The 56160-nt window shown below is 61.0% G+C and carries 64 protein-coding genes and 1 pseudogene (1 of these 65 only partly in view); 62 read left to right on the forward strand and 3 right to left on the reverse strand.

From position 1 onward, the window contains the following. From GO606_RS02390 to vapC, 60 genes and pseudogenes are all read left to right on the forward strand, one after another. Positions 1-827: MraY family glycosyltransferase (locus tag GO606_RS02390; protein ID WP_246979297.1), on the forward strand; the 827-nt coding region annotated here is incomplete at its 5' end. A gap of 340 nt (positions 828-1167) precedes the next feature. Continuing rightward, entirely contained in the window at positions 1168-1425 is a 258-nt protein-coding gene (locus GO606_RS02395; protein ID WP_169120893.1) for a DUF4160 domain-containing protein, read from the forward strand. Between the two features lie 4 nt (positions 1426-1429). Beyond that, positions 1430-1687 (forward strand): DUF2442 domain-containing protein, encoded by a 258-nt coding sequence (locus tag GO606_RS02400; protein WP_169120891.1) that lies wholly within the window; start codon positions 1430-1432, stop codon positions 1685-1687. A gap of 65 nt (positions 1688-1752) precedes the next feature. Next, positions 1753-2538, forward strand: a complete 786-nt coding sequence (locus tag GO606_RS02405; RefSeq protein ID WP_246979298.1) for an MBL fold metallo-hydrolase RNA specificity domain-containing protein — start codon at positions 1753-1755, stop codon at positions 2536-2538. A 28-nt stretch (positions 2539-2566) separates the two neighbouring features. After that, positions 2567-3730: an AAA family ATPase gene (locus GO606_RS02410; protein WP_169118899.1), complete on the forward strand. Its 1164-nt coding sequence runs from the start codon at positions 2567-2569 to the stop codon at positions 3728-3730. Continuing rightward, positions 3721-4032: a hypothetical protein gene (locus GO606_RS02415; protein ID WP_169118900.1), complete on the forward strand. Its 312-nt coding sequence runs from the start codon at positions 3721-3723 to the stop codon at positions 4030-4032. Before GO606_RS02410 ends, GO606_RS02415 begins: the two co-directional genes overlap by 10 nt. Positions 4033-4058: 26 nt before the next feature. Continuing rightward, a complete protein-coding gene (locus GO606_RS02420) occupies positions 4059-4307 on the forward strand; it encodes an MBL fold metallo-hydrolase RNA specificity domain-containing protein (RefSeq protein ID WP_246979299.1) in 249 nt (82 codons plus the stop codon). A gap of 50 nt (positions 4308-4357) precedes the next feature. Then, positions 4358-5914, forward strand: coding sequence for a Fic family protein (locus GO606_RS02425; protein ID WP_169118901.1), 1557 nt, complete (start codon positions 4358-4360; stop codon positions 5912-5914). A gap of 282 nt (positions 5915-6196) precedes the next feature. Continuing rightward, a complete protein-coding gene (locus GO606_RS02430) occupies positions 6197-6688 on the forward strand; it encodes a nucleotidyltransferase domain-containing protein (protein WP_246979300.1) in 492 nt (163 codons plus the stop codon). Then, positions 6678-7109, forward strand: coding sequence for a hypothetical protein (locus GO606_RS02435; protein WP_169118903.1), 432 nt, complete (start codon positions 6678-6680; stop codon positions 7107-7109). Before GO606_RS02430 ends, GO606_RS02435 begins: the two co-directional genes overlap by 11 nt. Positions 7110-7313: 204 nt before the next feature. Next, entirely contained in the window at positions 7314-7580 is a 267-nt protein-coding gene (locus GO606_RS02440; protein ID WP_169118904.1) for a hypothetical protein, read from the forward strand. Positions 7581-7632: 52 nt separating this feature from the next. Then, a complete protein-coding gene (locus tag GO606_RS02445; RefSeq protein WP_169118905.1) occupies positions 7633-7878 on the forward strand; it encodes a DUF6364 family protein in 246 nt (81 codons plus the stop codon). Beyond that, positions 7878-8306 carry a TA system VapC family ribonuclease toxin gene (locus GO606_RS02450; RefSeq protein ID WP_169118906.1) on the forward strand — a complete coding sequence of 143 codons (429 nt, stop codon included), beginning with the start codon at positions 7878-7880 and terminating at the stop codon, positions 8304-8306. Before GO606_RS02445 ends, GO606_RS02450 begins: the two co-directional genes overlap by 1 nt. A 305-nt stretch (positions 8307-8611) precedes the next feature. Then, the gene (gene tviB / locus GO606_RS02455) at positions 8612-9889 is read left to right on the forward strand and encodes a Vi polysaccharide biosynthesis UDP-N-acetylglucosamine C-6 dehydrogenase TviB (RefSeq protein WP_169118907.1); all 1278 of its coding nucleotides are present in this window, start codon (positions 8612-8614) and stop codon (positions 9887-9889) included. An 81-nt stretch (positions 9890-9970) separates the two neighbouring features. Beyond that, positions 9971-10123 (forward strand): annotated as a pseudogene (locus GO606_RS02460) (type II toxin-antitoxin system RelE/ParE family toxin); the annotation flags it as partial. Between the two features lie 76 nt (positions 10124-10199). Next, on the forward strand, positions 10200-10604 hold the full coding sequence (locus GO606_RS02465; RefSeq protein ID WP_246979303.1) for an addiction module antidote protein: 405 nt from the start codon (positions 10200-10202) through the stop codon (positions 10602-10604). 111 nt (positions 10605-10715) lie between these two features. Then, positions 10716-11882: a nucleotide sugar dehydrogenase gene (locus GO606_RS02470; protein ID WP_169118908.1), complete on the forward strand. Its 1167-nt coding sequence runs from the start codon at positions 10716-10718 to the stop codon at positions 11880-11882. A gap of 2 nt (positions 11883-11884) precedes the next feature. After that, a complete protein-coding gene (locus GO606_RS02475; protein WP_169118909.1) occupies positions 11885-13264 on the forward strand; it encodes a flippase in 1380 nt (459 codons plus the stop codon). A gap of 194 nt (positions 13265-13458) precedes the next feature. Beyond that, the gene (locus tag GO606_RS02480) at positions 13459-15216 is read left to right on the forward strand and encodes an asparagine synthetase B family protein (RefSeq protein ID WP_169118910.1); all 1758 of its coding nucleotides are present in this window, start codon (positions 13459-13461) and stop codon (positions 15214-15216) included. After that, positions 15209-16138, forward strand: a complete 930-nt coding sequence (locus GO606_RS02485; RefSeq protein WP_169118911.1) for a glycosyltransferase family protein — start codon at positions 15209-15211, stop codon at positions 16136-16138. The genes GO606_RS02480 and GO606_RS02485 overlap by 8 nt, the downstream gene beginning before the upstream one ends. Further along, on the forward strand, positions 16138-17391 hold the full coding sequence (locus tag GO606_RS02490) for a glycosyltransferase family 4 protein (protein ID WP_169118912.1): 1254 nt from the start codon (positions 16138-16140) through the stop codon (positions 17389-17391). Before GO606_RS02485 ends, GO606_RS02490 begins: the two co-directional genes overlap by 1 nt. A 72-nt stretch (positions 17392-17463) precedes the next feature. Next, the gene (locus GO606_RS02495) at positions 17464-18681 is read left to right on the forward strand and encodes an O-antigen ligase family protein (protein ID WP_169118913.1); all 1218 of its coding nucleotides are present in this window, start codon (positions 17464-17466) and stop codon (positions 18679-18681) included. Between the two features lie 61 nt (positions 18682-18742). After that, a complete protein-coding gene (locus GO606_RS02500) occupies positions 18743-20008 on the forward strand; it encodes a glycosyltransferase family 4 protein (RefSeq protein WP_169118914.1) in 1266 nt (421 codons plus the stop codon). 5 nt (positions 20009-20013) lie between these two features. Beyond that, positions 20014-21150: a glycosyltransferase gene (locus GO606_RS02505; protein WP_169118915.1), complete on the forward strand. Its 1137-nt coding sequence runs from the start codon at positions 20014-20016 to the stop codon at positions 21148-21150. A 25-nt stretch (positions 21151-21175) separates the two neighbouring features. Next, the gene (locus GO606_RS02510; RefSeq protein WP_169118916.1) at positions 21176-22219 is read left to right on the forward strand and encodes a polysaccharide biosynthesis protein; all 1044 of its coding nucleotides are present in this window, start codon (positions 21176-21178) and stop codon (positions 22217-22219) included. A gap of 4 nt (positions 22220-22223) precedes the next feature. Beyond that, complete coding sequence (wbjC, locus tag GO606_RS02515) at positions 22224-23351, forward strand: UDP-2-acetamido-2,6-beta-L-arabino-hexul-4-ose reductase (RefSeq protein ID WP_169118917.1); 1128 nt, start codon at positions 22224-22226, stop codon at positions 23349-23351. 24 nt (positions 23352-23375) lie between these two features. Beyond that, positions 23376-24665 (forward strand): AAA family ATPase, encoded by a 1290-nt coding sequence (locus tag GO606_RS02520; protein WP_169118918.1) that lies wholly within the window; start codon positions 23376-23378, stop codon positions 24663-24665. After that, positions 24662-25243 (forward strand): hypothetical protein, encoded by a 582-nt coding sequence (locus GO606_RS02525; protein ID WP_169118919.1) that lies wholly within the window; start codon positions 24662-24664, stop codon positions 25241-25243. The genes GO606_RS02520 and GO606_RS02525 overlap by 4 nt, the downstream gene beginning before the upstream one ends. A gap of 42 nt (positions 25244-25285) precedes the next feature. Further along, the gene (gene wecB / locus GO606_RS02530) at positions 25286-26404 is read left to right on the forward strand and encodes a non-hydrolyzing UDP-N-acetylglucosamine 2-epimerase (protein WP_246979305.1); all 1119 of its coding nucleotides are present in this window, start codon (positions 25286-25288) and stop codon (positions 26402-26404) included. A gap of 4 nt (positions 26405-26408) precedes the next feature. Then, on the forward strand, positions 26409-27638 hold the full coding sequence (locus tag GO606_RS02535) for a glycosyltransferase family 4 protein (protein WP_011239141.1): 1230 nt from the start codon (positions 26409-26411) through the stop codon (positions 27636-27638). Between the two features lie 118 nt (positions 27639-27756). Next, complete coding sequence (locus GO606_RS02540; protein ID WP_011239142.1) at positions 27757-29055, forward strand: AAA family ATPase; 1299 nt, start codon at positions 27757-27759, stop codon at positions 29053-29055. An 8-nt stretch (positions 29056-29063) separates the two neighbouring features. Further along, positions 29064-29738, forward strand: a complete 675-nt coding sequence (locus GO606_RS02545) for a retron system putative HNH endonuclease (protein ID WP_211166665.1) — start codon at positions 29064-29066, stop codon at positions 29736-29738. A gap of 48 nt (positions 29739-29786) precedes the next feature. After that, positions 29787-30965, forward strand: a complete 1179-nt coding sequence (locus GO606_RS02550; RefSeq protein ID WP_169118921.1) for a LegC family aminotransferase — start codon at positions 29787-29789, stop codon at positions 30963-30965. Continuing rightward, the gene (locus GO606_RS02555) at positions 30962-32149 is read left to right on the forward strand and encodes a UDP-N-acetylglucosamine 4,6-dehydratase (RefSeq protein ID WP_169118922.1); all 1188 of its coding nucleotides are present in this window, start codon (positions 30962-30964) and stop codon (positions 32147-32149) included. Before GO606_RS02550 ends, GO606_RS02555 begins: the two co-directional genes overlap by 4 nt. Position 32150: 1 nt before the next feature. Then, positions 32151-32828 carry a sugar transferase gene (locus GO606_RS02560; RefSeq protein ID WP_011239146.1) on the forward strand — a complete coding sequence of 226 codons (678 nt, stop codon included), beginning with the start codon at positions 32151-32153 and terminating at the stop codon, positions 32826-32828. 9 nt (positions 32829-32837) lie between these two features. Then, positions 32838-33614 carry an acyltransferase gene (locus tag GO606_RS02565; protein ID WP_169118923.1) on the forward strand — a complete coding sequence of 259 codons (777 nt, stop codon included), beginning with the start codon at positions 32838-32840 and terminating at the stop codon, positions 33612-33614. Between the two features lie 255 nt (positions 33615-33869). Continuing rightward, positions 33870-35774 (forward strand): nucleoside-diphosphate sugar epimerase/dehydratase, encoded by a 1905-nt coding sequence (locus GO606_RS02570; protein WP_169118924.1) that lies wholly within the window; start codon positions 33870-33872, stop codon positions 35772-35774. Positions 35775-36029: 255 nt separating this feature from the next. Beyond that, positions 36030-36365, forward strand: coding sequence for an H-NS histone family protein (locus GO606_RS02575; protein ID WP_169118925.1), 336 nt, complete (start codon positions 36030-36032; stop codon positions 36363-36365). Between the two features lie 80 nt (positions 36366-36445). After that, on the forward strand, positions 36446-36676 hold the full coding sequence (locus GO606_RS02580; RefSeq protein ID WP_211166666.1) for a DUF2281 domain-containing protein: 231 nt from the start codon (positions 36446-36448) through the stop codon (positions 36674-36676). Continuing rightward, the gene (locus GO606_RS02585) at positions 36663-37004 is read left to right on the forward strand and encodes a ribbon-helix-helix protein, CopG family (RefSeq protein WP_211166667.1); all 342 of its coding nucleotides are present in this window, start codon (positions 36663-36665) and stop codon (positions 37002-37004) included. Before GO606_RS02580 ends, GO606_RS02585 begins: the two co-directional genes overlap by 14 nt. Beyond that, positions 36979-37368 (forward strand): type II toxin-antitoxin system HicB family antitoxin, encoded by a 390-nt coding sequence (locus tag GO606_RS02590; protein ID WP_169118926.1) that lies wholly within the window; start codon positions 36979-36981, stop codon positions 37366-37368. The genes GO606_RS02585 and GO606_RS02590 overlap by 26 nt, the downstream gene beginning before the upstream one ends. A 110-nt stretch (positions 37369-37478) precedes the next feature. Then, the gene (locus tag GO606_RS02595) at positions 37479-37775 is read left to right on the forward strand and encodes a hypothetical protein (RefSeq protein WP_211166668.1); all 297 of its coding nucleotides are present in this window, start codon (positions 37479-37481) and stop codon (positions 37773-37775) included. 70 nt (positions 37776-37845) lie between these two features. Then, positions 37846-38136, forward strand: coding sequence for a type II toxin-antitoxin system Phd/YefM family antitoxin (locus tag GO606_RS02600; protein WP_169118927.1), 291 nt, complete (start codon positions 37846-37848; stop codon positions 38134-38136). Next, complete coding sequence (locus GO606_RS02605) at positions 38136-38573, forward strand: putative toxin-antitoxin system toxin component, PIN family (protein WP_169118928.1); 438 nt, start codon at positions 38136-38138, stop codon at positions 38571-38573. Before GO606_RS02600 ends, GO606_RS02605 begins: the two co-directional genes overlap by 1 nt. A gap of 213 nt (positions 38574-38786) precedes the next feature. Further along, positions 38787-39281 carry a DUF2442 domain-containing protein gene (locus tag GO606_RS02610; protein ID WP_169118929.1) on the forward strand — a complete coding sequence of 165 codons (495 nt, stop codon included), beginning with the start codon at positions 38787-38789 and terminating at the stop codon, positions 39279-39281. Then, positions 39262-39522 carry a polysaccharide biosynthesis protein gene (locus tag GO606_RS21900; protein WP_169118930.1) on the forward strand — a complete coding sequence of 87 codons (261 nt, stop codon included), beginning with the start codon at positions 39262-39264 and terminating at the stop codon, positions 39520-39522. The genes GO606_RS02610 and GO606_RS21900 overlap by 20 nt, the downstream gene beginning before the upstream one ends. Positions 39523-39630: 108 nt before the next feature. After that, complete coding sequence (locus GO606_RS02620; RefSeq protein WP_169118931.1) at positions 39631-40302, forward strand: PD-(D/E)XK nuclease family transposase; 672 nt, start codon at positions 39631-39633, stop codon at positions 40300-40302. A 91-nt stretch (positions 40303-40393) separates the two neighbouring features. Beyond that, a complete protein-coding gene (locus tag GO606_RS02625) occupies positions 40394-40597 on the forward strand; it encodes a hypothetical protein (protein ID WP_169118932.1) in 204 nt (67 codons plus the stop codon). A gap of 70 nt (positions 40598-40667) precedes the next feature. Next, a complete protein-coding gene (locus GO606_RS02630; RefSeq protein ID WP_169118933.1) occupies positions 40668-40949 on the forward strand; it encodes a nucleotidyltransferase family protein in 282 nt (93 codons plus the stop codon). After that, positions 40946-41419, forward strand: a complete 474-nt coding sequence (locus GO606_RS02635; RefSeq protein WP_169118934.1) for a ribonuclease HepT family protein — start codon at positions 40946-40948, stop codon at positions 41417-41419. Before GO606_RS02630 ends, GO606_RS02635 begins: the two co-directional genes overlap by 4 nt. Before the next feature lie 72 nt (positions 41420-41491). Beyond that, entirely contained in the window at positions 41492-41710 is a 219-nt protein-coding gene (locus tag GO606_RS02640; RefSeq protein ID WP_211166670.1) for a hypothetical protein, read from the forward strand. Between the two features lie 43 nt (positions 41711-41753). Beyond that, positions 41754-42005 (forward strand): type II toxin-antitoxin system Phd/YefM family antitoxin, encoded by a 252-nt coding sequence (locus tag GO606_RS02645; RefSeq protein ID WP_011239190.1) that lies wholly within the window; start codon positions 41754-41756, stop codon positions 42003-42005. After that, entirely contained in the window at positions 41992-42321 is a 330-nt protein-coding gene (locus tag GO606_RS02650; protein ID WP_169118935.1) for a type II toxin-antitoxin system RelE family toxin, read from the forward strand. Before GO606_RS02645 ends, GO606_RS02650 begins: the two co-directional genes overlap by 14 nt. Positions 42322-42765: 444 nt before the next feature. Continuing rightward, the gene (locus GO606_RS02655) at positions 42766-43260 is read left to right on the forward strand and encodes a DUF2442 domain-containing protein (protein ID WP_169118929.1); all 495 of its coding nucleotides are present in this window, start codon (positions 42766-42768) and stop codon (positions 43258-43260) included. Between the two features lie 78 nt (positions 43261-43338). After that, positions 43339-43683, forward strand: a complete 345-nt coding sequence (locus GO606_RS02660; RefSeq protein ID WP_169118736.1) for a VanZ family protein — start codon at positions 43339-43341, stop codon at positions 43681-43683. 40 nt (positions 43684-43723) lie between these two features. Continuing rightward, complete coding sequence (locus GO606_RS02665) at positions 43724-45301, forward strand: ATP-binding protein (RefSeq protein ID WP_169118735.1); 1578 nt, start codon at positions 43724-43726, stop codon at positions 45299-45301. A 98-nt stretch (positions 45302-45399) separates the two neighbouring features. Beyond that, complete coding sequence (locus GO606_RS02670) at positions 45400-46578, forward strand: ATP-binding protein (protein WP_169118734.1); 1179 nt, start codon at positions 45400-45402, stop codon at positions 46576-46578. A gap of 21 nt (positions 46579-46599) precedes the next feature. Then, on the forward strand, positions 46600-48147 hold the full coding sequence (locus tag GO606_RS02675) for an O-antigen ligase family protein (protein WP_169118733.1): 1548 nt from the start codon (positions 46600-46602) through the stop codon (positions 48145-48147). A gap of 73 nt (positions 48148-48220) precedes the next feature. After that, on the forward strand, positions 48221-48454 hold the full coding sequence (gene vapB / locus GO606_RS02680) for a type II toxin-antitoxin system VapB family antitoxin (protein WP_169118732.1): 234 nt from the start codon (positions 48221-48223) through the stop codon (positions 48452-48454). Then, complete coding sequence (gene vapC / locus GO606_RS02685) at positions 48454-48855, forward strand: type II toxin-antitoxin system tRNA(fMet)-specific endonuclease VapC (RefSeq protein ID WP_169118731.1); 402 nt, start codon at positions 48454-48456, stop codon at positions 48853-48855. Before vapB ends, vapC begins: the two co-directional genes overlap by 1 nt. Positions 48856-48939: 84 nt before the next feature. Here vapC and GO606_RS02690 read toward each other — a convergent pair whose 3' ends face one another. Next, positions 48940-49830, reverse strand: coding sequence for a LysR substrate-binding domain-containing protein (locus GO606_RS02690; protein WP_169118730.1), 891 nt, complete (start codon positions 49828-49830; stop codon positions 48940-48942). A 120-nt stretch (positions 49831-49950) separates the two neighbouring features. Between GO606_RS02690 and GO606_RS02695 the strand changes: the two genes are divergently transcribed. Beyond that, positions 49951-51120, forward strand: coding sequence for a M20 aminoacylase family protein (locus GO606_RS02695; protein WP_211166641.1), 1170 nt, complete (start codon positions 49951-49953; stop codon positions 51118-51120). 74 nt (positions 51121-51194) lie between these two features. Then, entirely contained in the window at positions 51195-52565 is a 1371-nt protein-coding gene (locus GO606_RS02700) for a citrate-proton symporter (protein WP_246979307.1), read from the forward strand. Between the two features lie 112 nt (positions 52566-52677). On the opposite strand, the gene GO606_RS02705 is transcribed toward GO606_RS02700, so the two are convergent. Both GO606_RS02705 and GO606_RS02710 read right to left on the reverse strand, forming a co-directional pair. Next, complete coding sequence (locus GO606_RS02705) at positions 52678-53886, reverse strand: TIGR02679 family protein (protein WP_169118728.1); 1209 nt, start codon at positions 53884-53886, stop codon at positions 52678-52680. Continuing rightward, positions 53883-56160, reverse strand: partial view of a TIGR02680 family protein gene (locus GO606_RS02710; RefSeq protein WP_246979309.1) — the 3' portion only. The gene runs 1883 nt beyond the window's last position; the window shows 2278 of its 4161 coding nt (coding positions 1884-4161); its start codon lies beyond the right edge, outside the window; its stop codon occupies positions 53883-53885. Before GO606_RS02710 ends, GO606_RS02705 begins: the two co-directional genes overlap by 4 nt.

Raw genomic sequence — 56160 nt, forward strand, 5'->3', positions numbered from 1 at the left:
CCAAAAAGGTCAGCGTCACCCGGCGACTCGTGGCCACGCTGTGCAGCGGCGTGCTGGCGTGGCAGCTCACCGGCATCGCGTTGCATCACCTCGACCTCGCGCCGGCCGATTTCATCCTGCAGTGGCTGCCCGCGGCGGTGATCCTCACCGCGTTCGCGGCGGGCGGAATCGCCAACGCGGTCAACATGATCGACGGCTTCAACGGTCTTGCCGGCGGCGCGCTGGTCATCATGTTCGGTGCGCTCGGCCTCGTGGCCTTCCAGGTGGACGACGTCGTCCTCGCGTCGGTGTGCTGGACTTTCGCCGCCGCGTTCGCCGGCTTCCTCGCGATCAACTTTCCCGCCGGCAAGATCTTCCTCGGCGACGGCGGCGCCTATCTCGGGGGCTTCGCGCTCGCCTGGCTCGCCATCCTGCTGCCCGAACGCAACACCGAAGTCTCGCCGTGGGTCAGCCTGCTGATCTGCGCCTACCCGGTGATGGAGCTGATCTTCAGCATCGCCCGCCGGCGCCACCGCGAGCACCACCCCGGCGCGGCCGACCGCCTGCATCTGCACAGCCTCGTGCATGCGCGCGTCGTGCGCCATTTTGTCCACGCCGACCACCCGACCTTGCGCAACGCAGCCGTCTCGCCGCTGATGTGGCTGTTTGCGCTCGTCCCCGCCGGCTTCGCGCAGATCGGCTGGGACAGCCGCAGCCAGTGCCTGGCCGCGGTCCTCCTCACGTTCGCGGCCTACCTGCTGTGCTACCTGCGGCTGGTGCGTTTCCGCTGGCCGTGGTCTCCCGCCTCCGCGGCCCTGGACAACGCCGAAGCGCTCGACCGCATCTGAGCGTTTTCCCCCCTTCGCGGCGATAATCCCGCCCCGGCTTCCAGTCCCGCCAGCGACACAACCGCCGCGCCACCCAAAGACATGCACACAGTGACGATCTTGCGGGCCACCTGCTGTTTGCACTCAAGCACGAAACGCTCGACTTGCTCGTGCTCTCGCGCCTGTTCAGGCACCTCGGGCGCGACGTAGTCGCGGGCATCGTCGGTGGCAACCCGGCGCGGCAGTACGTGCGGCGCCTGTGGTACGCGCGCTCAACGTCGAACTACGTATCATCGTGGTCCTGGCATAAGTGGTCCGGATACCATGCCAAGCCATAACCAACAGCTTCAAGGTTCATCCAATGCCTGAGATCAGTCGCTTCCTGGGAATCGTGATCTACATGAACTGGGCCGATCATCCCTTGCCTCACTTTCATGCGCGGTACGGTGCCTACGAGATCATGGTGGAGATCGAAACCGGCGTCGTCCGGGGCGAGTTCCCCAAGCGCGCCCTTCGTGCAGTCCTTGACTGGCTGGACGAACATAAGGCCGAACTCGCAGAAGACTGGGAGCTTGCGCAGCTGCGTAAGCCGCTCAAACCGATTTCGCCTTTGGAGTAAGACCATGTTCCTGCATACCACACGCGTTGAAGTGCGCCCCGGCTATCGGCTCTACCTACAGTTCAACAACGGCGCCGCCGGGGAAGTCGCCCTGTTCGATGAACTTTGGGGGGAAATGTTCGAGCCGCTCAAGGACGAAACGCTCTTCAGGACCGCCCATCAGGATGAAACGCTCGGCACCGTGGTCTGGGCCAACGGCGCCGACTTCGCGCCCGAGTTTCTGCTCGCGCTGCTACAGGCTCAGACCAGCCAGGTGGCATGACTGCCTCCATCCCCGCTGATTAGGATCAGACCCCGGTATTGCTTGCCCTAACCACGCCCGCCCTCATGCTGTCCCGGCCCCTTCCCACCCTCACCTACGGCGACCGCGACCACGAAGACCGCACCACCCGCCGCCACCGCCTTCAGGCCGTGCTCGAACATGCGCTGGCCGACGGCGGCACCGTGCTGATCCCGGCTTTCGCCATCGGCCGCACGCAGGAACTGCTCTACGAAATCGAAGACATCATCTTCGAAGCCGGCGACGACCCACGCTGGAAACAGCTCGACATCGTCGTCGATTCGCTGCTCGCGGCCGAATTCACCCGCCTCTACCGCAAGCTCAAGCCGTACTGGGACGAAGAGGCCACTGCCCGCGTCCGCCAGGGCCGCCACCCGCTGTCGTTCGACCAGCTGCTCGTCCTCGACCGCCACGAAGACCACCTGAAGGCGGTCGATTACCTCACCCGCACCGGCCGCCCCGCGGTCGTCATCGCCGGCTCCGGGATGTGCGCCGGGGGCCGCGTCGTGAACTACCTCAAGGCGATGCTCGGCGACGCCCGCAACGACGTGCTCTTCGTCATGCGCTACCCGATCCGCGCGCAGATCCACCAGGTGGGCGGCTATTCCGCCCATGCGGGGCAGGCGGACCTGCTGCGGTTTGTGGCCGGCATCCCGGAGATGCCCGCGGAGATCCGCATCGTGCATGACGACGACGCCAAGGCGGCGTTGAAGTGCAGGGTGGAAGAGGCCGGCGCTGGCCGCGTGCTCGTGCCCGGGGCGGCTATCGATCCGCTCTTGGTTAATGACCTAAAATGCGCAATTCCGCGTAACGCAGCTGATCTGCGCCTGTAATCGCGGCACAAGATCCAGGAGGGTAACGATGCCAGAGCGGATGTTGCTTCAACGGCTTTACATACACAATTTTCGCTGTTTCGAGAATTTCGAATTCAAGCCGGGAGGCCAAACCGCATCCTTGCTGATTGGCAAGAACGGCAGCGGCAAATCGAGCCTCATGCACACCCTGGCGCTGCTCCAGGCGATCGGGCGCGGGCGCACGCGGCTGGGTGAGCTTGTCACCCCCGCAGATTTCACGCGGGGTCGCAGCGACATTCCCATGCGCTTCGAGCTCGAAGTGCTGCTTCACGGAAAGGCCTACGCCTACAGCCTCGTGCTGGAGCTACCAGAAAAGTTCCGTGAGCTTCGGGTTCTGCACGAACGCCTCACCGTAGACGGCGAACCGATCTTTACCCGCGAAAAAGCCGATATCACGATACCCCGCACAGCACAAAAGCGCGACGACACCGTCTTCTCCATGGACTGGCATCTCATTGCGCTCCCCGTCATCCAGGACGCCACCACCGCCGCGGCCCTGCAAAACCTTCGCGACTGGTTGGCGGCAATGGTGCTGTTGTCGCCCATACCGCAAACCATACGCAGCGAGGCGCTCGGCAGCGATACCGCCATCGAACACAGCGCCCGCAACCTGCCCGACTGGCTGGCCGGATTGCTTGAAAGATACCCCGCTGCCTACACCACGGTTGTCGACCATCTGAAACAGGTCATCCCGGACCTCACCGCCCTGCGCTTCGAGCGTCTCGGTCGGGATGCGCGTGCACTGATCATCCAGTTCGCCAGCGCCCCGGAAAGTATGGAACTCCCTATTTCCGCGCTCTCCGATGGTGAAAAGTGCTTCTTTATCGGCGCCATACTGCTTGCCGCCAATCAACAGGCCGGGCCGCTCCTCGCATTCTGGGACGAACCAGACAACAACATCGCGCCGCACGAAATCAACCAGCTGATTGTTGCCCTGAAACGCAACTTCTTTCAAAACAAGGGCCAGCTCATCGTCAGCTCGCACAACCCTCAGGCCATTCAGTGTTTCTCTGACGACAGCATCTGGGTCATGGGGCGGCGGACGCATCTCGAACCTACCCAGATCCGCTGCCTGGACGAACTCCACCCCAGCACTGAAGGCAAAACTCACGCAAGCCAACCGCAGCTCCTGCAACGCCTGCTCGATGGGGATATCGACCCATGGCTCTGAATCGGGAACGTCCACATCTGCTGGTCCTGCCCGAAGACGACGCAACGCGCTCGATTGCAAACGGCTTCATCGATGCAACCACCGGACAGATGCAGGTGCTCAACCCGGTGCGTGGCTGGCCAAATGTTCTCCACCAGTTCGAGGTCGACCATGTCATCCAACTCCGCAAGTACCGGCATCGACATCTGGTGCTGCTGATCGACTTCGATGACGAATATCCCAACAGGCTCACCTATTTCCAGAGCGCGATTCCGAAAGATGTTGAAGACCGTGTTTACGTACTGCGGCATCTTCCAGGGTGACGAAGCCGCCGGGCGCAGCGGGGCCGATGCGCGCGCAGATCCACCAGGTGGGCGGCTATTCTGCCCACGCCGGGCAGTCGGACCTGCTGCGCTTTGTTGCCGGCATCCCGCACATGCCCGCGGAGATCCGCATCGTGCATGGCGAGGACGAGGCCAAGGCAGCGTTGAAGGGCAGGCTGAAAGAAGCCGGGGCCGGCCGACTGCTCGTGCCCGGGAGGCAGGAAGGATCCTTTAGCAGCACGAATTTTTTCGACAACCAAGCTTCAAAACGTTAATTTTTCGACATCCACGCCACTTTTTCGACCGCCATCCCGCATTCCACCCAATGTCTGCCCACCTGCCTTTCTTCGACACACACGCACTCGCACTCGACGCCTCGCGGCGCTGGGTGGGGTACGCCGCCTTGTTGCGCGGGCTGGGGCTGGAAGCGCCACTGGGGCCCGCATGCGCGGTGGCGGACGGGCATGTCCGCGGCAGTGTGCGTGTCGAGGCCGGCGTACGGATCTTCGATCAGCGCTACCGGCCCAGTGACGATCTTGCGGGCCACCTGCTGTTTGCACTCAAGCACGAAACGCTCGACTTGCTCGTGCTCTCGCGCCTGTTCAGGCACCTCGGGCGCGACGTGGTCGCGGGCATCGTCGGTGCCAACCCGGCGCGGCAGTACGTGCGGCGCCTGTGGTTTCTGTACGAATGGCTTACCGGAGAAGAACTACCGCTGGCCGATCTGCCCAGCGGCGGGCGCTACGTCCCGCTGCTCGACGCCTCGCAATACTTCGTCGGCGAGCCGACGGGCTGGGTCCGCGTTGCCCGCCACAAGATCCTGAACAACCTGCCGGGCAGCGCTGCATTCTGCCCGCTCGTGCGCCGTACCCCTGCGCTCGACAGCTTCGTCGAACAGACGCTCGGCGCGCAGGTACAAGCCGTCATGGGGCGCACGGCCCCGGACGTCTGGCGGCGAGCCGCAAGTTTTCTGCTGCTGGCCGACAGCCGCGCCTCGTTCGCGATCGAAGGCGAGCGTCCGGCGCGCAACCGCCTCGAACGCTGGGCCCAGGTCATCCAGCAGGCCGGCCGGCAAGCGCTGTCGATGGACGAGATCCTGCGCATGCACGACGCGCTCATCCACGACGACCGCTTCGTGGCCAAGGGGCTGCGCACCCAGGGCGTCTTCCTCGGCGACCGTGACCGCCTTGGCGACCCCATCCCGGAATTCATCGGCGCTCGCGCGCAGGATCTGCCGGGGCTGCTCGCCGGCCTGCTCGACGCCCACCGCTTGCACGGTGCCTGCGGAATCGATCCGGTCGTCCACGCCGCCGTCGTCGCCTTCGGTTTCGTCTTCATCCACCCGTTCGAAGACGGCAACGGCAGGCTGCATCGTGCGCTCATCCACCACATCCTGGCCGAACGCGGCTTCGCGCCGGCCGGGCTCGTGTTCCCGGTGTCGGCGGTCATGCTCGATCGCATCCACGACTACCGCGACGCGTTGCGCGCCCACAGCGGCCGCCTCATGCCCTTTATCGACTGGGCACCCGACGCCCAGCGCAACGTGATCGTGCACAACGACACCGCCGAGCTCTATCGCTATGGCGACTACACCGAACTGGCGGAATTCCTCTACGGCTGCGTCGCACACACCGTCACCGACGTCCTGCCGCAAGAAGTGCGCTATCTGCAATGCCACGACGACGCACTCACCGCCATCGCTCAACACATCGACATGCCGCAAAGCCTCGCTCGCGACCTCATCATGTTCATCACGCAAAACGACATGAAACTGTCCGCCCGGCGACGGAAGAACGAATTCGCCGCACTCACCGACGACGAAGTCCGCACGCTGGAAACGGAAATCGCACGCGCCTTCGACCGCGAGCAGGCATCGAAATGATGCAGATGCATGACCGAATCCATCTCGGCACTTCGGGTAAGCCCCCATTCTTGGCCCTGACACCCCCCATGCTCACCCTCACTCACCACGGCGCCGTCGGACCTCCGGACCCGGACGTTTTCCGACACCCGCGCCGCTTTTTCCATCAAAATTGTTTTCCATTAAGCAACGTTTGTTTCTAAATTGAAAACACAACCCTCCGTTTCTGATCTGCTCTTTCCGAACCAGTATCGGCGCAAAGTGCTGGGCCTTCTGATCATGAGGCCGGACCAGCAGATTCACTTGCGCGAACTGGCCAGGCTGATTGGCGCCGCCCCGGGCACCCTCAAGAAGGAGCTCGACGCGCTGTGCCATGCTGGCTTGCTGCACAGCCAACGCATCGGCAATCAAATCCGATTCAGCGCGAATACAGATCATCCGGTGTTCGCCGAACTGCAGGCCCTGATCCGAAAAACCACCGGCATGGGCGACGCCCTGCAGCTCAGCCTGGTGCCACTGGCAGACAGGATCCATGCCGCCTTTGTGTTCGGCTCCATGGCCAGCGCCACAGAAAACGCCAACAGCGACATTGACTTGATGGTTATCGGAGATGTGACGTTCGCGGACATCATCAACGCCACCTACGAAACCCAAACCGCACTGGGCCGCGAGATCAACCCCAAAGTGATGAGTCCCGGCGAATGGCAGGACAAAAAGGCCGCCGGCAACGCCTTCCTGCAAGACGTGATGGCCAAGCCCAGGATCATGCTGATTGGAGACGCGCATGCCCTCTGACGCGCTCGACAATCTGGCCCGCATCGGCCAGCTGGACAAGGTGCCCTTTTCCCAGGCTTTGATGAACAAGATGCTGACCACCGCCCAAAGCCGGCTGACCGACGCCCGGCGCACCGAAAACAGTACCGAAACCCGGTTCGACTGCGCTTACACGGCCATCCGCGCCATCGCCGACGCCGCATTGCTCAAGCACGGCTACAGGACCTCCACCAGCAAGCCGGGGCACCACCAGATCACCATCCAGTGTCTGGTGCACACCTTGGGTGTGGACCTTGCAGTTGTACGTGTATTGGATGGCCTCAGAAAACAACGAAACCTGAGCGACTACGACGGCGAGCTGATCACCGGCCAGGCACTTGCCGAATGCATTGAGCAGGCCGTTCGCCTTCAACAATTAGCTGCAACCAGATTGGCACCCTGAAAGCCCCCATGCTCACCCTCACTCACCACGGCGCCATCACCGGCGTCACCGGCTCCTGCCACGAACTCACCCTGCACGGGCGGGGCACGGCGCCAACCAAAGCAAGCCACTGACTCACGATTGATAAAATAAACGACAAAAATTTAACTAACGAAACACCTTAATAAAGCCAGCTTAACTAAGGCCGCCGTCTGCCAGCCGTCAATGACCACCGAAACGCCTCCCAACGAGGACCGCCTCGGCCGCTACGTCACCACCGTCGCCTTCAACGAGACGGTGAGCGCCTACGTCCCGCTGCCGCTGCCGCTGCCGCCCTCGCCACCGCTGGTTTTCTCGAACCGGCTGCTGGGCATTCTGAGCCTGGCCGACCAGATGCGAGATCACCGGCAAGCAACGCGGCCGGGTCTTTGCCTACGACGCTTTCCTGCAAATCCTGGACGAGGGTACGTCATCGGCGGGCGAGCACGGTAATGCGTGATGCGCTAGCATCATGATGCTTAATCATCACGCTACGGAGATCAACATGCGCACTACGATCGACATCGAAAGCGACGTCCTTGCCGCCGCCAAGGAAATCGCACGTCAGCAACACACCAGTGTCGGCAAAGTCATCTCCCAACTCGTTCGCCGAACCCTGATCGGTGCCGCTGCACCGCAAACCGTTGCCCGCCAGACACCCGCAGTCCCCGGCTTCGAACCCTTTCCGGCACGTGACGTCATCGTGACCAACGAGCTCATCGACCGTCTGCGCGACGCCGAGGGAATCTGATGCGTGCGCTGCTGGACGTGAATGTCCTCATCGCGCTGCTCGACGGCAGCCACGTGCACCACGCACGCGCAAGCCGGTGGCTCGCACGTGAAATCGGGCATGGCTGGGCATCGTGTCCGCTGACCCAAAACGGTTGCCTGCGCATCATGGCTCAACCTGCCTACCCGCAGGCTTTGCCACTGGGCGCCGTTGCAAGCCGTCTGGCCCAGGCCACCGCACACCCGGCGCACCAGTTCATCGCCGACGACTACAGTCTGCTCGATGGCGCACAGATCACCTGGCAAAACCTGCTCGGTCACCGGCAGATCACCGACACCTACCTGCTCGGCCTCGCGGTGCGGCACAACTGCCGCTTCGTCAGCTTCGATGCACGGATCAACCCCGCCACCGTGACCGGCGCCCAACCCAAACACTGGCGCACGCTTTGACGCAGCCCGCCCTCAGTACAAGCAGTACGGTACATAACCCTGCTCATGACACTACCTTAGATGCCTTACCGATAAGTACCCGCACTCTGCCGTGAAATATTTGCTTGCAAGGCATGTTTATGTTGATAACATCGCGCCCCATGCTTCGAAGAAGCCGCAGGGCCGCGCCCTCCGGGGACATCTCCGCCGATCCGAAACTTGTCGGCGCGGTGAGGGAGGGGAGCAGACCGCAAGCAAACAAGCCAAAAACGAGAAACGTCTGATTCCAGTCGCGTCCGCGACACAACACCCGCCCATCCAGAAACATGCACACCCTTTCTGACATCAACCTCGCCATCATCGGCCTCGGCTACGTCGGCCTGCCGCTCGCCGTCGAATTCGGCCGCAAGCAGCACGTCACCGGTTTCGACATCCACGCCGAGCGCATCATTGAGCTGCAGGCCGGCCGCGACCGCACGCTCGAAGTCGACGCCCGCGAACTCGCCGCCGCCGAATACCTGCGGTTCACGGCCGACCCGGGCGACCTGGCCGAGTGCAATGTCTTCATCGTCACCGTGCCGACGCCGATCGACGAACACAAGCGGCCGGACCTCACGCCGCTGATCCGCGCCAGCGAGACCATCGGCAAGGTGCTCAAGCGCGGCGACATCGTCATTTACGAGTCCACCGTCTATCCCGGCGCCACCGAGGAAGAGTGCGTGCCGGTGCTGGAAAAGTTCTCCGGCCTGCGCTTCAACCACGACTTCTACGCCGGCTATTCGCCCGAGCGCATCAACCCCGGCGACAAGGCGCACCGCGTCAGCACGATCAAGAAAGTCACTTCCGGCTCGACGCCGCAAGTGGCCGACCTCGTCGATGCGCTCTACGCCCGCATCATCACCGCCGGCACCCACAAGGCTCCCTGCATCAAGGTCGCCGAAGCCGCGAAGGTCATCGAGAACACCCAGCGCGACCTCAACATCGCGCTCATCAACGAACTGGCGATCATTTTCAACAAGCTCGGCATCGACACCGAAGCCGTGCTCGAAGCCGCCGGCACCAAGTGGAACTTCCTGCCGTTCCGCCCCGGCCTGGTCGGCGGCCACTGCATCGGTGTCGACCCGTACTACCTCACGCACAAGGCGCAGGCGATCGGCTACCACCCGGAGATCATCCTCGCCGGGCGACGGCTCAACGACGGCATGGGCGCCTACGTCGTGTCGCAGCTGGTGAAAGCCATGCTCAAGCGCCGCATCCAGGTCGAAGGCGCGCGCGTGCTGGTGATGGGCCTCGCCTTCAAGGAAAACTGCCCCGACCTGCGCAACACCCGCGTCGTCGACATCGTCCGGGAGCTCGCCGACTACAACGTCCGGGTGGATGTATTCGACCCGTGGGTGGATGCCGATGAAGCGCGGCACGAATACGACATCACGCCGATCGAGCTGCCCACCCCCGGCCAGTACGACGCGGTGCTGGTGGCCGTGGCCCACGACCAGTTCAAGGCGATGAGCGCGCAGGGCATCCGCGCCCTCGGCAAGCCCGAACACGTGCTGTATGACCTCAAGTACGTGCTGCCGCGCCAGGCGGCCGACCTGCGCCTGTAATGCCCGGACCGCCTGGGAAACCTGCAATCCACTGAACTACGCCTCCCGGCTTGATTGTCCTCGAACGATTACACAAGTAAAATGCCCAGCGTAAAACACACGCCTGAATTCGACGGCTGGCTCAACAGCTTACGGGACCGCCCCACGCGCTTCCGGTTGCTGCGCCGGCTCGAAAAGGCGCAGCGCGGACTGTTGGGCGACGTTGCTCCAGTTGGCGAAGGTGTTTTCGAGATGCGCGAGTTTTTTGGCCCCGGCTGGCGCATGTATTACATCCAGCGCGGCGAAGTGCTGATCGATGGACGGATAAGCCATGAGCAAACCAGTGAAAATCAGCGACCTGCCCGAGTTCGACATGGCAGAGCACCTGAAGACCGATGCCGATGTTGCGGAATACCTGCGCCAGGTACTCGAAGACGGCGAGCCCGGCGAACTGGCCGCCGCGTTGGGGTATATCGCCAAAGCCCGCGGCATGAGCGAAATTGCCAAGGCCACCGGCATCAAACGCGAAGCCCTTTACAAAGCGCTGCGCCCGAATGCCCAGCCGCGCCTCGAAACCGTCCAGCGCGTATGCAAAGCCTTGGGCGTCAAACTGACCGTGACGGCAGCGGCTTCAACCGCATCCGCCAAGCGCTGCGTGACTACCCCGAAGTCCGCTTCAGCGTCGAAGAAAAATTCGGCGGCGTCATGGCCACGTTCGTGCGGCAGGGCGGAGTAAGTGGCGGCCTCCACGACCCCAATGACTTGCTTGTTCTCATCCAGTCGCGCCCTGGGTTGAAAATCAAAAGCGGGGACAGAACCCAATTACCCGCCTCACGCCTCACTCCATATGAAAATCGCCATCGCCGGTACCGGCTACGTCGGCCTGTCCAACGCCGTCCTCCTCGCCCAGCACAACGAAGTGGTGGCGCTCGACATTGTCCCGACCAAGGTCCAGATGCTCAACGACCGGTTGTCGCCCATTGAAGACGCCGAGATCGAGCAATACCTCAATGAGAAAAAACTCGACCTCAAGGCCACCCTCGACAAGCGGCAAGCCTACGCCGGCGCCGATTTCGTTGTCATCGCCACCCCCACCGACTACGATCCCGCCACCAACTACTTCAACACCCGCAGCGTCGAAGCGGTGATCGAGGACGTGCTCGTCATCAACCCGGATGCGGTGATGGTGATCAAATCCACCGTACCGGTCGGCTACACCCGCAGCGTGTGCGAGAAGTACAACACCCGGAACATCCTCTTCTCGCCGGAATTCCTGCGCGAAGGCAACGCGCTGTACGACAACCTGCACCCTTCGCGCATCGTCGTCGGCGAGCGCTCCGAGCGCGCCAAAGCGTTCGCCAACCTGCTGCAACAGGGTGCCATCAAGCGGGATATTCCCACACTGTTCACCGACAGTACCGAGGCTGAAGCGATCAAGTTGTTCGCCAACACCTACCTCGCCATGCGCGTGGCTTACTTCAACGAGCTGGACACCTATGCCGCCACCCACGGCCTCGACACCCGTCAGATCATCGATGGCGTGTGCCTGGACCCGCGCATCGGCAACCACTACAACAACCCCAGCTTTGGTTATGGTGGTTATTGCCTGCCCAAAGACACCAAACAGCTGCTGGCCAACTATCGGGATGTGCCGCAAAACCTCATCCATGCCATCGTCGAGGCCAACACCACGCGCAAGGACTTTATTGCCGACGAGCTTATCCGCCGCAAACCAAAGGTCGTCGGCATCTACCGCCTGATCATGAAAGTCGGCTCGGACAACTTCCGAGCCTCCAGCATCCAGGGGATCATGAAGCGGATCAAGGCCAAGGGCGTCGACGTCATCGTCTACGAGCCAGCGCTGAAGGAAGCTGAATTCTTCCGATCCCGTGTCGTGAACGATCTGGCCGCCTTCAAACAGCAAGCCGACGTGATCGTCGCTAACCGCATGGCCCCGGTCCTCTCCGATGTCGAAACCAAGGTATTCACCCGCGATTTGTTTGGGCAAGACTAGGAATGAGTAAGCCCCCCTTTTGGCTTCGATGCCTGCCTGCAGTCCTGCGCACCAAGATCGAACATCGCCCCAATCTGCTGAAAATCCTCGGCAATACCGGCTGGCTGTTTTTCGACAAGGTCCTGCGCATGGGCATGGGCCTGTTTGTGGGGGTGTGGGTCGCACGCTATCTCGGGCCGGAGCAGTTCGGCCTTTTCAACTACGCAACGGCCATTGTCGCGCTCTTCACCGCCGTGGCCACGCTGGGCCTCAACAATATCGTGGTGCGCGATCTGGTCAAAAATCCGGAAGACGCCAGCGCCACGCTAGGTACGGCTTTTCTGCTGCAACTGATCGGCGGCTGGCTCGCATTCATCTCGGCCGTCATCGCCGTTACCTTCATGCGCCCAGACGACACAACGGCAAGGGTCATCGTGGCGATATTCGGCTTCGCCATGGTGTTCAAGGCGACGGATGTGGTCAGGTACTGGTTCGAGTCGAAAGTACAGTCGAAATACATCGTCTGGGTAGAGAACGCCGCATTTCTGGTTTTTGCCGCCATCAAGGTGGCGCTCATTCTTGGTGCAGCGCCGCTGGTTGCCTTTGTGTGGATCGTGCTGGCAGAAGCGGCCCTGGTTGCGCTTTTACTTTTAGCCATATACGTGCATCTGGGCAACAAACTTGGCGCGTGGCGATACCAATATGCACGAGCTAAATCGCTTCTGCGCGACAGCTGGCCGCTGATTCTTTCCGGCCTTGCGGCAATGCTCTACATGCGCATCGACCAAGTCATGCTGGGGCAGATGTTAGGTAACCAAGCTGTTGGCGTCTACTCTGCTGCGGCCCGCATAAGCGAAATTTGGTACTTTGTCCCTGTCGCGATTGTGAGCTCTATATTTCCAGGGATCGTCAAATTGAAAGCGCAAAATAACGATTTATATCTCTCAAGACTACAAAAACTATATGACTCGCTGATTGCCATTTCAGTATTCGTTGCGCTTGCAACAACAGCCTCATCACATCTGATTGTAGGACTATTGTATGGGGCACATTATTCAGATGCCGCGACAATTCTATCTATTCAAATATGGGCTGGCATCTTTGTAACAATGGGCATCTCCAGAGGACCTTGGATAATAACAGAGGGACTACAAAAATATACCTATCGCTATATCGGTTTAGCCATGCTCGTAAACATTGTATGCAACTCGTTCCTGATACCTGCATTCGGTGCAGTTGGTGCAGCCGTTAGCTCGATTGCCGCTCAGGCAACAACCGCCCTGTTAGCTCCAGCTTTGTTTGCGCCAACAAGAGTGTCAGTAATAATGCTGCTGAGATCTGCAAATCCTATAAGATGGTTTGTTGTGCTGAGAGAGCTCCTATTAGCGCGGAGCTCAATTTAGTGAGAATAATATTTCCGCATGGGCAAACTCCTTGGGAAGCGGCGAACGCCCCGACGAAAGAAAGCGTCCGAGATTGTCGCAATTCCGGGTAGCACACGTACTGTTTCGCTCATGCCATCAAGTGAAGCTTTTAGCAAGCTAACCGATTACTGCGCCCGAGAGCGCAGGCTGACCGATATTCAGGAATACAGAAAATGATTCAGGCATTTCTCGCAGCTAAACACCTAGATCCGGCGCTCTTGAAAAAATCAGTGAATCATCTGTCCATTATTGCAAAGAGGTACGGAAAGCATTTATCAATAACGCGAGTAAATGAATTCGATCTTGCTCTCGTATCAGACGATCCAGAACCCAATTGCGACTTAACGTCTGATGGTCAACTTGAGTTTTTTCTCGGCAAATTGCATAACAATTCAGAAAAATGGGACAGATTTCTCCGTGCAAGAGTTTCACGTTCTGGCATAGAATTCGAAAATGATTATGCAGGATCCATACCTGTATTTTTTTCCACGCGAAACGGCTTTATTGCATCAAATATCGAACCGTGTACTTTTCTTGCTTCAGGCTCTTCGCTCGATGACTTGAGTCCGGAAAACATTTATGGGTTCATGCGATACTCTCATTTCATTTGGAATGAGACGGCGTGGAAACACATATTTCAACTACTCCCAGATTCTCGATATAAATTTTCCACTGGCGGCGAATTAACTTCAACTGAGAATCTTGAAAGCATAAGAACGTCAAGCGTAAGGGCATCGCATTCGGACAAGATGGTGGCGAACGAATTATTTGAGTTAAATCGCCATCTAGTTACCCGGTCACTAGCCCACGCGACGCAGATCGTGTTGCCATTAAGCAGTGGTTACGATTCGCGAATGATATTTGCCGTTCTTGCTTCGGACAAGGCCCTTGCCAGCAAAACACGCTGTTTCACTTATGGCTCCGCTGGTTCAATTGAGGTCGAATCTGCAAAGCGTTTAGCCAAGCAGGGCAATATTGAATGGCGCCACATTGACCTTCCGTGCAAATTTTTAACTAAAAATTATCTGAAAGATATATGTGATATATTTGGTTCGTCTGTCCACATGCACGGAATGTATCAAGTGGAGTTTGTGCATGAAATACAAAAAAAATTCGGCATAGCTGTTGACTCCCTATTTACATCGGGATTCATGACAGGGGTTCCGGCCGGGCAACATAGTGGTTTATTGAATATTGCAAATCCTGACGACGGCCTTTCAGAGGCAATGGGGAGGTTTAGTCAGAGCAAATTTTGGAACCGCGATGAGCTAAAAAAACTCCCGCTGTTCGGAGGTCGAGATTACGAAGACGAGGCGGAGAATAAATTCCGTTTAGCATTTGAACGGATGCCCGGCGATATTCATCATAAGGCAATAATTTTTGACGTTTGGACACGACAACGTAATTTTATTAGCTACTATCCACGAACAATTGAGTGGTTCTATCCCGTAGCCAGTCCGCACTTGTGTTCAGAATACGCAAATTTCTTTCTTTCGTTGAATGAAAAACATCTGCGTGACAGAAGAGCTGTGGAGCTGATGTTCAAACAACACTACCCAGGGTTCGGTAGTATTGCGTCAAACAGCAAAGGGATTTCTTCAATCGGAAGCCCGGTCGAAAGTTTTATGTTGCTTAGTGCACGGATACTCAATCGACTGGGTATGGGCTGCATTCTACCAAAGCAGTATCAACTCGCGCCGTTTGAGTTCAACCTTAGGGCGGTTTCTAATTGCGGAACAGACTCATTTTATCCCATGTGGAATAATAATGAGAGCGTAAGAGAATTTCTAGATCTCTTTGGCGGAACTGATTTCTTACGTGACCTGTACGAACGCACGACTGGTGGGAGTCTGCCAGCTTATGCGAAAACTTTAACCGTACAAGCAATTTCTAGCGATATAGAACGGCTGCGTAAAAATCCAGATGCCTAATAATCATTCTCTCGATTTAGCCCCTATCGTTCTCTTCGTTTTCGTTCGGGCGGATCATGCAAAAAAAACCCTCGAAGCACTTGCAGGAAATGATCTGGCTGCAGAAAGCGATCTGATTGTCTATTCGGATGGTGCCCGTAATGATAAGGAAGAAACCGCCGTCAATGAAGTGCGCGCGTTGGTCAAATCTGCAAGAGGCTTTCGCAGTGTCCTGATAGTTGAGCGCCAGACCAATTATGGGTTGGCGCGAAATATCATCGAAGGCGTCACCGATGTTTGTAACCGCTACGGCCGGGTGATTGTGCTTGAGGATGACCTTGTCACCAGTCCGACCTTTCTGTCCTTCATGAATGCCGCTCTGGACAGACATAAGGCAGACAAGCAGGTATGGCATATCAGCGGCTGGAATTACCCAGTTGATCCTGCAGGGCTCGGCGATGCGTTTTTCCTGCGCGTGATGAACTGCTGGGGTTGGGCGACATGGGGGGACCGTTGGAAACATTTCGAAAAAAATACTGACAAGTTGATCGCGGAGTTCGACCGGAAAATGATCCGAAAATTCGATCTTGAGGATTCAGGCGTTTTCTGGAGCCAGATCTTGCTGAATCAGCAGGGACGAATCAATACCTGGGCGATTTATTGGTATGCCACAATCTTCAAAAATGGCGGCCTTTGTCTCAATCCTGCAATCAGTTATGTCGACAACATTGGTCATGACGGTTCCGGCACGCACGGCAGCAAGGCAGCTCAAGTTTACTCCACGGGGTTAAATAAAAATTCTTACCCGCATTTCTCCGGGCACATTATTGAAAATTCGGTCGCAATTCAGCAAATCATACAGTTTTACGAAAATATTAAACCAACTCTGGCTCAACGGATTCGGTCAAAAATATTTTCGATACTACGGCGCATGGGGCTGTGATGAGAGTTCTCTGGGTCGTCAATACTATCTTCCCAGATGCGGCAATCCATCTGGGCATGGAACCACCTGTATATGGGGGCTGGATGTATGGACTGGCCTCCGATCTGGCAGCATCGGACGATGTCCAATTGTCTGTGGCCACGATCTATGCAGGCAAAGAACTACAGTCATTCTCATTGTATGGCATACACTATTGCCTCATTCCCAAAAAGCGCGGGTCCGGGAGGCTAAAGGATAGCTGGCGAGAAATCATCGCCCATTTTGCGCCCGATCTTGTCCATATCCACGGTACGGAATTTGGCCATGGCATGGCCCTAATGAATGCTTGCCCTGACCTAAAGTATGTGGTTTCGATACAAGGTTTGGTATCGGTTTATCACCGCTATTTCATGGCAGGAATGACCTCATGGGATGTGCTGCGCAATATCACGTTTCGTGACGTCGTCCGCCGGAGCACACTATTCCATGCCAGACACGATTTCTATAAACGCGGCCTAGTCGAGCAGGAATACATCCGGCGGGCAACAGCCGTAATAGGTCGTACCGATTGGGATCGCGCGCATACGCGTGCCATTAACCCAAAAGTCCGCTATCACTTTTGCAACGAATCACTACGTGACGAATTCTACACCGGTGAAAAATGGTCTTTGGATAATTGTCGCCGTCACTCGATTTTCCTGAGCCAAGCAGGCTATCCGATCAAAGGACTACACCAAGTACTCAAAGCGGTTGCGCTGCTGAAGGAGGACTATCCAGATATTTTGGTTGAGGTTGCAGGTCAAGACATCACCAAGGCCATGACGTTGATGGACCGTTTCAAGCGTACTGGATATGGTAGTTATATCAGTTCGGTGATCAAGCATTATGGGCTAACGAATCATGTGAAATTCCTTGGCCCCTTGCATTCAGAAGCCATCAAAGCGGCATACTTACGGGCGCATGTGTTTATTAGCCCATCAAGCATTGAAAATAGCTCGAATTCGATAGGTGAGGCTCAAATTTTAGGGACACCGGTAATTGCCTCGTACGTTGGCGGAGTGATGGCGATATTAAAAAATTATCATTTCGCCAAAACTTACGAGTTCCTTTCCTACGAAGTTCTCGCCTCTTATATCTCGAGCATATTTGAATCTACTGATTGCAGATTATTGGCTATGGATGCCCAAAATGCACAAGAAAGACACGATAGAAAAATTAACTGCACGCGCCAAATAGAAATTTATAGCAAAATTATAAAAGGCAAACTTAAGTAGTAAGGGTGTCCTCGTGCAGGCGGAGCAGGGCGATTCAAACCGTATGCTGCATCGGTCGAGAAGGAGTTGATATTGAAGCTTCATGCGGTGACAAACCATGGCATGTCCATCGGAAAATATAGTATTTCATTACTTCTATTTGCGGGATTGTTTTTTGGAAACGTGTTTACTGTCGCCAAAGCCATTCTGGCGCTTGTCGGAGCGGTGTCACTTAATGGCAGGCGGATTGGTAAACTGGTGGATCGGAATGCCGTTCTTTGGCTGCTTTTCATAGGGGCATACTCCATTAACAGTTATGTTACTGGTTTCGGCATCGAGTCAGTCAACCTGCAGTTCTTAGTGCTACCAGTAGCGGCTATTTTTGCCGGCAGAGCTGTCGGGCTTAGATGTAAGTCGGACAAACAGTACCTTTCGATTCTGTTCTTGGTCGCTGTTTCTCTTTCGTTTTTTACTCTCCTTTCAATTTTCTTGAGTATTTACGAACAAGGATTCGCGGGATTGAGCAGGAACATAAAGATTGTCGGGCTGGGTGATACAGAGGCAAGCGCAACGATTCTCGGCGGGTACCTCGTGATTTTGGTTTCCTTGGCCGGAGCGCTATTTTGTCCCAACGACGACGTGTCAGCGCTAAAACGCATTCTTTTGTTTTGCGCAGTAGGAATATCCGTAGTAGCCGCTCTTCGGCTCGGTTCCCGTACGCATCTTATTCTTCCTCTACTTTCGATGCTCATCGGTAGCACGTTGAATAGGGGGCGGGAAGGTCGTATGAGAAACGCTGTCTTCGTTGTGCTCTTAGCCATGCTACCGTTCGCAGTGAATGAAGTGGTTCAATCCGATAGCATGATTGCGAGCTACTTTATGGATAGGCTGAATGACGATACCTATTCCGCCGCGACAGCTGGAGGGCGAATTGAACGTTGGTCGAATGCAACCGTGCTGATGTTGCAAAACCCGCAAGGTTGGAGTCTAGCGTTGAACGGATATTCACATAATTTTTGGCTCGATGCAGCCCGCAGTGGTGGTTGGCTTGCTTTTGTGCTTCTTTGTCTACATACGCTGTCCGGCATACATACATGCAAGAAAGCAATTGAACGTAACTGTTCGTGCCCGGTGTTTGTCACTTCAACGGCTTGTGTCGTAACCGGTTTTCTTTTGCTTTTTGCTCTTGAGCCGATTCTTGACGGATTTACCTACATAATTTCCGCATATTGCGGATTCTTGAGTCTAGTGGCTTCAGCGACAGTCCGACGATCGTCAATCAAATTAGCCCATCGGGTGATGGCTAGGTAAGTATCGCGGATGCGCCAGGCCGTAGTTTGTTATGGTCGACCAGAATAAATAGGATGCAGAAATGAATGTTGGAATGACGCAGACGAAGTTGATCTTCGTTGGCGGGGTGACGCCTCGATCCCAGTTCCAGACAGCGATTTCCAAGTCAAAGGTGCCGCTACAGTTTGCTGCGGAGAACTTTCAGTGGAGTTTTATCTTCGGCATTGAGGCGAATGTCGGAGAGCCTATGTCTTTAATATCGGCCCCCTTCTATGGAAGTTATCCGAAGAGTCATCGTGACTGGTATGTCAGGGGCTACTCTTTTTCGCATGCAAAAGGAGCAAGCGACTATAGTGTCGGATACTTAAACCTTCCTGTTATCAAGAACATCTTCAAGTTTGTTCAGCTCACGCGGCAAATTATGAAGTCGATATCTGGTGATGGGCCAGGTAGTGTGGTGTTTGTCTACTCCGCTAACCTGCCATATGTTGCCGCCGCAGCTCTTGCAAAACGAAAACGCAGCGACGTTAAACTTTGCGTAATCGTTCCTGATCTGCCGGAGCACCCCGGCGACTGTAGTTGGCTGTATCGGGCGTACCTGAAGTGGGTCGAAGCCCCTATTTTCTACAGAATAGTACAGAGCGTCGACGCATTCGTAACGTTAACTGATTACATGTCCAATGCCCTCGGTGTTCCGCCCGAGAGGTGCGTGAGGGTCGAGGGAATGTTCGAATTCGCGAAGATAGTGCCAGGCTCGTGCTGCCAGCCGGGTGGAAATTCAGGAAAGGTTATACTATACACTGGCACTCTAGATAGACGGTACGGTGTGGTTGAGTTAATAGAAGCGTTTAAAAGTATTGAGGATCAAGATATTGAACTGTGGATTTGTGGCGGCGGGAGTGCTGTTAAGGACGTCTTAAGGGAAGCTAGGCTCGATCGAAGACTAAAGTATTTAGGCTTGCGTGACCGCAGCGAGGTTCTTGAGTTACAGCGAAAAGCGGACCTCCTGATCAATCCCAGAAATAATAAAGGCACGTACAATAAATTTTCTTTTCCGTCGAAACTTATTGAGTATATGGCGTCAGGAACTCCAGTTTTGGGATACCCACTAGATGGAGTTCCGCAAGAATACTATATGTACATTCATTCTGTTGAAGAGAATGAGTCGCTCACCGGGGCTATTCTTCGCGTTTTGTCCATTGACGAGGAGCAGCTAAGAACCCGGGCATCCGCAGCAAGGAAATTTGTGCTGGAAAACAAGGGAAATATCGTCCAGACGAGGCGAGTCTTAGAGTCCGTTTTAAGCAAGGGTGGGCAGGAGTGCTTAGTGCGTATCGAAGGGCGTTGAGGACAATGAAAAGAGTTCTGATTAATGCTTCAAATCTTCACGCGGGCGGCGGGGTGCAGGTTGCGGCATCTTTCATTCTCGAGCTATCCAAGATGCTTCGCCGATTCACCTCGTACAAAATTTATGTTTTTGCATCTTCAGCAGTGAATGATAACCTAATGTCATGTGGTTTTAATCGGACAGATATTGAGAGATACCAAGTATTGGATGTGCGTGGAATGCAGGCACTTAAAGGATATATTGCTGAGCAGTTTTACGGCTTTGATTTGGTGTTTACAATATTCGGACCGTTGTACCTTCCGAGGAAAGTGCCGAACCATGTTGTAGGGTTCGCGCAGTCTTGGATCATCTACCCGCGTAACGAGACTGTTGGAAAATTACCGCTGCGGTCTCGACTCACTATGCGCATTAAGTTTTTGTTGCAATGGTGGTTTTTTAAGATGTCAGCCCGCCTCGTTGTTGAACAGGAGCACGTGAAGAAGGGAATTGAAAATCTGAAGTCTTTCCCCTCGGATCAGATTGACGTTGTGAATAACTGTTTTTCTGAAATCTATTTGGATGAATCGCGTTGGCGTCCGCTAAGTACCCTCGAATGCTTGGACGATGAGGCTATTAAGCTTGGTTATTTAACGCGAGACTATCCGCACAAGAACATCGATTTTCTCGACGATGTGTCGCGCGAGCTACAAAGAATATCTACAAGGAAGTACCGCTTCGTTGTGACGTTGACCGAGACTGAGTGGCTGCGCCGCAGCCCCGAGTTTCGTTCGCATGTGTTCAATGTCGGTTCGATTAGCGTTGCTCAGTGTCCAACGTTTTATCGTGCGATGGATGCTGTGTTTTTTCCGAGCCTGCTTGAGAGTTTTTCGGCGACGCCGTTGGAGGCTATGGTGATGCGGCTTCCGCTCTTTGCGTCGAACAGGGGCTTTGTCAGGGATTGCTGTGGCGACCATGCCCTGTATTTTGACCCGATTGATGCAGAGCAAGCGGCAAGGCGGATCGAAGACTGGTTCTCACGAACGCTCCAGGAGGTTCGTATGGCTCATATCGAAGATGCCTATCGACACGTCAGATCGTTGCCTGGAAGCCGGGAGCGCGCGGCTGCGTATGTCAAAATTATTAATAAGCAACTTGCTATCTAGTTTGATTTTAATTTTGAGGTAAACAATGTTTGCTCAGGGTATTCTATTATTAACGGGTGGCACCGGATCGTTCGGCAATGCAGTGCTGAAGCGTTTTCTTTCGACCGATATCGGCGAAATCCGCATCTTCAGCCGCGACGAAAAGAAACAGGACGATATGCGCAAGCGTTACAACAACGCGAAGCTGAAGTTCTACATCGGCGACGTGCGCGACGAGCGCAGCGTCGCCGGCGCAATGCGCGGGGTGGACTATGTGTTCCACGCCGCAGCGCTGAAGCAGGTGCCGTCGTGCGAGTTCCACCCGATGCAGGCGGTGCGCACGAACGTGCTGGGCACCGAGAACGTCCTCGGCGCCGCAATCACGGCCGGGGTGAAGCGGGTGGTGGTGCTGAGCACCGACAAGGCGGTGTACCCGATCAACGCCATGGGCATCAGCAAGGCGATGATGGAAAAGGTGATGGTCGCCGCCAGCCGCAACCTCGAAGGCACGGGCACGGTGATCTGCGGCACGCGCTACGGCAACGTGATGGCGTCGCGCGGGTCGGTGATTCCGCTGTTCGTCCAGCAGGTGCTGGAAGGCAAGCAGATTACGGTGACCGATCCGTCGATGACCCGCTTCATGATGACGCTGGCCGATGCGGTGGACTTGGTGCTGTACGCCTTCGAGCATGGCAACAACGGCGACATCTTCGTGCAGAAGGCGCCGGCGGCGACGGTGGAGGTGCTGACGCGGGCGATCCTGGAGCTGATGGACAAGCTGAATCACCCGGTGGCGGTGATCGGCACGCGCCACGGCGAAAAGCTTTACGAATCGCTGCTGACACGGGAGGAGCGCGCCTGCGCCGAGGACCGGGGCGACTACTTCCGGGTGCCCCCCGACGGGCGCGACCTGAACTACGCGAAGTTCGTCGAGGAGGGCGAACAGCGCATCACCCAGGCGCTGCACGGCGAGGAGTACAACTCGCACAACACGACACGGCTGGACGTGGAAGGCATGAAGACGCTGCTGCTGAAGCTCGACTTCATGCAGCGCATCGCGCGCGGCGAACACGCCGACCCGCAGGACTGAGCCGATGAAGGTGCTGATCACCGGGGCGAACGGCTTCGTCGGCAGGAACCTGCAGCTGCACCTGGCCGAGCGCAGGGACGTGGAGGTGGTGTGCTTCACGCGCGGGCAGGACGTGTCGGCGCTGCCCGCGCTGCTGCAGGGGGTGGACTTCGTGTTCCACTTGGCCGGGATCAACCGGCCGCAGGACCCGCACGAGTTCGTCACCGGCAATGTGGACCTGACGCAGGCGCTGTGCGAGGCGGTGTGCGCGGCCGCTGATTCCGGCGGCAAGCGGGTGCCGATCGTCTATACGTCGTCGATCCAGGCCGCGCGCGACAATCCGTATGGCCAGAGCAAGCGCCGGGCGGAGGAAGCCTTGCTGGCTGCGGCGCGCAGCCACCGGCTGCCGGTGCATGTGTTCCGGCTGCCGAATGTGTTCGGCAAATGGTGCAGGCCGAATTACAACTCGGCGGTGGCGACGTTCTGCCACAACATCGCGCGCGACTTGCCGATCCACATCAACGACCCGGCCGCGCCGGTGACGCTGGTGTATGTGGATGACGTGATCGAGCGCTTCGTGCAGCTGATGGATGGCGCCGATGCCGCGGCGGATGCGGACGGGTTCGCGACCGTCGCGCCGCAGTACACGACGACCGTGGGCGAGCTGGCCCGGCTGATCCGGACTTTCCGGGACAGCCGCGACACGCTGATGATCGAGCGCGTCGGCACCGGCCTGGTGCGCGCGCTGTATGCGACCTACGTGAGCTGCCTGCCGCCGGAAGCTTTCACCTACACCGTGCCGCAGCACGGCGATGCGCGCGGCGTGTTCGTCGAGATGCTGAAGACGCCCGATTGCGGCCAGTTCTCGTTCTTCACCGCGCACCCGGGCATCACCCGCGGCGGCCACTACCACCACACCAAGACCGAGAAGTTCCTGGTGATCAGGGGCGAGGCCCGCTTCAGGTTCCGCCACATGCAGACCGGCGAGACGCACGAACTGGTGACCCGCGGCGACAAGGCGGAGATCGTCGAGACGGTGCCGGGGTGGACGCACGACATCACCAACATCGGCAGCGACGAGATGGTGGTGATGCTGTGGGCGAACGAGGTTTTTGATCGGGCGCGGCCGGATACGTATGCTTGCCCACTGTAAATTTCGGGGCGCAGGAGGAGTGTCATGCTGAAATCGCTGCACCTTGCCGGTGTCGGGCCCGCCCGGGAGTTCGGGCCGGTGGAGTTTGCTCCCCGGCTCAATTTCATTACGGGTGACAACGGCTTGGGCAAGAGCTTTCTGCTCGATGCTGCATGGTGGGTGTTGACCCGTACCTGGGCGCGTGGGGTGGAGGCGGTGCCGCAACGGGACGCTAAGCGCGCGAGCATTGCCTATGCGTACACGAAATCGACCAAGGGTGATTTTGTCGAGGAAAGCGTTTTCAGCAGGGTTGATCAGGTCTGGCCGGTCAAGCAGGGACGGCCGCCGATTCCCGGGGTGGTGATCTACGCGGGTGTCGATGGCAGTTTTTCGGCGTGGGACCCGGCGCGTAATTACTGGAGCGACAAGGAGGCGCTGGCGGGGGAGCGGTTGAGGGCGTTCAACTTTACGCCCGAACAGGTCTGGAAAGGGCTGCATGGGAAAGACGGCATTCGCCACTGCAACGGCCTGATCCATGACTGGGTGCTGTGGCAGAAGGGGGCCGACCCGGCTTTCGATGACCTGATCAAGGTGCTGGATGCGCTGTCGCCTTCCGGCAACGAAAAGCTGGTGCCGGGCAAGCCTGTCAGGCTCGGGCTGGATGTGACCGATTACCCCTCGCTGCGTATGCCCTATGGGCAGGACGTCGCGCTGATTCACGCCTCGGCGGGCATGCGCCGTATCGCCGCCCTGGCCTATCTGCTGGTGTGGACCTGGCGTGAGCATCAATTGGCGTGCGAGCAGACCGGACGGAAGCCGGCCAGGGAGATCATCTTCCTGATTGATGAAATCGAGTGCCACCTGCACCCGCAGTGGCAGCGTCGCATTGTGCCGGCCCTGCTGAAGGTGATGCAGGCACTGACAGGCAGGAAGGTGCTGGTGCAGCTCATCGTGGCAACGCATTCGCCCCTGGTGTTGGCCTCGGCCGAGCCGTTGTTCGACGGTGAGGAGGATGCGGTATTTACCATTGGCCTGCGCGAAGGGCAGGCGGTGATCGTGCGTGAAACCTGGGCGAAGCAGGGGGATGTAGTCAACTGGCTGGTGTCGGATGCCTTCGGCCTGCAGCAGGCGCGCTCGGTGGAAGCAGAAGAGGCCATCGAGGCGGCTGAGGCCTGGATGCGGGGCGAGCGTGATCCGCTGCCGCCGCACCTGACCAACGAACGGACCATCCATAAGGCGCTGGAGCGTGCGCTGCCCGGCGGCGACCATTTCTGGCCGCGCTGGGTCGTTTGGGTGGAAAACCACCAGGTAGCCAAGAAGGATAAGCGTTCGTGATTCCGGTGCCCAACCCCATCCCGGAACCTGCAGCTTTCGACGAACGGTGCCGTAAGAGAGGCCGGAAGTGGCTGGAGAAGAACCCGGGGGGCAAACGCCCGCCTGATTATTGGTCCGATTTTCGGCTGGATCTCGCCGCGAGCTTTCACGACCGCTGCGGTTACGGCGCGATGTGGATTTCCAGTGGAACGGTCGATCACTTCGTGAGCTGCGATGAAGACAGAACGCAGGCTTATGAATGGTCGAACTACCGTTATCTGGATGGCTGGATCAACAGTTCGAAGAACAAGAAGCGGTCACGGGATTTCCTCGATCCCTTTGAAGTGGGTGATGGGTGGTTCGAGGTCGACCTGCCCTCTCTGCAACTGAAGCTGACCGATGCGGTACCGGACGCGTATCGGGCCCGCGCCGAGTACACCTTGCGCAATCTGCCGATCCGGGATGACGAACGCCTGATCCGGCAGCGTCGTGCGTGGTACCAACTGTATGAGCAGGGCAAACTGACCCTCGATGGGCTTCGTGAGAGGGCGCCGCTGATTGCGACGGCCGTTGAGAAGAAGGTGGCTGCCAAGCCCTGATGATTTATTAAAACCCTTGCGAATATGAAAAAACTAAAAGTCATGTCCGTGGTCGGCACCCGGCCCGAGATCATCCGCCTGTCGCGCGTGCTGGCCGCGCTCGATCGGCATTGCGAGCACGTGCTGGTGCATACCGGCCAGAACTACGACTACGAGCTGAACCAGGTCTTCTTCGATGACCTGGGGGTGCGCAAGCCGGATCACTTCCTCAACAGCGCGGCCGGCAGCAGCGGGGCGGCGCACACGATCGGCAACCTCATCATCGGCGTGGACCAGGTGCTGGCCGAAGTCCTGCCCGAAGCGATGTTGGTGCTGGGCGACACGAACAGCTGCCTGGCGGTGATCCCGGCCAAGCGGCGCAAGATCCCGATCTTCCATATGGAAGCGGGCAACCGCTGCTTCGACCAGCGCGTGCCGGAAGAAACCAACCGCCGCATCGTCGACCACACCGCCGACATCAACCTGACCTACAGCACGATCGCGCGCGACTACCTGCTGCGCGAAGGCCTGCCGCCGGACCAGGTGATCAAGACCGGCAGCCCGATGTTCGAGGTGCTGACGCACTACCGGCCGCGCATCGACGCGTCCGACGTGCTGCAGCGGCTGGAGCTGGAGGAGGGGCGCTACTTCGTTGTCAGCGCGCACCGCGAGGAAAACATCGAATCCGAGCGCGCGTTCACCAAGCTCGTGGCAGTGTTGAACGCGGTGGCCGAGGACCACGACCTGCCGGTGATCGTGTCGACCCATCCGCGCACGCAAAAGCGCGTCGATGCGACCGGCGCGAAGTTCCATCCGATGGTGCGGCTGCTGAAACCGCTGGGGTTTCACGACTATGTGAAGCTGCAGATGTCGGCCAAGGCCGTGCTGTCGGACAGCGGCACGATCAACGAGGAGTCGTCGATCCTGAACTTCCCGGCGCTGAACCTGCGCGAAGCGCACGAGCGGCCGGAAGGCATGGAAGAGGCGGCGGTGATGATGGTGGGGCTGGAAGTGGAGCGCGTGCGCCAGGGGCTGGCGATCCTCGGATCGCAATCCCGCGGCGAATTGCGCAGCCTGCGCCAGGTGGCCGACTACAGCATGCCGAACGTGTCGGACAAGGTCGTGCGCATCATTCACAGTTATACGGATTACGTGAATCGCGTGGTCTGGAAGAAGTATTGACAGAATGGCTACCCGAGTTCTGCTGCTGACCCAGTGGTTCGATCCCGAGCCGACTTTCAAGGGCATTGTCTTTGCCCGGGAACTGGTGCGCCAAGGCTTCGAAGTCGAGGTCGTGACCGGCTTTCCGAACTATCCGGGCGGAAAGGTGTATCCGGGCTACCGGATAAAACACTTGCAGCGAGAGGAGATCGACGGCGTACACGTCACCCGCCTCCCTCTTTACCCAAGTCATGATCAAGGCGCTGTGGGGCGGGTCCTCAACTATGTCAGCTTCGGGGCTTCTTCGGCCTTGTATGGCTTGTTCGGTGCGAAGCGACCGGATGTGATCTATGCCTATCATCCCCCGTTGACGGTGGGCATTGCAGCAGTGTTGATTCGGCTGTTTCGTCGCGTTCCGGTCGTGTACGACATACAGGACATGTGGCCCGATACGCTGCGTGCGACGGGAATGTTCTCGAATCAACGCGCGTTGAAAGCCGTGTCGTGGGTTTGCGACTGCGTTTATCGTCACGTCGACCGTCTGGTTGTGTTGTCACCGGGCTTCCGGCGTCTGCTGATCGAACGTGGCGTGCCAAAAGACAAGATCGACGTCATCTACAACTGGTGCGCCGAAGATGCGATCGGGGTTCCAACCGGTGAAGTCCCTCCGGGATTTCCTGGCCCTCAGCACTTTCGTGTGCTCTTTGCCGGGAACATGGGCAAGGCGCAGGCTCTCGACTCAGTGCTGGAGGCTGCGGCTTTGGTGCGCGACGTGGCGCCCACATTGCGCTTCGTGTTTCTTGGCGGCGGAGTCGAGGTAGCGCAGCTTCGACAGATTGCCAGCGATCGGCAATTGCACAATGTTGTCTTCCTGCCACCCGTGCCGATGGCAGAAGTAGGAAGCTATCTCGCGGCGGCGGATGCCCTGATGGTCCACCTGAAAAAAGACCCGCTTTTCAAAATCACAATTCCCTCGAAGACTCAGGCCTATATGGCGGCTGGCAAGCCGGTCCTGATGGCAGTCGAGGGCGACGCAGCGGATTTGGTCAGAGAAAGCGGCTGCGGGCGGGTTTCTGATTCTGAAGATCCCCGCGCGATCGCCGATGCCGCCCTGACGCTGATGCGTGCGACATGCGAAGAGCGGGCCTTGATGGCTCGTAACGCTCGCCAGTTTTATCAGGAGAAGCTGTCCCTCAGTGTCGGCGTGAGCAGGTTCGCGTCGATTTTTCGAACCTTGGGCGCGCAGCAAGCGTAGATCTGGGCTTACAAACTCTTGGTATGACGTTCATCGGGTCAATACAGTGATGCTTGCTGAGATGGGCATTCCCGAAAGCAGCCCTAAAATCCCCTCTCACATGATCGAGGGCTGAATCATGCATATCGATACGCTTCGGGTAGAGAACTTCCGCTGCTTTAAGCAGGAGACGTTCGAGTTCCAGTCTGGATTCAACCTGCTTGTCGGTGTCAATGGCAGCGGCAAGACATCGCTGCTGAAGGCGATTGCAGCCGGGTTGGCAACTCCGATCAACGGGTTGGGAAAAAGCCCACGTTGGCCGCATGCCGAGGAGGCGAACGCCCGCCTTGCCTTGATCGAACTGCAGGGGCGGGTTCGGTATGAGCGGTGTTACCCCGTGCGTATCGAGCTCGAAGGCGAAGTTTGCGGGTCTGCACGAAGTTGGTGGGTGGAACAACCCGGGCCGGCTAGCCAATCAAAATTCGAACACACGGTTTTTTCTGCAATCGCGGACGAGTCTGCCCGCATCGCTCAGGGAGGACAGGGCGCTTTGCCTCTAGCGGCGTTCTATGGAGCCGAACGGCAGTGGCGGCTGAGCGGGGTGGGCGCTGACACCGCCGTGCGGCATCAGGATTCGCGCCTGGATGCTTATGCCTCATGGTTCGATGCCGCCCTCGACATGAAAGGGCTCGAAACCTGGGTCATCGGCAAATCACTGGAACGCCTGGAAGCCGAATCGGACAGCCGCGATGTAGACAACGGCGGTGCGCTCGATGAGCTGGCGCTGGTCAACCGCGCCGTGGCGCTTGCGATACCGGGGGCGAAAGGCTTGCGGTACGACATCAAGTACCGGCGCTTGGTCCTGGAGTGGCAGGACGCCGACCCCGTACCGTTCGAGACCCTGAGCGATGGCCAGCGCGCCTTGGCTGCACTGGTGGCCGACATCGCGCGACGCATGTGCCTGCTCAATCCCCAATTGGGGGCGCGTGTGCTGGACGAAACGCCTGGCGTGGTCCTGATCGACGAACTCGACATGCATTTGCATCCGGCGTGGCAACGCAGGGTCTGCGGCGTGCTGAAGACTGCGTTTCCGTGCATCCAGTTCATCGCCGCCTCGCATTCGCCGCAGATCATCGGCGAGCTCGTGGCCGACGAAATCCTGCTGATGAAGGGCGGCCAGGTAGTGGGCCATCCAGAGCGGGCGCTGGGTTTGCCAAGCAGCGAAGTGCTTGCCGAGATCATGGGTACCGAACCGCAGAATACGGAGGTCGCGGCCGCACTGCGACGAATCCATCAGGCGCTGGACAACGAGCAACTCGACGTGGCCGAGCGGGAAATCGTGGCGCTGGAGTCGAAGGTCGGGGCGATTCCCGATGTGATCGAGGTGCGTAGTGAGCTCGACAGCCTGCGTTGGCTGGGCGAGGAGGACCAGCCTTGAGATGCATCGTGAAAGGGCCGGAACCACGCGAGTTGCTGGATTGGAAGCGCCAGAATCGAGCAAGCCCGCAGAATCTGACCTACACGGGGGGCGGGTTTCCGCGTGAAGCGGTCAAGCATGCGTTGATGGTTGAACAGCATCATCTGTGCGCTTATACGATGCGCGGGCTGAAGTCTGCGGCCGATTGCCACATCGAGCATGTGTTGCCGCAGGCACGAAAAAACCCGGAAGAAACGATCGACTACCACAATATGTTGGCCTGCTACCCAGGCAGCAACAGCAAGACGGTATGCGAGTTCGGCGCCCATGCAAAGGGCGACTACGACCCGGAACGGGGTCCGTTCTGTTCCCCATTGCACAAAGCGACACCTTCGAAGTTCAGATTCTCTGAGACGGGAGAGGTGACTGGTCGTGATGATGTGGCACAGGCAACGATCGAGGTGCTGCGGCTCAACCACCCGATCCTGGTCCATGACCGCGAAGCTGCCATTCGAGGCGGTTTGAAGCCGGGCAGACGACGGCAGTTCTCTGCAGCGGCTGCGCGGCGTCTGGCTGCCGAGGTCCGAAAGCCGGACTTCGAGGGGCGATTGCGGCCGTACTGCGAGGCGATTGCGCAGGCGGCGCTGAAGTATGCCGATAAGGAAGAGCGCAAAGCGCGCCGGCTACGTCAGCGCCGTGTTTAGCCTTCCCGAACCGAACCATCAGGAATCCAATAATCAACGCTTCTTGTCATGACAGATAACGATACCCACTTTGCCGCCCTCGTCGATTTGGTTGGCACCCTCTACGGCGGCGACCCGACGCCCTTGCATCGCCCCGTTTTCGAAGGCAACGAAAAGCAATACCTGGTCGACTGCATCGACTCGAACTTCGTGTCCTCGGTGGGCGCGCGCGTGACCGAGTTCGAAGAGCGGATCGCCGGCTTCACCGGCGCACGGTTTGCGGTTGCCACGGTAAACGGCACGGCCGCGCTGCACGTCGCCCTGCAACTCGCCGGCGTGGAGCGGGGCGATGAGGTGATCAGCCAGGCGCTCACGTTCATCGCGACCTGCAATGCGCTCACATACGCCGGTGCCCGGCCGGTCTTTATCGACGTCGACCGGGACACCCTGGGCCTGAGTCCGCGGGCGCTGAGAACCTGGCTTGCGGCCAACGCTGTAATGCGTGACGGGCAGACCTTCAATCGGGCCACGGGCGCGCGGATCGCGGCATGTGTGCCGATGCACACGTTCGGCTTGCCTTGCCGCATCGAAGAGATCGTCGCGCTCTGTGACGAGTACGCGATACCCGTCGTGGAAGATGCCGCGGAATCGCTCGGTAGCTACGTCGGCGAACGGCATACGGGCACCTTCGGAAGGCTCGCGACGCTCAGCTTCAACGGCAACAAGATCATCACCACCGGCGGGGGCGGGATGATCGTCACCAACGATGAAGAACTGGCCAGGCGCGCCAAGCACTTGACCACGACGGCCAAGATTCCGCATCCCTACGAGTTCGAGCACGACGAAGTGGGCTACAACTACCGCCTGCCCAACGTCAATGCCGCGCTCGGCTGCGCGCAGATGGAAAAGCTGCCCGCAATGCTGACGATCAAGGCCGATGTGGCGCAGCGCTACGCGGCGTTTTGCGAACAGCATGGCCTCCGCTATGTCGGCGCGCCGCCGGGCACGCGGCCGAATTTCTGGCTGAACGCGGTCGTGCTCGACTCGCGAGCGGAACGTGATGCGCTCCTCGAATACACCAACAGCCGGGGCGTCATGACGCGGCCGATCTGGCGTTTGATGTCTTCGTTGGAGATGTTCAAGGACTGCCAGCACGATGGGCTGGAAAACTCGCGCTGGCTCGAGGATCGCGTCGTGAATCTTCCTTCCAGCGTGCCTGAAAGCGAATTCTGGAGACTCCAGCAATGAATGTGCTTCAACTGATCGGGCGCGAGCGCCTGTTGTTCGATACCGACCTCGCGCGCGAGGAAAAGCGCTTGACCGAGCTGGTGAAAGGCAGCCGCTTTCTGGTGATCGGCGGGGCGGGGTCGATTGGCCAGGCGGTCACGCGCGAGATCTTCAAGCGTGGGCCGCGCGTGCTGCATGTCGTCGACATCAGCGAGAACAACATGGTCGAGCTGGTGCGCGACATCCGCAGCACGCTCGGCTACATCGACGGCGACTTCCGCACTTTCGCAATCGACTGCGGCGGGCGTGAGTTCGACGCGCTGATGAACGCCGGGGACGGTTACGACTATGTGCTGAACCTGTCGGCACTCAAGCACGTGCGCAGCGAGAAGGACCCGTTCACGCTGATGCGCTTGATCGAGGTGAACGTGCTCAACACGATCGCGACCATCGCCCAGGCGCGTACCAAGGGGGCGCGCAAGTACTTTTGCGTGTCGACCGACAAGGCGGCCAACCCGGTGAACATGATGGGCGCGAGCAAGCGGATCATGGAGATGTTCCTGATGCGCGAGAGTCTGAGCCTGCCGATTTCGACCGCGCGGTTTGCCAACGTCGCGTTTTCCGACGGTTCCTTGCTGCATGGCTTCAACCAGCGCTTTGCCAAGCGCCAGCCGATTTCGGCGCCGAACGACGTGCGCCGTTATTTCGTGACGCCGCAGGAGTCGGGCGAGCTGTGCCTGATGTCGTGCCTGCTCGGGGACAATCGCGACATCTTCTTCCCGAAGCTGAGCGAGGCGCTGCATCTGACGCGCTTTTCCGACATCGCGGTGCGCTACCTCGAATCGCTGGGTTACGAGCCGCATGAATGCGGCAGCGAGGACGAGGCGCGCGAACGCGGCGCGGAGCTGATCGCGAAGCGCAAGTGGCCGGTGTATTTCTTCGCCAGCGACACCACCGGCGAAAAGGGCTTCGAGGAGTTCTTTACCGAGCGCGAAACGCTGGACATGGCGCGTTTCGACACCGTCGGGGTGATCAAGAACGCGGCCGAGTTCGACGGCGCCCGTCTGGATCGATTCACTGCGCGCATTAACGAGATTCGCGCCCGGCCGACCTGGGACAAGGCGGAGATCGTCGCGCTCTTCAACGAGATGATCCCGGAGTTCGATCACAAGGAAACCGGCAAGTATCTGGACAACAGGATGTGACATGCAGCGAATTCTGGACATTCTTTTTTCGGGCCTGGCGTTGCTGGTGTTGTCGCCGCTTCTGGTGCCGGTGATGATCGCGCTGCGCCTGACCGGCGAGGGCGAGATCTTCTACGTGCAGCAGCGCGTCGGCCGTGGCGGCAAGTCGTTCGGCCTGTACAAGTTCGCGACGATGCTGAAGAACAGCCCCCACCTCGGCACCGGCACGGTCACGTTGAAGAACGACCCGCGCGTGCTGCCGCTGGGCAGTTTCCTGCGCAAGACGAAGATCAACGAGCTGCCGCAACTGCTCAACATCCTGTTCGGCGACATGAGCATCGTCGGCCCGCGACCGCAGACGCAACGCTGCTTCGATGCGTTTCCGCCGGCGTCGCAGGCACAGATCGTGAAGGTGCGGCCCGGGCTGTCGGGAATCGGCTCGATCGTCTTCAGGGGCGAGGAGGACATGCTGCACGCCAGCGCCGCGCCCGAGCGCTTCTACGATGAAGTGATCATGCCGTACAAGGGCAAGCTGGAAGAATGGTACGTGGCGAACCAGGGGCTGCGGACGTATTTCGCATGTATTTTGGTGACGGTGTGGGTGGTGCTCTTTCCCTCGTCGCGCGTGGTGTGGAAAGCATTGCCAACGCTACCTAATCCTCCGCGAAATCTTGCAACCTCTATCCAATTCGAAAATTGAGATGACATCATGCAATTAATTTTTGATCATCGATTGATCCGACATATTATTGACGCGTCGGAAAAAGAGCATGGGCGTTCATCGCATGCGCTACAGTTGGCGGAGAGGCTTTTGCAAAAATCGTTCGTGAAAGTGCCCTTGTGGCTTTTCGAGCGAGTTGTGGGATTTCTTTTGGCGCTGCCTATTCCCATTTACAGCTCGGCAGTGTACGGCCTTGTGACAAACATGCGCGGACTGCCTCATATGCTGGGTATGTACATCCGAGGATTGTACTATCGGCAAAAACTCGGCTTGATGGAGCCAAACGTTTTTATTGATCAAGGTGTTTTCTTTGCATATCCGCAAGGGGTTGAGCTGAAAGAATTTAGCTATATCGACAAAAATGTGCTCGTGATGAGCAAGACAGCGAAGGTTGGCAGGCGTGTCCACATTGCGCCTCGTGTTTTTATCAGTGGTGGCGGTGATTTCGAAATCGAAAACTACGCTTGCATCGCAACCAACTCAAATATCATCACCTCAACTGAGGTGCTTAAAGACGGCGCGCGATGTTCCGGGCCAATGGTAAGCGCTGATCAACGGAAAGTTTTTCGGGGTAAGGTGCGGATCAAGAAAGATGCATTCATTGGAGCGAACGCGACCTTGTTGCCCGGGGTTACGATCGAACCGGGTACAGTAGTTGGGGCGGGGGTGACCGTGGCAAAATCGTCCGAGCCTTGGGGCATTTACGTAGGTGAGCGTGCTCAACGAGTAGGTACTCGTGAGTCGGTTCTTTGGCCCGATAACTGATACCTAGCTTTTCTTTGGCAGTGACGCTTTGTTTTGCGATGTAGATGGTGAAGGGAGAGCATTTCGTAGGCAGCCATTGAGGCAGTCGTTCGTGTGCCCACTCTGTTAGCATCACGGCCTTCGCAACTGCCGAGCCGGGGTAGTGTGTCATTGCTGCATGGATTGGGTGAGCTTGGGGCGCGCGCGCGCCGCATGCTGTCGAACGCATCGGGTCTCGTCGGGGCCGACGGTGCGGGCGGCGGTGGATCGGTTTTCATGGGTCGTTGGTTCCAGCGCATGCGCTCGCGCGTGCTGGTGCTCGCCTACGACCTCGTCATGCTCGCGCTGGCGTGGGCGCTGGCGTATTGGACGCGCTTCAACCTGGCCCACGTACCTGCCGAATTCATCGCCGAGGCCGGGCGGATGTTGCCGCTGGTGTTGCTGGTGGTGGGCTCGGTGTATTGGGGCTTCGGACTTTATCGCGGGGTGTGGCGCTTCGCGTCGCTGACCGACCTGGCGAAGATCGTCCAGGCGGTGCTGATCGGCACCACGCTGCTGCTCGCCATCCTGTTCGTATTCAACCGCATGGCCTATGTGCCGCGGTCGCTGCCGATGCTGTTCGTGGTCTACCAGATCATGCTGCTGGCCGGCCCGCGCCTGATGTACCGCTGGGTGAAGGACCGGCGCATCGACCCCGGCACCGGTAAGCGCGTGTTGATCGTGGGCGCCGGGTCGGATGGCGAGATGCTGGTGCGGGATCTGTTGCAGGACCGCGACGCGGGCTACCTGCCCATCGCCTTCGTCGATGATCACGACCGCCGCTTGGGACGAACCGTGCATGGCGTGCCGATTCGCGGCACCATCGACGAGCTGCCGCGGGTGGTGGATGTCTTCGGCATCGATCTGATCCTGCTCGCCAGGCCGAACGCGACGGCAAGGCAGATGCAGCACATGGTCGATCTGTGCGAGGCCACCGGCAAGCCCTTCCGTACGGTGCCGCCGACCAAGGACCTGGTCGCCGGGCGGGTCGCGGCGGGGCAGTTGCGGCAGGTTTCGATCGAGGATTTGCTCGGGCGCGACCCGGTGTCGCTCGACTGGCCGGGGATCCGCCGCAGCCTGAGCGACCACGTGGTGCTGGTGAGCGGGGCTGGAGGTTCGATCGGTGCGGAGCTGTGCCGGCAACTGTGCCGATGCAATCCGCGCCTGCTGATTCTGATCGATCACAGCGAGTTCAACCTTTACAGCATCGAAACCGAGCTGCTGGAGCTGCCCGACGCGCCGCCGATCGTGCGCCATCTGCTCTCCGTGACCGATGTGATGGGTGTGCGGCAGGTGTTCGAGCGCTACCGGCCGCAGGTGGTGTTCCATGCCGCCGCGTACAAGCACGTGCCCTTGCTGGAAGACCAGGTGGAGGCGGCCGTGCGGAACAACGTGGTCGGCACGCAAGTGATGGCACAAGCGGCCGCGGCGTGCGCGTGCGAGCGCTTCGTGCTGATTTCCACCGACAAGGCGGTGAACCCGACCAGCGTGATGGGCGCGACCAAGCGGCTGGCCGAGCTGATCTGCCAGGCGCAGGACAGCCGCGCTGGCAGCCGCTTCATGACCGTGCGCTTCGGCAACGTGCTCGGCTCGGCCGGCAGCGTGGTGCCGCGTTTTCAGCGGCAGATCGAGCGCGGCGGCCCGGTGACGGTGACGCATCCGGACATCGAGCGCTTTTTCATGACGATTCCCGAAGCCTGCCAGTTGATCATGCAGGCGGCAGCGATCGGCGACGACGCGGATACCTTCGTGCTCGACATGGGCGAGCCGGTAAAGATCCGTTACCTGGCCGAGCAGATGATCCTGCTGTCCGGTCGCCAGCCGGGGCGCGACATCCGGATCGAATACATCGGGCTGCGCCCCGGCGAGAAGCTGTACGAGGATCTGTTCTACCCGGCGGAGATTTTCGCCGACACGCCCCACCCGCGCATCCACATCGCCCGCCAGACGCTGCCCGTCGACCGCAGGCAACTTGCATTTGCTCTGCAGGCGCTCCATGCCGCGCTGCAGGCGCGGGACCGTGATGGACTGGTGGCGGCATTGAAACACGCGGTTCCGGCGTGGGAATGCAGCGGGGGTGAGGACTATTGCGCTTCAACAGGGCAACAAAGACATTCGGACGGGGAGTGTCTTGCAGGCTGAGCTGTACCCGGATGAACGCTCGTGCTTACCTGTTGGTTTTCTGGATGAGCGGGGCTATGCTGGGTGGCAACAGCGCCCAAACCTCTGATGCCAGCTCGTCCGGCATTATGTTTGGGCCTTCTTTTGTCGCTCTTGTGCGACGTTGCATGACAGTTTCAACTCGCGGAGGACCCCCGATGCTGCGCGCCATCGTGACAGAAGAACTCAGGCTGAGCGGGTCGAAAATTTGAGAACAACATGAATGGAGCAGGCGCAATGAGCACTTATCAGGAAATCCTCGCGCAGATCGAAGCGCTCAAGCAGCAGGCGGAAGAAATGCGGCAGGCCGAGATTGCCGGCGTGATCGCCGATATCCGGCAGAAGATCAGCGACTACAACCTGAGCGCGGCCGATCTTGGCTTCGGCGCGCCGGCGCGGGCCGAGAAACCGGCGTCGGGCAAGCGCGGAACGGTCAAGGCGAAATACCGCAACCCGGCCACCGGCACGAGTTGGTCCGGCCGCGGCGTGATGCCGAAGTGGCTGAAAGCCGAGCTGGATGCGGGCAAGGCGAAGGAGGCGTTCCTGATTGCGGATGAAGGGGCGCAAGTGTGATGAATCGCGTCTGCTTGCGCGCTGTGAGCGCTTGACCTTTGCCACTGTCTATATAAGAGAACTCACGAACAAGGAGATGCATGATGGCTACCATCACAGAGCGGTTGTTGGAAACCGCTCGTTCCCTGCCGGAGCCTCTGCTGGCCGAAGTGCTCGATTTCGCCGAGTTCTTGCGGGCCAGGCACGCCAGTCTCGAGGCTGAGACGGTGGATCACGATTTGCTCGACCTGTGCGGCGGGCTGGAGAATTCGACGACGTTCAGTGAGGCCCCCGACGTTATTCAGCAGCGGTTGCGCGATGAGTGGCGTTAAGTTCCTGCTGGATACCAACTTCATCCTGGGGATGCTCAAGTCGTCGCCGATCGTCACGGAGGAAATCACAATGAGCCGTATCACGATCACCCTGGAAGATTCACTCCATCGGGCGCTGAAGGAGACAGCGGCACGTCAAGGGCGCTCGATCACGAAGATCATTGAGGAAAGCCTCGTTCTGCGGGGCATCAAGCCCGTGGAAAGTGCTCGGGAACTCGTCGCCCGGGCGCGCAGCCGGTCGACGTTGTCCGAGGGCGAGGCCACGGACCTGGCCAGGCCGGATGGGATTGGAGGTGAGGAACATGTTGTATCCCGTGTACGTGCATAAGGACGAGGGCAGCGCCTACGGGCTGACCTTCCCGGATTTTCCGGGCTGCTTTTCCGCTGCGGACGAATTGGCTGACCTGCCGCGCATGGCGCAGGAGGCCGTGGAGGTGCATTTCGAGGGGGAGGACATGGCGATCCCGAAGCCGTCCGCCCCCGAGCAATGGGGCGATGATGAGCGCTTCCACGGCGGGTACTGGATGCTGGTGGAAATCGACCTGGCGCGGGTGAGCGCAAAGCCCGTGCGGCTGAATATCTCGCTTCCGGAATACCTGGTGCGGCAGATCGACGCCTATGCCGCGTCCCATCATCAAAGCCGGTCGGGCTTTCTTGCCCGGGCGGCAGAAGAGGCGATGCGCGCGCGATAGCCAGTTCGTACCCCCATCGTAAACAGGGGGATACCCACTTTCTTTCGTTCTCGGATATCTTCGGCATCGATCTGGTTCTGCTCGCCAAGCCGAACGCCACGGCAAGGCAGATGCAGCACGTGGTCGATCTGTGCGAGGCCACCGGCAAGCCCTTCCGCACGGTGCCGCCGACCAAGGACCTGGTCGCCGGGCGGGTTGCGGCGGGGCAGTTGCGGCAGGTTTCGATCGAGGATTTGCTCGGGCGCGATCCGGTGTCGCTGGATTGGGAGGCGATCCGCCCCATGCGTCATCAACCGCATCGGTTCGACAAGCGTCTGCGCCACCAGAATCCGGTCGAACGGATCTTGGTGGTGTGCGGGCAGATCCTCGGGCGCCACAACAGGAGGCGCGCCGGGGCAGAACAGTAATGATGAAAGATCTGGCCCCGTTTGCTCATTTTAACCGTTATGATCATTATGGTTAGAGAGGAGGGCGGCAATGATTACCCAGACCAGTGCAGTGGCATTCAGGCAGAACCTTGGCGAGATGCTCAATCAGGTGCAGTACCGCCACGACAGCGTGGTGATCAACAAGGACGGGAAGCCGGTGGCGGCCCTGGTCGATGCGCGCCTGTTCGAGCGCATTCGGCGTATGCAGGGGCGTTTCGAGGCTTTGTGCGAGCGCATCGAAGCCGGATTCGCTGCCGTGCCCGAGGCGCAGGGCCTGGACGAGATCGACGCGGCAGTTGCGCTCGAGCGTGCGCAGCATCGCTCGTCAACGCCGCGCTGATGGCGTCGCACACGCTGCGCGTCGTTCTCGATACGAATGTGCTGCTCTCGGGCATTGCCTACCCGGGTAGCGTGCCGGGCAAGATCATGGCCGCCTGGCGCCACGGCTCGGTCGATGTGGTGCTGTCGTCCTTCATTCTGGACGAGTTGCGACGCGTTCTCCCTCGACTCGCCAATCGACACGGATTGTCGGCCACCGAGATTGACGACCTGGTGGACATTCTCTCCATCCTCGCCGTGGTGATCGACCCCTTGCCGGCGGCCGAAGCAGAACTGCGGGATATCGATGACCTCCCGGTGCTGGGCACCCTGCTTGCGGCACGCCAGAACGAGGGCGCCGATTACCTGGTGACCGGCGACAAGGACCTGCTCGTTTTGGCCGACCGTTTTCCGATCGTCACCCCCGCGGAGTTCTGGAAAAGGCATGGCAGTTTGTGAGGTGGATTCAGCCGTCGCTCCGTTCGTGCAAGCCCTGTTCAAGGAACTCCCTGCCGCCATGTTGGGATATGCAAATTGCGCGCTGGACGGGAAGGCACGGTGGACATCGCCTCACTTGAGATCAAGGGCCGCACTGCGCCACGCGAGATCAAGGAGGAGTTGGATCGAAACCAACCGGGCATTCCTGCTCGGCGAATGGCGGAGGTATAACCCGTGAGCAACTACTTTTTCCCCAAGCTGTTGGCTGTGGAAGCCCTCGCCCCTTATCGCCTGCGCACGAACTGGAGCACCGGCGAGTCGCTGGAGGTCGATGTAGAAGGCGTATTGCGTTCAATCTCCCCGCTCACCGCCATCCTCAACCCGGAGGTGTTTGCCCGGGTTCATGTCGGCGAATGGGGTAACAGCGTCGAATGGATCGACGAGGAGTTCGGTGCGGACAACGTCTACGCCTGGGCCAAGGAACAGGCCGGCGATGTCAGCCATCAGATGTTCGACGAGTGGATGCACCGCAACGCGTTGTCGCTCAACACGGCGGCCGAGGCCCTGGGCATCAGCCGTCGCATGGTCAGCTACTACCGCACGGCGCACAAAGCCATCCCGCGTGCGATCTGGCTGGCCTGCCTCGGCTGGGAAGCGACCCGACCAAAGACCAAGACGCTTCCGCGTGCTTTGCCCACGGCTCGCGAGTATGCAGCACTCCACGCTTGACGAAAACGGACCTCTGCGATCCCACCGCGAGCGGTGCCTTGTTTGGTCGCGACTGGCCCGGTGCGCGCGCTGTAGGTGTGGCACGATTGGCTGGCCGATCATCGATCGCTTTTTCATGACGATTCCCGAAGCCTGCCAGTTGATCATGCAGGCGGCAGCGATCGGCGACGACGCGGACACCTTCGTGCTCGACATGGGCGAGCCGGTGAAGATCCGTTACCCGGATGAACGCTCGTGCTGACCTGTTGGTTTTCTGGATGAGCGGGGCTATGCTGGGTGGCAACAGCGCCCAAACCTCTGATGTCGGCTCGTCCGGCATTATGTTTGGGCCTTCTTTTGGGCGCGCGCGATGAGCGCCTGCCCCCAGCCCCGCAGCGCGAGGAACCGATCGAACCGGCGCCTGGTATCTATTCCATACGGCGGCGACGACTACCAGCAGTTGAAGGCGGCGATCGGCATCCACCTGCTCGACTTCGAACTCTTCAGCGCGCCCGAGCATCAAAGCCAGGCGCTGTGGTGCTTTGAGCTGCGCGACCGGGCACAGCCGCAGGTGAAACTCGGCGACGAGCTACAATTGAACCTGATCGAACTGCCCAAGGCCGACCGCCTGGGCAGCGGCACTCCCGCGCTGGCGGCATGGGTCGCCTTCCTCGAACACTGGCAGGAGGAAACCAGGATGTCTCGAATCACCTACGCACCGGTACAACAGGCGCTCGAGCACATCAAGAACCTGAGCGCCGACGACGAAACCCGCCGGCTGGCCTTCGTGCGCGAACGGGCCCTGCGCGACGAGCGCAGCGAAATCCGCGCCGCGCGGGAGGAAGGGAAGCTCGAAGGGAAACTTGAAGGGAAGCTCGAAGGCGAGGTCGCGGTGCTCGCGCGCCTGCTCACCCGCCGCTTTGGCCCGCTGTCGCCCGAAACCCGCCTGCACTTGCAGGACGCGACCACCGAACAGCTTGAGCGCTGGGCTGACCGGATTCTGGATGCGCAGTGCATTGATGAGGTGTTTGCGGAAAGCTGACGCCTGACTTCCGCCACAACATCGCGCACGGCGGGCATGACCACCACACCAAGACGGAGAAGTTCCTGGTGATCAAGGGAGCGGTTTGGCGATGAATTCACAAAAATTTTCGGCATCGAGCCCGACGCGCTCACGGCCAACGAAGCCCAGTACCTGGTTGGCTTCAAATCGATTGACGCCATCCGAAATCGCCTTGCTGCAGCAGAGCAAGAAATCGATCGCCGACTACGTTCAAAAGGAATTACCCGAGCGTCTGAAGCAACGGCATCTGGAGCACATGCTGACAAAGGTGTGACGCCTTCCCACCCCGACACGTTCGCGTGCCCGCTGTAAACTGCAAGATGCCCCAGGAACGGAGTGCGCACATGCGAATTTCTGCCGACAAGGCTCACCTTGCTTCCGACATTATCGCCAGGCAATACGGCGAAAATGCCCGGATATGGTTATTTGGCTCTCGCGCTGATGACAACCAGCACGGTGGCGATGTGGACCTCTACGTGGAAGCTGACTCCACGGACGTCATGCGAAAGGTTCGCTGCAAGGCAGCGCTTACCGAGTTGTTCGACCTGAAAGTGGACCTGATCGTAGGCACAGGCGACAAACCGATTCATCGCATTGCAAGATCAACTGGAGTGCGTTTGAAATGACCGAAAACCTCAGGATCATTCACAAGAAGCTCGGCTACCTGGCTCGCATGCAAACCGACTTGCAGCACTCCATTGGAAAGATGGCTTCTCCGCTCCGGAAGATACAGCTTGGCGATATTGCCGGAATGACGCCTGACGAGCGCGAGACGGTCTCCGCCTTCACGACCCGATTTGCCACGTATCAGGAGCAGATCGGCAAGACCATGCGAAGCATCGCAATTGAAGAGGAAAGCGCTACCACCCCGTTCGGAGCAATTCTTGCGCTGATGGAAAAGCTTGGGATCCTTGACAGTGGAGAGAAATGGAAGGAACTCCGAGAACTTCGCAATCTGGTCAGTCACGAATATGAGGACGATCCGGACGAACTGTTTCAGGTGCTCAACAAGCTGGTAGAGAACGCTCCGTACCTCACGGCTATCCACGAAAGAATCCAGGACTTTGTCACGCAAGCCTACCCGGCTGCTTCCTGATTCGAGGTACTGGCGAGCATCAACCCGGGTAACGATCTGGCCGACCTGATCGACCAGGAACGTGTGGGGCGCGTGACGACGGACGCCTCGGCCGATTCGCTCGCGCAGGCCGCAACCGAACTGGCCGATGCGCTCGAAGGCCCATCCCGGCTTCGCAGCGCGCTGCAAGTCTCTGTCGGCACGACTGTTCTCTGTCTACGCAAGAGAATCCACGAACAAGGAGACGCACGATGGCCAAACTGTCTTTGCGGCATCGAACAGGGCGGTGACAAGCAGCTTGTACAGCTCTGAATTGGGCTCTATATTTAGAGCTAATTCAGAAAGGAGAAATGAAATGGACGCGATCTACGCCGACTTCTCGGTCAGCATGTCCGAGTTCAAGAAGAACCCGGCCCAGGTGCTGCGCACCGCTGGCGAAAAACCCGTGGCGGTGCTCAACCATAACCGCCCGGCCTTCTACATGGTGACGCCCAAGCTCTTCGAGGCGCTGCTCGATGAGTTGGCCGACCGCGACTTGGTGGAACTTGCACGGCAGCGAGTGGCGCGCAAGGAAACCGCAGTCGAGGTGGACATTGACACTCTCTGACCCGTCCTCGACACCCACGCGCTACCGCCTGAAGTTTCTGCCCGAGGCCCTCGCCGAGTGGAACGCGTTGGATGGCAGCGTCAAGGAGGTGCTGAAGAAGCTCCTGCGGAAGCGACTGGAGCAACCCCGCCTGCCCGGGGCCGAACTTCATGGCGATCTGCGCGACTGCTACAAGATCAAGCTGCTCAAGCAGGGCTATCGGTTGGTTTACCAAGTCGAAGATGATGTGCTGGTAGTACTCGTCCTGGCAGTAGCCAAACGCGAGGATATGGCGGTTTACCGGGCAGCGGTAGATCGTTTGCTGTCCCGACAGTAACCCCCACGCTGCTTTGCCTATGCAGCGCATTCCGACGAACGTGACCGCCTACGCCGGCGAGTTTCTCGACAAGGACCGCATCCTGGAACGCTTTCTGGCGGAGCTTTGAGCGCGATGTGGCTGAGCGACGAGATCCGGACAAGCGCGAACTGCTGTAGGGGCGGAGGGGCACAAAACTGGGAATCTCCTTGCAGTGGAGCAACCATTGCACCTACATTTGATGTCATGCCGATACTTCGACGCTTTCCTGCGTCACGCGTACTGATGTATGCCGGTGATCACCTGCTTCCCCACGTCGATGTCAAATTGCGCGCTGGACGGGAAGGCACGGTGGACATCGCCTCACTTGAGATCAAGGGCCGCACTGCGCCACGCGAGATCAAGGAGGAGTTGGATCGAAACCAACCGGGCATTCCTGCTCGGCGAATGGCGGAGGTATAACCCGTGAGCAACTACTTTTTCCCCAAGCTGTTGGCTGTGGAAGCCCTCGCCCCTTATCGCCTGCGCACGAACTGGAGCACCGGCGAGTCGCTGGAGGTCGATGTAGAAGGCGTATTGCGTTCAATCTCCCCGCTCACCGCCATCCTCAACCCGGAGGTGTTTGCCCGGGTTCATGTCGGCGAATGGGGTAACAGCGTCGAATGGATCGACGAGGAGTTCGGTGCGGACAACGTCTACGCCTGGGCCAAGGAACAGGCCGGCGATGTCAGCCATCAGATGTTCGACGAGTGGATGCACCGCAACGCGTTGTCGCTCAACACGGCGGCCGAGGCCCTGGGCATCAGCCGTCGCATGGTCAGCTACTACCGCACGGCGCACAAAGCCATCCCGCGTGCGATCTGGCTGGCCTGCCTCGGCTGGGAAGCGACCCGACCAAAGACCAAGACGCTTCCGCGTGCTTTGCCCACGGCTCGCGAGTATGCAGCACTCCACGCTTGACGAAAACGGACCTCTGCGATCCCACCGCGAGCGGTGCCTTGTTTGGTCGCGACTGGCCCGGTGCGCGCGCTGTAGGTGATGCGTAGCGCGGTGTTTGTGTTCGCGTGCCTGGCGGTGGCGGTGTTGTCGCTGCTGCCCGGCACGGCGCTGCCGCCGGTGGCGTTCAACGTGTGGGACAAGGCGCAGCACGCCGCCGCCTTTGCGGCGCTGGCCGCGCTGGGCCTGTGGGCGTTTCCGCGCCAGCCGGTGGCGGTGGTGGGGGCCTTGCTGGGGTATGGCGTGTTGATCGAGCTGGCCCAAGGCGCCACCGGCTGGCGCTACGGCGACTGGCACGATTGGCTGGCCGATGCGGTGGGGGTGACGCTGGGCTGGGCGGCGTGGCGCTGCGGCGGGGTTGTGCGGGGAAGGATGGGCGTGGCGTAGCGGCTACAATCGGGGCTTCGCTGTTCCGGAGCCGGCCCTCATGTCCCGCAAGAAGCTGCCCATCGGTATTCAGACCTTCGCACGCATTCGCGAGGATGGCTGTTATTACGTCGACAAGACGGGCTTCGCGCTGCAGCTGATCGAGGAAGGCAATTACTACTTCCTGTCGCGCCCGCGGCGCTTTGGCAAGAGCTTGCTGCTCGACACGCTGGCCGAGCTGTTCGAGGGGAATGAGCCGCTGTTTCGCGGGCTGGCGGCGCATGGGAAATGGGACTGGACCCGGCGGTTTCCGGTGCTGCGGATCAGCTTTGGCGATGGGGTGTTGCAAAGCCGCGCGGCGCTGGATGAGCGGATCGACGAACTCTTGACGGAAAACGAGCAGCGACTGGGTTTGAGCGTCGAGCGCGCCAGCGTTGCCGGCCGCTTCGGGGCGCTGATTCGCCAGGCCGGGCAGGTGCATGGCCAGCGGGTGGTGGTGCTGGTCGATGAGTACGACAAGCCGATCCTGGACAACCTGACCCGGCCCGAGATCGCGCGCGAGATGCGCGACGGGTTGCGCAACCTGTATTCGGTGATCAAGGGCCAGGATGCCCACATCCGCTTCGCGATGCTCACCGGGGTGTCGAAGTTCAGCAAGGTGAGTTTGTTCTCGGGGCTGAACAACCTCAACGACATCACCCTGGATGAACGCTACTCGGCCCTCTGTGGCTATACCGACGAGGACGTCGACACGGTGTTCGCCCCGGAGCTGCCCGGGCTGGATCGGGACGAGATCCGCGCCTGGTACAACGGCTACAACTGGACGGGGACATCGGTCCATAACCCGTTCGATCTGTTGTTGCTGTTCCAGAAGCGGCAGTTCCGGCCGTTCTGGTTCGAGACGGGGACGCCGACTTTTCTGGTCGATTTGCTGACGGCACGGCGTACCTTTACGCCGGACCTGGAAAGGGTGGTGGCGCTCGAGTCGCTGCTCTCGAGCTTCGATGTCGACCGGATTCCGACCGAGGCGCTGATGTTCCAGGCGGGCTATCTGACCATCGATTCGGTGCGCTATCTGCCCGGCCTGATGCAGCTGACGCTGCGCTACCCGAACCTGGAGGTGCGCAGCAGCCTCAACAATGCCCTGCTGGAGGTGCTCTCCGACGACCCGGCGCGACACGGCGTGCACCTGCCCCAGCTCTACGACCTGCTGACGGCAAACGATTTCCCCGGCCTGCAGCAGCTGTTTACCGCCTTCTTCGCCAGCATTCCGCACGACTGGTACCGCAACAACCCGATCGCCCAGTACGAGGGCTACTACGCCAGCGTGTTCTACAGCCACTTCGCCGCGCTGGGGCTGGATATTCGGCTGGAGGATGTGACGAATCGCGGTCGGATCGACATGGTGGTGCTGTTCAACCGCAACGTCTATCTGTTCGAGTTCAAGGTGGTGGAGCTGGTGCCCGAAGGCAAGGCGCTGCAGCAGCTGCGCGACCGCGCCTACGCCGACAAGTACCGCGCCCGCGGTGAGCCGATCCACCTGATTGGGGTGGAGTTCAGCCGCGACAGCCGCAGTGTGGTGGGGTTCGAGGTCGAGCGGGTCGATGCGGCCTCCCAACATGGAAGCATCCATTCGTAGCGAAAGCCATTCGCCCTCGTTCGCCACGCTGCGCAAGTACGTTTTGATGCGTTTGCTATGATTGTACAAATCAAAGTCAGAAGTTTAGATTTGTAAAAATGATTCCTCGCCGTGCTCTTGCAACCCTTCATCGTCTGGCAAAGGGCTTTCCGGTGCTTGCCTTGACAGGCCCCCGGCAGGCCGGGAAGACGACGCTGGCGCGGCTCGCCTTCCCCGCCAAAAACTACGTCTCGCTCGAGAATCCGGACGAACGCGCGTTCGCTGGGGAGGACCCGAGGAGGTTCCTGCAACGCTTTCCGGACGGCGCGATTCTGGACGAAGTGCAGCGGTGCCCGGCGCTGCTTTCGTGGCTGCAGGGGATGGTTGATGGCCGCCGGCGCATGGGCGATTTTGTCCTTACCGGTTCGCAGCAATTCGAGCTGATATCGGGCATGACGCAGTCGTTGGCGGGGCGCGTGGGGCGGGTCGAGCTGCTGGCACTTTCGGCGGCGGAGCTCGAGCTTGCCGGACGCCTGCCCGATACCCTGGAGGGGTGCTTGTGGCGAGGGGGCTACCCGGCGCTCTATGATCGGGAGCTGGCGCCCGGTGACTGGTTTGCGAATTATGTCGCCACCTACGTGGAACGGGATGTGCGCCAGTTGATTGCGGTGCGTGACCTGGTGCAGTTCCAGCGGTTCGTGAAGATGTGTGCGGCGCGCTCGGGTCAGTTGCTGAATCTGACGTCGCTGGGGGCGGACTGCGGTGTTTCGGCAGTGACCGCACGGGAGTGGTTGTCGGTGCTGGAAGCGAGCTATCTGGTGATGAGGATGCCACCTTACCATCGTAATTTCGGCAAACGGTTGGTCAGGACACCCAAGCTCTACTTTCTGGATGTGGGGCTTATGGCTTGGTTGCTCGGCATCCGCAACGCGGACGAGATCGAAACGCATGCGGTGCGAGGGGCATTGTTCGAATCGTGGGTGGTGTCCGAACTGGCCAAGGAGCGGCTGAATGCTGGCGAGCCGCTCGACTTGTATTTTTGGCGCGACCACATCGGGCATGAAGTCGACGTCGTGTTCGAGACGCCGGCGGGCTTGCAGGCGGTGGAGATCAAGTCGGGGGCGACGTTTGCGTCCGACTGGCCGGGCCCGATACGCAAGTGGCAGGCGCTGGCCGGTGATGCCACGCCGTTGCCATGGATCGTCTTCGGTGGTGAGGGCGATTACGAACGGCAGGGATGCAGAGTTCTTGGCTGGCGGGATCTGGTGCAGCAGACAGCTGCACCCAGTAACGAATGACGTCTGGAAGGTTGTGATCGGATGAATGGTTTGACGATGGACGGGACGGGGCAGCGGTCGGCGGGCTGGGTGGCGTGGGTCGCGGGCTTGATGCTGGTGTTCGCGCCGCTGGTGCGCGGGGCGAACCGGCCGCTCGCGTTGCTGGCGCTGGAACTGCTGGCGCTGTTGCTGCTGGCGGGCGCGGTGGCGCGGCCGGTGTTCATGGAGCGGCTGTCGCGGCCGTTGCTGCTGGCGTTGGCGATGATGGTCGCGGTGCCGTTGCTGCAGCTCGCGCCGCTGCCGTTCGAACTCGGGGCGACGCTGCCGGGGCACGGAGCGTATGCCGTCGCGCAGTTGGAAGCGGGGGCGGCGCCGGAGTGGCTGGCGCTGTCGACGGTGCCTTATCTCACCGAGCAGGCGCTGTGGGCGCTGCTGCCGCCGCTGGCGGTGTTCCTGGTCGTGGTCGGGCTGGACGAGGCGCAGGTGCGGCGGCTGGTGATGGTGTTTGTCGCGGTCGCGGTGTTCCAGGCGGTGATGGGCCTGATGCAGTACGGCGCGGGGCCGGAATCCGCGCTGCGCTTCGGTTACGAGTCGTCCGGCGATAGCGCGATCGGCACCTATGCGAACCGCGGTCACCTCGCGGGCCTGCTGCTGATGGCGCTGCCGATCGGCCTCGCGCTGCTCGCGTCGACAATCTTTTCGCTGGACGAATCGGCGAGCCGCCGCCAGCGGCGGGGCGGGGCGCTGCACCGGCTGAAGGCGCTCGTCGGCGGCGAGGGCGAGATGAACCGCACGGCCGTGTATGCGGCGGTGTGCGTCGCGCTCCTGCTCGGCATCGTGTTCGCGCGCTCGCGTAGCGGGATCGCGCTCGGCATGGTCGGCGTGGTGCTGTCGGCGGTGGTGCTGATGCGCAATTTCGGCGCCGGTTTTGCGACGCGCATGGTCGGCGCGGTGTCGGCGCTCGGGGTCGCGCTGGCGGTGGCGGTCGGGCTCGCACCGGTGTTCGCGCGCTTCGCGCAGGACGCGACGGCAGATGCACGCTGGCCGATCCTCGACGCGACGCTGGAGGCGGCGTTGGCGTTCTTCCCGTTCGGCAGCGGCATGGGGACTTTTCCGGCGGTGATCCGGGCGTTCCATCCGGCTGAAATCGGCGGCGAAGCCTACATCAACCACGCGCACAACGACTTCGCCGAGTGGTGGATGGAAGGCGGCGTGCCGGCGCTCGTGCTGATGCTGACGCTGGCGGCGATCTACCTGCTGCGCTGGCGCGCGGTGTGGGCGGTGCGCAACTGGCGGCCGCTGCACATGATGCAGGTCGGCGCGGGGCTGGGCGTGCTGCTGATCCTGCTGTTCGGGCTGACGGACTACAACCTGCGCATTCCCGCGAATGCGATGTACTTCGCGTTCCTCGCGGCGGTGTTCTTCCACCCCGGCGAGCGGGAGCGGGTGCGCCGGCGCGGGGAGCGTCGTCGGCCGGCAGCGGTTGCGGAACCTGTCGCCGCGCAGGCGAGGGCGGAGCCTGTCGTGCCGCCGGGGACCCGGGCGGGGGAGGCCGGCGCGGGAGCGCGGCGCAATCCGTTTGCGGATTGAGCGTGGAGCCGGAAGCACTACGCGCCGTGGGATATACTTCCGCCGTATCCCATTCCATGAACTGGAGACTTCCATGACCACAAGCACCGTCTTCACGAATAATCGCAGCCAGGCCGTGCGACTGCCGGCAGACATGCGCTTGCCCGCGAACGTCAAGCAAGTGGACATCCGCGCCCGCGGGTTGGAGCGAATCATCGCGCCGCTGGGCCATACGTGGGATTCGTTCTTCATCGATGGGCCGCAGGTTGCCGACGATTTCATGGAAACCCGCGCCAGCCAGGAACAGCAGGAACGCGAAGCCCTCTGATGCTGCGCTATCTGCTCGATACGAACATCGTGATCTACGTGATCAAGCGCCGGCCACTGTCCGCATTGGCACTGTTCAACGAGAACGCGGGACATATGGCGATCTCGTCGATCACCCTCGCAGAGCTGATGCACGGCGCCGAGAAAAGCAACGCGCCGGGACGTTCGCTTGCCGCCGTAGAGGATTTTTGCAGCCGCCTCGAGGTGCTGCCCTACGGTCCGAAGGCCGCAATGCACTATGGCAACATCCGCGCACGACTCGAGTCTCGCGGCCAGACAATCGGTGTCAATGACCTGCACATCGCGGCCCACGCACGCAGCGAGGGTCTGACGCTCGTGTCGAACAACTTGCGCGAGTTCGAGCGGGTGGAAGCATTGCAACTGGCGAACTGGGCAGTCTGAGAAATGACGCTGCGGAAAATGGGAGACGTCGTCGTGCCCGACATCCCTGGAGGGGGCAGCCGAAGCCGCGTTCGCCCCGCTTCCTCAGCTGCGTAGCTGGCGGGCGAACAGGGCTGCCAGGGGGCGGGCGGCAACGCTCAGCGGCACGCCGCGCAGGGTCAGGATGCCGAGCGACATCGCGGGCGGCAGCGGTTCGACGGCAAACTGCTGCAGCCCGGCACCGAACAGGGAATCGCCGATCAGCCTCGTCGGACCGAAGCCGATGTGGTCAGTGCGACGCATCAGTTCCAGCATCAGCATTGGCGAGGCGCAGCGCACCGTGTGGGCCGGCACCTCGATGCCCTGGGCTTCGAGCCAGCGTATGAGATGGTTGCCCTGGCTGGCCTCGGTGAGATTGAGCACCCAGCTGGCTCCCCGCAACTCGTCCCAGCTGCGCGCCTTCTGCAGGGGATGGCCGACGCGGCCGGCGGGCGCAGCCGGGACCTCCGCCAACGCCTCGAATTCGATCTCGTACGGCAGGTCGCCCGGATTGGCCAGCGCGACGGCGAAATCGAGCCGCCCTTCGATGAGGCCGGGCAACACGTTCGTCAGGAGTCCTTCCTCCAGACTCAGCGCGGCATCGGGCTGGATGCGGCGAAAATCGCCCAGCACGCGCGGCAGCACCAATGCCGCCACGAGCGGCGTCAGCGCGATTGCGATGCGCGCCCCCGCGCCGCCGCGCAACAGGCGGATTTCCTCCCGGGCCTTGTCCAGCGTCGCCAGGGCGAGGCGCGCACGCACCAGCAGCGCACGACCTGCCGGGGTGAAATCCACCCCCCTGTAACTGCGCGTCAACAGTTCGGCGCCGACGTCTTCCTCGAGCTCGCGCAGCGCCTTCGTCAGCGCGCTCTGGCTGAGATTCATCGCGCGTGCCGCAGCGCGGATCGAACCCGCTTCGGCGACCTGGACGAGCGCCTTGAGCTGGTGGTCCTTCATCGCGTGAGGTGATTACCTTGGGTTGTCATTGCGGAAAAAGTACTGCCTTCCGTCGTTCACTGCAAATCCTATTATCGACTCATGAACATCGTTGATCGATTCCTCCCCGACGAAGCCGCGATGAAGACCTGGCGGCGCACGATCCACCAGCAGCCTGAACTCGGCTTCAACGAAGTCGCGACCAGCCGCCTGGTCGCCGAGTGCCTCGCGCAATGGGGCTTCGAGGTGCATGGCGGCATCGCGGCGACCGGCGTCGTTGGCACCCTGAGCTGGGGGCAGGGCGGCCCGCGTCTGGGCCTGCGGGCCGACATGGACGCGCTGCCGATCCAGGAACAGACCGGCCTGGCGTGGGCGAGCCGCACGCCGGGCCAGATGCACGCCTGCGGCCACGACGGCCACACCGCGATGCTGCTCGGCGCCGCGGAAGTCTTCGGGCGCATGCACAGGGAAGGGCGCCTGCCGGGGAGCGGTGCGCTCAATCTCATCTTCCAGCCTGCCGAAGAACTGGGCGGTGGGGGCGGGGCGAAGCGCATGCTCGACGAGGGCCTGTTCGAACGCTTCCCGTGCGACGCGATCTTCGCAATGCACAACTATCCCGGCGTCCCGACAGGCCACTTCCGCTTCCGCGCCGGCCCCTTCATGGCTTCCTCCGACAAGGTGCTGATCCGCTTTACGGGCAAGGGCGGCCACGGCGCGCTGCCGCACATGGCGGCCGACCCGACGCTGCCCGCTGCGGCGACGGTGCTCGCGCTGCAGGGCATCGTCGGACGCAACGTCGATCCGGTCGACATGGCCGTCATCAGCGTGGGGCGCATCGCGGCGGGTAACACCTACAACGTGATCCCGGAGATGGCCGAGATCGAACTGAGCGTGCGCGCCCTGCGACCCGAGGTGCGCGATCTCCTCGAAGCGCGCATTCGGGCGCTCGTCGCGGGGCAGGCGGCGTCCTTCGGGGTGGGCTGCGACGTGCACTACGAGCGCGGCTATCCGGTGCTGGTGAACAGCGCAGCCGAGACGCGCCTCGCCGTGGAGGTCGCTCGCGAACTGGCCGGCGACGCGCAAGTGGATGATGAGGCCGCGCCGCTGAGCGGCAGCGAGGATTTCGCCTTCATGCTGCAGCAGGTGCCCGGCTGTTATCTGCTGATTGGCAACGGCGACAACGGTTTCGGCGGGGGTGAGCACCTCGGGCCGTGCAGCGTGCATAACCCGCATTACGACTTCAATGACGCCTGCCTGGCACCCGGCGCCGCCTTCTGGGTGGCACTCGCCGGACGTTTCTTTGGCGCGTGAAGGGTATCCGCCACGGGCATTCACAAGCCGCATTCAAAACGATAAATACCGCACTACCGGAGGAGACGAGACCCATGAGCATCAGCAGCGAAAAGGCAGCACCCCGCACCAGCCAGGTCATTGCGGCCGTCATCGGCAACGCGCTGGAATGGTATGACTTCATCGTCTTCGGCTTTCTCGCCGTGGTCATTTCGCGCCTGTTCTTTCCGTCGGACAGCGAATACAGCTCGCTCTTGATGACGACCGCGACCTTCGGCGTCGGCTTTTTCATGCGCCCCGTCGGCGGCATCCTGCTCGGCATCTATGCCGACCGCAAAGGGCGCAAGGCTGCGCTGCAGCTCATCATAGGCATGATGACGGTGGCGATCGCGCTGATCGCCTTCGCCCCGCCCTACGCCGCGATCGGCATCGCCGCGCCGCTCGTGCTCGTGCTCGCGCGCCTGCTGCAGGGCTTTGCCACCGGCGGCGAGTTCGCCAGCGCGACCGCCTTCCTGATCGAGAGCGCACCGCCCAATCGCCGCGGGCTGTACGGTTCGTGGCAGATGTTCGGCCAGGGGCTGGCGGTGTTCTGCGGCGCCGGGGTCACGGCCTTGGTCACGCGCGGCCTGTCGCCCGAGGCGCTCGACGCCTGGGGCTGGCGCATCCCCTTCCTGATCGGCCTGCTGATCGGCCCGGTCGGCCTGTGGATCCGCCGCCACCTGTCGGAGACCGAGGCCTTCCTCGAAGCGCATCAGGCGCCGAAGGAAAAGCAGTCCCTCGCGCGCATGCTGCGCAATCACCTGCGCGAGGTGTTCGCGGTGATGGGCGTCTCCGTGTGCGGCACGGTCGGCTTCTACGTGATCCTGGTGTACATGCCGACTTTCGCCAACAAGCAGCTGGGTTTGCCGCTCAACGACGCCTTCACCGCCCAGGTCATCGCGGTCGCGCTGCTGACCGCCCTGATGCCGGTGTTCGGCGCGCTGTCCGACCGCATCGGACGGCGGATCATGGTCATCGCCGCAACGGCCGGGCTGCTCATCGTGCTGTATCCGCTGTTCAGCTGGGTGCATGCCGCGCCGTCCTTCGGCCGCCTCATGACCATGCAGGTGGTGTTGTGCACGCTCCTCGCCGTGTATTTCGGGCCGATCTCCGCCGTGATGGCCGAGCAGTTCCCCGCCGGCGTGCGCTCGACGGGGCTGGCGCTGGCGTACAACGTCGCGGTGATGGTGTTCGGCGGCTTCGCGCAATTCATCGTGACCTGGTTGATCCACACCACCGGCGTGGCGATCGCTCCAGTGTTCTATGTGATGTTCGCCGCGGCCCTGGGCTTCGTGGCGGCGCTCTTCCTGACCGACCGCACGCATGTGGTGCACCTGGCGGCCGTCGATGAAGAGGTGCCGGAAATCCCGCTGCAGCGGAAAGCGGGTAATAGCTTGACGCGGCGTCTCGCGGCTCGCGGCGCGTAATCTCCACGGCGGCCGATCGGCTGCTTCAGCTTTCACGGCGGGGCGGTCTCGGAGAAGCGTTCGGCACTGGTCTGCTTTCGCCAGGTTCCCGACCGGCGTTCGCAGGCGTTGCTCAGCGCCGCAGGTCGGCGAGCAGCGCGTCGGCCAGTGCCTCCTCGTCGATCGCCAGCCGTTCGGCAAGCATCGCGTCCGCGAGCGCGTCGTCCCACAGGGCGCCGACGGCGGCATCGTCGAGGGGGCGCCCGGGCCGCGGCGCGCCGACGACGGCCGCGCGGTAGTCGGCTGCCGAAAAGCGCCACGGCCGGGCTTCGTGTTCGCGGACCATGTGGTTGCCGATGCGCAGGCCCGGCCAGTCGAAATCGCCGTGGTAGTGCAGCGTCGCGCCGGCGGCGCGCAATTGCGCGAGCAGGGTGCGCTGGGCCGCGGCCGGCATGCCGTCGGTGCACACCAGCGGTGCACAGCGCGGCCCCAACTGGTCGGCGGCGATCGCGAGCAGGTTCGGATTCTCGCAGACGAAGACCGGGCGGCCATCGACGGGCCAGGCCTGCGGCGAACGTACCAGGCTGCGCAGCGAGAGATAGGCCGGTTCGCCCGGTTGGGTGCCGGTCGGCCCGGGGAGGTTGAGGGCCAGCGCCGGCCGCGCCAGCTCGTTGACCAGCACGCCGGCCGCAGCCCACAGATCCCGCGCGCGTTCGCCGTCGCCGTCGCCGTCGTTGTCGTTGGCGGCTGCGGCCTTTTGGCGCAGCGCCGTGAGGACCAGCGTGCCGACCGGGCTGCCGGCGTCGAGCGCGTGTGCATCGCCGAGCGCGGCAACGGCCAGCTGCGCGCGCGGAATGCCCGCTGCGGGCAGCCGCCGCAACACCTGATCAGCGTCGCGGACGAGGCGGGTGCCGGCCTCGGGCCGGCTGGCGCACAGCCGCTTCAGCAGCCCGAGTCCGATGGATGTCTGGAGTGCCGAATGCAGGTCGGGGTGTTCGCAGTCCTCGACCACCCCCTGCCAGTGCGAGCGAACCCGCAGGCGTTGGGCCGCGGTGTCGATGATCGGTCCGTCGAGCTGCTCGAGGGCGTCGCGCAAGGACGGGGCGAGACCCGCACGGGCGAGCGCGGCGTCGATCTCCGCCACGTCGATCTGCATCGATCGCACATGGCGCGCCGGGCGGCCGGCGAGCGCCGCGAGGGCTGCATGTTCGGCTTCGCTCAGCGCGCCCAGACGCAGAACACCGGCCGGTGCGCCGCGCTCATAGCGCTGGCGCAGCCGCCTGCGCAGCCCCGCAAGGGTTTCGCCGCCGAGCAGCCGTTGCAGCCGGGCATCGATCGTCATTCAGGGGGAAAGCGTCGATCCGGATCGTCTTCGCGCCGCCGGGCGCGACCATCCCAGGTCCAGCGCGAGACATGCACCGCATCGACGCCTTCGCGCCGCTGCAGCTGGCAGATCGCCACGCCCGGCAGCTCCGCGTAACAGGCCCACTCACGCTCGCTGGTGATGACGAAGTCGAGGTCGAACTCGTGGATCAGGCCCATGCAGTGCGCGCGGGCGGCATCGTCGATGCCGGCGAACGCTTCGTCGAGCAGCACCAGGCGCGGAGCAAAGGCATATCCCCCCTGGCTGTAATAGCTCGACACCGCGGCGAAGAGCGGCACCGTCAGGCCCAGCGCGCGTTCGCCGCTCGAGGCCGGGCCGGACAGCGGGCGCCACTCGCCGTCCTGCCAGCGCTGCACGCGAAAGCGGTGCCAGCGCCGGTAGTCGAGCGCCTGGGCGAGCTGTTCGAGCAGGCTGCCGCCGGCCGCGTCGGCCCTCATGCGTTCGGCGGCGATGCGCTGGTGCAGCATCGCGCCGACCACCCGCCGGTCTTCGGCCGACCACAGGTCGGTGCTGGTATTGAGCAGCCGCTTGCGCGCAGCTTCGAGGCCGACCGGCGCGCCCTCGGCGCCCTCCGGCAGCGGCTGCCACAGCAGGCGGAATTTCACGCCGGTGGACGTGGGGCGCTTGTGCAGTTCCTTGTTGATCGCGTCGACCTGGCGCTCGGCCGCCTGCATGAGCCGCTGTACTTCGGCGGCGATCTCCGCCTGCAAGTGGTTTTCGAGCAGCGTGCGCTCGCGCGCCGTCAGGAGTTCCCGGCGCTGGGCGATCTCGGCATCGAGTCGGGCGGTGAGCTGGTCGGGGCGCTGCGGGCGGTTCTGATAGACGACGCTGACGACCATGCCGTAGTCGCTGGTGTCGGCCTGCGCCTGCTGGCCGAGCGCGGTCAGCGCGCGACCGAGTTCGCTGTAATCGTGCGAGATCTGGCTCTGGATGCGCGTCCACGCGTCGTCGTCGTCTGCCACGTGCGCGAGCGCTTGCTCGGTGCGGCGGGCAAGGTTGAGCGCCGGCTCGATCGTCCACGGCGTACCCGGGCCGGGCAGCTCGGCATCGGGCAGCGCGGCGGACAGCAAGCCGGTGGCGGCGAAGCCCTGCAGCTGTGCGATGGCGCGTTGGCGTGCATCGGCGCGTTCCTGCAAGGTGGCGTCGGCGTCCTGCATCTTCTGCTCGCCGCGGGCGCGCGCTTCGCCGGCCGCGCGCCAGGCCTCGAAGGCGGCTTTGGACTGGCGCTCGCCGTCGGTCACGGCGTTGCGCGCCTCCCGCAGGCGCTGGTGCAGTTCGTCGACCTGGGCGCCGATCGATTCGCGCAAGGTGGCGAGCCGAACCTGCGCGTCGTCGCTCTGCAGGCGGCGCTCGGCGACCTGCTCGGCGCGCTGGCGCGCGTCGGCCTCGGCTTCGTGGCTGCGCGCCTGCTGCTGCGCCAGTTCGCTCGCCGCCAGCCGCAATTCGTGCGCCGCCTGGACGAGCATGTGCAGCATTTCGTTGAAGTGCATGAGGGCGACGCCGACGGCGTCCAGCGCCGCGGCAGTCGTCGGCAGGTGCAGGTCCGTCGCATCCGCCGCCAGCGCATCGCGGCGGCTTTGCAAGGCATCGTTGGCTGTGCGCAACTGTCGTTCGGCCTCGTCGAGCCGGCTGCGGGCGGCCTGGAACTCGCGTTCGCGGGCGGCGGCATCGGCGTGCGCGGCGCGCAGGGCGTCGTCGGACGGTGCGCACTGCCATTCGGCGGCCGCCCGGGTCTGGCGCTGCGTGAGCGTGGTGAGGTCGAGGTCGATCGCCCGCAATGCCTCGGCGATCGCCTGCCGGCGCTGCGCGATCTCGGCGAGTCGCCGGGTGCGGGCCGCGGCGCGGGCGGCGTAGCCAATGTAGGCGGCCTGGGGCTTGTGCCAGGCCCCGGCCAGTGCGCCGAGGCGAAAGCGGCCGTCGGGCGCGACCCAGCCTTCGGCCCGGCCGTCGTCTTCGGCGGTGCAGGCGATGCCTTCGAGCAGGCGTGTCAGCAGCGCGGCATCGACGTCGGCGGGCTCGGCGCCGGCGGCCGGGGCCAGCCACGCGGCGAGCGAGGCGCCCTGGCACGGCCGTTTGAGCCACTGGGTGTCGTGCAGCGGCGCGCCGCCGGCAGGCTGCAGCCGGCCGTCGGGTGCGACCCAGGCGTCGAGCAGGCCCGCCGCTTCGAGCGCGGCTTCGAGACCGGCCCGCTCGGGCGCGCCGACGTGCGCGCGAAAATCGACCAGCTGCCAC

The sequence above is a fragment of the Aromatoleum anaerobium genome (genome assembly GCF_012910705.2).
Taxonomy (GTDB): domain Bacteria; phylum Pseudomonadota; class Gammaproteobacteria; order Burkholderiales; family Rhodocyclaceae; genus Aromatoleum; species Aromatoleum anaerobium.

Coding starts and splice junctions, on each gene's coding strand:
- GO606_RS02540 (WP_011239142.1), top strand. CDS start 27,757: ATGCATATCGATACGCTTCGGGTAGAGAACTTCCGCTGCTTTAAGCAG.
- GO606_RS02700 (WP_246979307.1), top strand. CDS start 51,195: ATGAGCATCAGCAGCGAAAAGGCAGCACCCCGCACCAGCCAGGTCATT.
- GO606_RS02620 (WP_169118931.1), top strand. CDS start 39,631: ATGAGCGCCTGCCCCCAGCCCCGCAGCGCGAGGAACCGATCGAACCGG.
- GO606_RS02555 (WP_169118922.1), top strand. CDS start 30,962: ATGAATGTGCTTCAACTGATCGGGCGCGAGCGCCTGTTGTTCGATACC.
- GO606_RS02570 (WP_169118924.1), top strand. CDS start 33,870: ATGGGTCGTTGGTTCCAGCGCATGCGCTCGCGCGTGCTGGTGCTCGCC.
- GO606_RS02580 (WP_211166666.1), top strand. CDS start 36,446: ATGATGGCTACCATCACAGAGCGGTTGTTGGAAACCGCTCGTTCCCTG.
- GO606_RS02450 (WP_169118906.1), top strand. CDS start 7,878: ATGCGTGCGCTGCTGGACGTGAATGTCCTCATCGCGCTGCTCGACGGC.
- wbjC (WP_169118917.1), top strand. CDS start 22,224: ATGAAGGTGCTGATCACCGGGGCGAACGGCTTCGTCGGCAGGAACCTG.
- GO606_RS02425 (WP_169118901.1), top strand. CDS start 4,358: ATGTCTGCCCACCTGCCTTTCTTCGACACACACGCACTCGCACTCGAC.
- GO606_RS02490 (WP_169118912.1), top strand. CDS start 16,138: ATGAGAGTTCTCTGGGTCGTCAATACTATCTTCCCAGATGCGGCAATC.
- GO606_RS02400 (WP_169120891.1), top strand. CDS start 1,430: ATGTTCCTGCATACCACACGCGTTGAAGTGCGCCCCGGCTATCGGCTC.
- GO606_RS02565 (WP_169118923.1), top strand. CDS start 32,838: ATGCAATTAATTTTTGATCATCGATTGATCCGACATATTATTGACGCG.
- GO606_RS02590 (WP_169118926.1), top strand. CDS start 36,979: ATGTTGTATCCCGTGTACGTGCATAAGGACGAGGGCAGCGCCTACGGG.
- GO606_RS21900 (WP_169118930.1), top strand. CDS start 39,262: ATGCAGCACTCCACGCTTGACGAAAACGGACCTCTGCGATCCCACCGC.
- GO606_RS02420 (WP_246979299.1), top strand. CDS start 4,059: ATGCGCGCGCAGATCCACCAGGTGGGCGGCTATTCTGCCCACGCCGGG.
- GO606_RS02415 (WP_169118900.1), top strand. CDS start 3,721: ATGGCTCTGAATCGGGAACGTCCACATCTGCTGGTCCTGCCCGAAGAC.
- GO606_RS02600 (WP_169118927.1), top strand. CDS start 37,846: ATGATTACCCAGACCAGTGCAGTGGCATTCAGGCAGAACCTTGGCGAG.
- GO606_RS02550 (WP_169118921.1), top strand. CDS start 29,787: ATGACAGATAACGATACCCACTTTGCCGCCCTCGTCGATTTGGTTGGC.
- GO606_RS02560 (WP_011239146.1), top strand. CDS start 32,151: ATGCAGCGAATTCTGGACATTCTTTTTTCGGGCCTGGCGTTGCTGGTG.
- GO606_RS02500 (WP_169118914.1), top strand. CDS start 18,743: ATGAATGTTGGAATGACGCAGACGAAGTTGATCTTCGTTGGCGGGGTG.
- GO606_RS02535 (WP_011239141.1), top strand. CDS start 26,409: ATGGCTACCCGAGTTCTGCTGCTGACCCAGTGGTTCGATCCCGAGCCG.
- tviB (WP_169118907.1), top strand. CDS start 8,612: ATGCACACCCTTTCTGACATCAACCTCGCCATCATCGGCCTCGGCTAC.
- GO606_RS02705 (WP_169118728.1), bottom strand. CDS start 53,886: ATGACGATCGATGCCCGGCTGCAACGGCTGCTCGGCGGCGAAACCCTT.
- GO606_RS02445 (WP_169118905.1), top strand. CDS start 7,633: ATGCGCACTACGATCGACATCGAAAGCGACGTCCTTGCCGCCGCCAAG.
- GO606_RS02595 (WP_211166668.1), top strand. CDS start 37,479: ATGCAGCACGTGGTCGATCTGTGCGAGGCCACCGGCAAGCCCTTCCGC.
- GO606_RS02405 (WP_246979298.1), top strand. CDS start 1,753: ATGCTGTCCCGGCCCCTTCCCACCCTCACCTACGGCGACCGCGACCAC.
- GO606_RS02645 (WP_011239190.1), top strand. CDS start 41,754: ATGGACGCGATCTACGCCGACTTCTCGGTCAGCATGTCCGAGTTCAAG.
- GO606_RS02435 (WP_169118903.1), top strand. CDS start 6,678: ATGCCCTCTGACGCGCTCGACAATCTGGCCCGCATCGGCCAGCTGGAC.
- GO606_RS02660 (WP_169118736.1), top strand. CDS start 43,339: ATGCGTAGCGCGGTGTTTGTGTTCGCGTGCCTGGCGGTGGCGGTGTTG.
- GO606_RS02410 (WP_169118899.1), top strand. CDS start 2,567: ATGCCAGAGCGGATGTTGCTTCAACGGCTTTACATACACAATTTTCGC.
- GO606_RS02670 (WP_169118734.1), top strand. CDS start 45,400: ATGATTCCTCGCCGTGCTCTTGCAACCCTTCATCGTCTGGCAAAGGGC.
- GO606_RS02575 (WP_169118925.1), top strand. CDS start 36,030: ATGAGCACTTATCAGGAAATCCTCGCGCAGATCGAAGCGCTCAAGCAG.
- GO606_RS02675 (WP_169118733.1), top strand. CDS start 46,600: ATGAATGGTTTGACGATGGACGGGACGGGGCAGCGGTCGGCGGGCTGG.
- vapC (WP_169118731.1), top strand. CDS start 48,454: ATGCTGCGCTATCTGCTCGATACGAACATCGTGATCTACGTGATCAAG.
- GO606_RS02605 (WP_169118928.1), top strand. CDS start 38,136: ATGGCGTCGCACACGCTGCGCGTCGTTCTCGATACGAATGTGCTGCTC.
- GO606_RS02630 (WP_169118933.1), top strand. CDS start 40,668: ATGCGAATTTCTGCCGACAAGGCTCACCTTGCTTCCGACATTATCGCC.
- GO606_RS02465 (WP_246979303.1), top strand. CDS start 10,200: ATGAGCAAACCAGTGAAAATCAGCGACCTGCCCGAGTTCGACATGGCA.
- wecB (WP_246979305.1), top strand. CDS start 25,286: ATGTCCGTGGTCGGCACCCGGCCCGAGATCATCCGCCTGTCGCGCGTG.
- GO606_RS02690 (WP_169118730.1), bottom strand. CDS start 49,830: ATGAAGGACCACCAGCTCAAGGCGCTCGTCCAGGTCGCCGAAGCGGGT.
- vapB (WP_169118732.1), top strand. CDS start 48,221: ATGACCACAAGCACCGTCTTCACGAATAATCGCAGCCAGGCCGTGCGA.
- GO606_RS02695 (WP_211166641.1), top strand. CDS start 49,951: ATGAAGACCTGGCGGCGCACGATCCACCAGCAGCCTGAACTCGGCTTC.
- GO606_RS02635 (WP_169118934.1), top strand. CDS start 40,946: ATGACCGAAAACCTCAGGATCATTCACAAGAAGCTCGGCTACCTGGCT.
- GO606_RS02485 (WP_169118911.1), top strand. CDS start 15,209: ATGCCTAATAATCATTCTCTCGATTTAGCCCCTATCGTTCTCTTCGTT.
- GO606_RS02665 (WP_169118735.1), top strand. CDS start 43,724: ATGTCCCGCAAGAAGCTGCCCATCGGTATTCAGACCTTCGCACGCATT.
- GO606_RS02470 (WP_169118908.1), top strand. CDS start 10,716: ATGAAAATCGCCATCGCCGGTACCGGCTACGTCGGCCTGTCCAACGCC.
- GO606_RS02520 (WP_169118918.1), top strand. CDS start 23,376: ATGCTGAAATCGCTGCACCTTGCCGGTGTCGGGCCCGCCCGGGAGTTC.
- GO606_RS02625 (WP_169118932.1), top strand. CDS start 40,394: ATGAATTCACAAAAATTTTCGGCATCGAGCCCGACGCGCTCACGGCCA.
- GO606_RS02480 (WP_169118910.1), top strand. CDS start 13,459: ATGATTCAGGCATTTCTCGCAGCTAAACACCTAGATCCGGCGCTCTTG.
- GO606_RS02585 (WP_211166667.1), top strand. CDS start 36,663: ATGAGTGGCGTTAAGTTCCTGCTGGATACCAACTTCATCCTGGGGATG.
- GO606_RS02395 (WP_169120893.1), top strand. CDS start 1,168: ATGCCTGAGATCAGTCGCTTCCTGGGAATCGTGATCTACATGAACTGG.
- GO606_RS02505 (WP_169118915.1), top strand. CDS start 20,014: ATGAAAAGAGTTCTGATTAATGCTTCAAATCTTCACGCGGGCGGCGGG.
- GO606_RS02440 (WP_169118904.1), top strand. CDS start 7,314: ATGACCACCGAAACGCCTCCCAACGAGGACCGCCTCGGCCGCTACGTC.
- GO606_RS02475 (WP_169118909.1), top strand. CDS start 11,885: ATGAGTAAGCCCCCCTTTTGGCTTCGATGCCTGCCTGCAGTCCTGCGC.
- GO606_RS02510 (WP_169118916.1), top strand. CDS start 21,176: ATGTTTGCTCAGGGTATTCTATTATTAACGGGTGGCACCGGATCGTTC.